Genomic DNA, 55,110 nt, shown 5'->3' on the forward strand with positions numbered 1-55,110 from the left:
GGGGTCAATATTGTCGGTGCGGATCTTGTTGAAGTGTCGCCACCATTCGATCAAAGCGGCGGAACGGCCTTCCTGGGTGTTTCGATCATGTTTGAACTCTTGTGCAATATGGCCTTGAACCTGAAAGGCCAGGAGGGCCAATGAAAACCACAACGTTGGCTGATAAGCCCGATGCCATGTCGCCTGCAGGTGCCGAGATCCGCTTCATCATGGATGGCGAGACCGGCAACATGATCCACAGCACTGTTCCATCCGGGCAGATCAACAAGGCAACGCGCCACAAAACGGTGAGTGAGTTCTGGCATGTGCTGGAGGGACGCGGTCAAATCTGGCGTGCCAGGGAAGGGCGTGAAGAGACGGTGGTTTTGGAAGCTGGAGTGTCCATCGACATTCCGGTTGGGACTGCGTTTCAATACCGCTGCGACAGCGAACAGCCGCTGAAATTCATTTGTATCTCCATGCCGCCATGGCCGGGAGACTCAGAAGCCGAGCCTGTCAAAGGAATTTGGGAGCCAACCATCGCCTGAACGGCCTTGGATTGCCGGACAATCTCCGGCTTAGGCTTCTGAAGTTTGTTGGACGTTTTACGGTCAAGCTGATCCGGTTTGAACAACCGACGTACCATTTCTGCTTGTAATAGCATTGCGCCTTGGGTGCGCTCCCAATAACGTTGTCCAAAATCATAGGGAGCGAACGCATGAAATCCGGTCTTTTGAAACTGGCCATTGGCCTGTCCTTGTCGTTTGGTGCCGTTCAAGCACAAGCGGAAACGCGCATCACTTACAAGTCGGCGAAATCCACCTCGTCCTACTACCAAATGGGCGTTCAGATCGCAGAAGCGGTCAAGGAAGGCAGCAATGGAGACATCATCGTCACCGTTGAAGAAAGCCAGGGCTCTGTTCAAAACGTGATGGAAGCCCGCGCGCGCGGCGGAGACTATGTCTTCACGACGCCACCGGTGCTCGTGAGGCTTGCCCAGGGCGGCAAAGCCATGTTCGAGGGCAAGGGCGATCCGAAATTTGACGAGATCCGCGCCCTTTTTCCGATTCCGTCGCTGACCATGCACTTTGTTATGTCTGAAAACAGCGGTGTGACCGATTTTGCAGGTATGGAAGGCAAAACCATCTTGCTCGGCAAAGGCTCTTTTGGGGCACGTGAAGGTGAGAAATACCTCAAGCTCTTCGGCCTGGAAGGCAAGGTCGATCTTGCCGAGGTGGAGCTGTCCAACGCGGTTGCAGCGCTGAAGAATGGCCAAATCGATGGATTTGTAACCGCCGGGTCCTGGCCGGCACCGAACGTTATTGAAGCAGCTGCATCGACTGGAGTGAATGTCATTTCATTGTCTGATGATCAGATCGCGCAATCCAAGCGGGCCAAGCTGGTCATTCCGGCCGGCACCTATGCCGGACAGAACGAAGACATCACCACAACATCCTTGCCTGTGGTTGCCTTCACCACGACTGCGATGGACGACGACACGGCCTACGCCCTGACCAAGACCTTCTGGGAGCAGAAAGCGAAGATGGGTGAGGGCGCAGCTTGGTGGAACGGCGTTGACCAGGGCCTGATGGAAAATATCACCGGCAAAATCCATCCAGGTGCCGTCCGATACTACCAGGAAGCGGGCATCGATCTCACGGATGCTCAAAAGTAACTCAATCGTCTCCCGGTCCGGCGCTCATTTGGCGCCGGATCTCTCTTTTTTGAACAGTTTCCATGATCAGCACTGACACCCCGACGTCGCCTGTCTGGCGATCCCTCATGCTTTGCCTTGCCGTTGTCCTCGTGGTGTTTCACCTCGGACTGATCTTTTCCGGCCTGGTGCCGAACCTTGTCAGTCGGCCGCTGCACCTTGCTTTAGCCTTGCCATGGATCTTCCTGTTCGTTGAAGGTGGACTGCTCAAGCGTGCAAGCGGCTTTGTGCTTTGTGTCCTCGGTGTCGCTGCATGCCTTTGGGTGGCAATCAATCAGGACATGTTGTCCGATCAATACGGCTTTCTGGAAGGCTCTTTTCAGTATTGGCTGGCGGCACTTCTTTTGATCGTGGTTTTGGAAGGTGCTCGCCGTGCCATCGGCTGGCCTCTGCCGATTGTGGCAGCGCTCGCGCTGGCTTACGGATTGTTCGGCCAGCATATTCCCGGTGAATTCGGGCATTCCGGAACACCGCTGGCCAGCTTTCTTGGAACCCTCACCATCGCCGAAGGCGGTATCTGGGGCAGCCTGACCGGGGTGTCGGTCAATGTGGTTGCGATCTTTGTGATCTTCGGCGCGGTCTTGAATGCCGGGGAAGCGGGCCAAGGCTTCATGAATCTGGCAGCCGCCGCCGCGGGCCGTCTCAAGGGCGGTGCGGCGAAGGTGTCCGTTCTGTCTTCGGCCCTCTTTGGGTCCATCTCCGGTTCGGCTTCGGCGAATGTTGCTTCAACCGGCGCAATCACACTGCCGGCGATGACCCGGCTGGGATATCCAAAACGTCTGGCTGGCGCTGTTGAGGCTGTTGCGTCTTCTGGTGGCCAGATCATGCCGCCGCTGATGGGGGCAGGCGCTTTTGTCATGGTCGAACTGACCCGGGTGCCGTACACGCAGATCATGATGGCCGCGCTGTTGCCGGCGATCCTCTACTTTTTCGCGGTCTGGATCGGGATCAACGCCTATGCCCGTCATCATGATCTGAAAGCCGTTGCGAAGGAGGATCAGCCACCGGTCCGCCAGGTGCTCATCACCTCGGCTTTCTTCATGGTGCCGTTTGCGGTGCTGCTTTACGGAATGTTTGGCGCGAAATACACACCGCAATATGCGGCCTGCCTCGCCATTCTGGCAGGCTTTGTCCTTCTGTTTTTCACTGCAAAGGGTGTGCCTTCGGGCAAGGAGATCCTTGGACGGTTGGAAAGCGCCTTTTTAAATGCAGCGCGCCAAGTCTCCGTCATCGCCTCGATCATCATCTGCGCCTCGATCATCATCGGTGTTCTCGCGATTACCGGGCTCGGTGTAAAAATCACCTCGCTGATCCTTTCCGGGTCTGGGGGGTACTTGTGGCCGGCGCTATTGCTGACAGCCATTGCCTGTCTGGTTCTGGGCATGGAAGTTCCAACGACGGCAGCGTATGTCATCTGTGTGTCTGTTGCGGGACCAGCGCTCATCGAGCAGGGCCTTGAGCCGCTTCAGGCGCATTTGTTTGTGTTCTGGTTCGCGCTGATTTCTACCATCACGCCCCCAGTCTGTGGGGCGGTTTTCATTGCAGCCGGGATGATCGGCGAAAACTGGCTGAAAGTGGCCTTCACGGCGATGGCGCTGGGCATCGGGCTCTACGTCATTCCCTTGGCGATGATCGCCAACCCGTCGGTGATTGCCTTGTCGGAAACGCCAACTTTCGCGCTGTTGGCTGCAGCCAAGATAGGTCTCGGTCTCGCCCTGATTTCCTTTGGCGTGATCGGGTTTACAAAGCCGCTGCAGAAACTCTTGGCCATCGGCAGTGGTCTTCTTGTTGTGTTTCTTGCGGGTGTTTAGTCTCGGGCTTTGGAAGTCTATGTCAGGGGAAACAGTTGACCGCACATGAAGATTTTGCCCTCTGGCGGATAATGAAAGGGTATTTTTATGGATGCGTCACAGCAGCAATAGTTTTGTTGATTTTCCTATTATTGCTATCTGGCTATTTCTCAGAGGCAATTGACCGGCCCACTGGTTCGATATCCGCAGTCTTCATGGTGACACTTGTTTTGGTTTTCTTTGCTTACGCGCTGAGTATTTTGCCCGTCACTTTTATTCTCATAACAGCGGAGATATTTCACATACGACAATTGATCTTTTACACGTTGTCCGGCGCAGTTATAGGTTTTGGGGTCACCAGAGTGATAGACGATCAGGTGTATACCCTGTTTGATCTTGTGTCGTTTATGAGCTCCGGTGCGCTCGCCGGTTTGGTTTACTGGCATATTGCAGGCCGGGATGCGGGGCGGGGAAGATGGCCGCGTTTCTAGAACTTCAGTTAACTGATAGAAATGAACAATCATGACCGGTGAGACCGACCTTCAAAACTTGATCTCCCATATGCGGCCGATGCTTGATCCCGAGCCCTATGTGTTTTGCACGTTCGCGACCAAGAGCCTGGTTGAACTCGCCGAGTACGAACCGATCGGTCTTTTTTCCGAAACGGAAGGCATGACGGCCATTCTCCCGCTGGAACGGGCACGTGAGCTCGGACTGGCAGAGGCAGAATGGTTTCGCAGGATCACACTGACAGTGCATTCGTCGCTTGAAGCAGTTGGATTGACGGCAGCCGTTGCCAAAGCCTTGGCGGAGCAAGGCATCCCGGCCAACGTGGTAGCGGCGTTTTTTCACGACCATGTTTTTGTTCCTGAAGAACGGGCCGAAGATGCGCTGAACGCTTTGAGAACGCTGGCTGAAACGCAATAGGATATTGCGACCGGAACTCATCTGACGGTTGGCATTGCGACAATTGACAAAGGTTTTTCCTTGCAATTTGAGCCGAAGATTCCCATTCCTAACTAAGGTGCCGGTCACAAGTTTGTTATCGGGTGCCGGGCAATCAGGGGTGGATGGATGGAACGGGCGAAGCGCCGTTTGGCCGCGATCATGTGTGCAGATGTTGCACACTATTCCAGGCTCATGGAGCAGGATGAAGACGGCACGCTCAATCGCCTTAAAACCTACCGCAGCATCATGTCCTCCCTCACAGCCCGCCATAACGGGCGCATCGTCAATACATGGGGCGATGCGGTCATCGTGGAGTTTTCTTCCGTAATTGAGGCGGTCCAATGCGCCGTCGAAATCCAGAACGAGCTGTCTCATAAGAACGCTGAGTTGCCGGACGCGACCCGCATGGAGTTCCGGATCGGGTTGAACCTCGGCGATATCATGATTGAGGGCGATGACATCTATGGTGATGGCGTGAACGTCGCCGCACGCCTGCAGGAACTGGCGCCAAAGGGCGGCATTATGCTGTCGCAGTCGGTTTACGACCAGGTCCGCACAAAACTGGCGCTCGGTTTCGAACCCCTTGGTCCAAAGCAGGTCAAGAACGTCTCCGAGCCAGTGCAGACTTTCTCTGTGCGCTTGGGCGGCCGGAATTCTCCTGAGACCGCTGGATCTAATGAGGACGATTTGCAGGACACTGCTGAACCCAACAGTCGTGGCAATTGGGAAAAAGACACGCAGGCGGTGGCGAACGGATTTGAACAGGCGCGCCGGTGGATCCGGTCTCAACCGAGGCGGGTCCAGTCCTGTGTTTTCATGATTGGGTTCTTCTTCGTCCTCAATTTGCTGACGTCGGGGCTGTCGACTCTGTGGTTTGTCTGGCCGTCTTTGCCATTTGGGATGATGCTGGCCTGGCATCTGATCACGGGGCGTCGGGGCGACAAACTCCCCATTCATCCACACCGGCCGGATTGAAAAGCGTCTTTGTGAGCATATGTTGCCGGTCTGATAACTCTTTTCGGCTTAAGAACGCTGACAAGATTTGCGAGAGCGCAGCTCTTCGCTTACACATGGGACAAACCGGTTCGGCTCGGCGCGCTGACCAGACCGGAAAGAACCGCCGGGCATGACCGGCACAACAGCCAAGGGAGCTAAATCCTGCGCATGAAAAACTATTCGACCACGGTGCCTGCACGCCTCGACGATGACGACGAGGACAAGTCCAAAGCCCAACCGTCGATCCAGGTCGACAAGCATCTGTTCGAAGCGCGCACCGTCCTGATTACAGGTCCGGTGACCCAGGACATGGCCCGTGATGTGTGCGCCCGCCTTCTGGCGCTGGCACAGGTTTCCAATGACCCGATCACTGTCATTGTGTCGTCTCCAGGCGGCCATGTTGAATCAGGTGACATGATCCACGACACCATCAAGTTCATTTCTCCGGAAGTTCGTATTCTCGGCATGGGCTGGGTCGCAAGTGCCGGTGCCTTGATCTACGTTTCTGTGCCGAAGGAGCTGCGCTTCTGCACGCCGAACACGCGCTTCTTGTTGCATCAACCGTCCGGTGGCGCCGGCGGCATGGCAACGGACATCGAGATCCAGGCCAAGGAAATCATCAAGATGCGCGACCGTCTGAACAAGATCTTCGCGGATGCCACCGGGCAGCCGATCGAGCGTATCGAAAAAGACACTGATCGTGATTACTGGATGAGCCCGGACGAGGGCATTGACTATGGTCTCGTCGGGAAAGTCGTGACCAGCGTTAACGAACTCGGTTGATCCCTTCAGTCTTTCAACAAAGAGCGCCGGTGATGGAAGTCGCCGGCGTTTTTGTTTGTGGCGTCAGGCACGCAGTTGATGGTTGTCCACGGAATAGACCAGAACAGGAGCCGTGGGCCTTGGTGCAAGAACATGTGGCCGCAGACGCTCCATGAGCGAACGCAGTTCCGCTTCGCCTTCTTCGTTTAGGTCATCGTGAAGCAATACCGCCACGAGGTGGTCTACGAAACGGCCATAAACATCGTCGCAATCGCAAAGCGGTGAGAGAAGGTCGGTCACAGGCTTACCGTCATAGAACGGGGAACCGCCGAAAAGAAATACCAGGAACTCGCAAAAGTCTCCCGACGCATCAAACTCACCGCGCAGCGGTGCAAGATCGAAACAGGGATCGGACTCCAGTCGGTCTTTGAGCGGGGGAATGGCAGCCAAGACTGCCTTTCTGCCACCAATTTTCATATACAATGTCATATCATTGTCTCCGGCCATCTTTGCAAACGTTCCGGGAAGTTTGCCCCTGTTCGTCGGCGGTGGCTGTGACTGTCATCACAGCTGTTTCATCCATGGAAGAATTTACAATGATTTTCAGATCTGTTCGTGACGTATCGATCCCGGCGATTGGGTTGGGCACCTGGGATTTGCGTGGGCCACAATGCTCCCAGACTGTGTCATTTGCTTTACAGAACGGTTACAGCCATGTGGATACGGCGGCCTATTATGAAAACGAATCTGAGGTCGGCGATGGAATTCGCGCCTCTGGTATGAACCGCTCGGACCTCTTTCTAACGACCAAGGTCTGGTGGGATCAACTCGCCGCTGATGCATTCAGAACATCGGCGGAGACAAGTCTCCGCAAGCTTCAAACCGATTATGTCGACCTTCTGCTTGTCCATTGGCCAAACCCGGATGTACCGTTGGCTGAAACCATCGGCGCCTTGGTGGAAGCCAAAACCCGCGGTCTTGCAAGGTCGATTGGTGTGTCCAATTTCCCATCCGCTCTGTTGCGGCAGGCGCAGGATCTTGCCGGTGGCCAGCTGGTGACCAATCAGGTTGAGTATCATCCCTTCTTGAGCCAACGAACGCTCTTGCAGACGACACAGGATCTTGGAATGGCGCTGACCGCGTATTGTCCGATCGTCAAAGGGCGGGTTGATCAGGAAGGCTTGTTCCGCGACTTGGCTGAAAAGTACGGCAAGTCGCCGGTTCAGATCGCATTGCGATGGCATGTGCAGCAGCCGAACGTCATCGCCATCCCAAAGAGCAGCAATCCGGATCGGCTGAAAGCCAACATTGATGTTTTTGATTTCGAGCTTAACAGCGGCGAAATGGCGCAAATTTCCGCCCTGGGAAGTCCTGACGGCCGATTGATCAACGCCGCCTGGGGGCCTGTCTGGGATCCGGAGTAATAGAAGTAGATGTTCTTTTATCTTTCCAAGATTGCCGCGTTTTTTATTCAGCCGTCCAATTTCCTGATCGCGCTGGTGGTGTTCGGTTTGGGGATGTCGATGGGGAAGCAGCTTCAAAAGTGGGGACGGCGGTTCATTTGGGTTGGTGCAATTGGCCTCGTCATTTGCGGGTTTTCTCCGGCAGCAAACTTGTTGATCCAGCTGTTGGAGGACAGGTTTTCAAGGCCGGCTGAGCTCGTGTCTTATGACGGCGTCATCATTCTGGGCGGTGCAGTCGATACGGTGGTCACGGGCGCACGCGGTGAGACGGCTTTGACCGTTTCCGGGGAACGGCTGACCATTGCTGCCCGGCTTGCCAAGCTGCTCCCTGAAGCGTTGATCATTCATACTGGCGGCCAGGGAACAATCATCACGGGGCAGGCGACGGAATCCGAAGGAGCATCGCGCCTGTTTGACGATTTTGGTATCGCTTCAGAACGCATCGTTTTGGAAGACGAATCCCGTAACACCTGGGAGAACGCTGTTTTGACGAAAGAGCTGGTCGATCCAAAGCCGGGACAGACTTGGCTTTTGGTTACCTCAGCGTACCATATGCCCCGGTCCATGGGGGTTTTTGAAGCTGCCGGATGGAGCGGCGTGACGGCCTATCCTGTCGACTACCGAACCCGTGGCGGTGCGGATTGGGGACTTGGCTTTGATGGTGCGTCCAAGGGATTGCGGCGCGTCGACATTGGCGTTCGGGAGTGGATCGGTTTGGCGGTTTATTGGCTCACCGGCCGAAGCAGTGCCTTGTTTCCGGGCCCGGTGAATTCTTAACCAGTTTAAAGTTTCCGCAAAACACCACTTTTATTCTCCGGTTAAGAGACCCATATGCCAATCATCTCATTTGAAAAGTAGGGGCGGGCAGATGGTCCTCGAAGCGCCGCTAGTCGCGGCAGATGTGGTGCAATGGCTCTACAGCGATGCACCCCAGCTGGACGGCACTCTTGAAATCGTTAGTGAACTTGCGCAGCGGCTGCGGGCGGGTGGCGTGCCGGTCGATCGTGCGACAACTGGTATCTGGATCGTTCATCCGAACGTCCGGGCGGAAGGTTCGATTTGGGACAGCGAAGGCACACGTGAGCTGCGGCGCTATGTGCCGGGCGAAGACGCTGATGCCAATTATGAGAGCAGCCCGATCAAGCGTGTTCATGAAACAAAACAGCCGGTTCGGGTCGATATCGCTAACTGTGCCGGCACCGACGATGATTTTCCGGTTTGCCAGGAACTCCGTGAAGAAGGCTACACCGATTACATCGCTCTGCCGATGCCATTCTCCGATGGCTCTGTGAAGGTTGCGACCTTTGCGACGAAGGCCCCCAAAGGCTTTTCTGGCGCGAACCTGAGTGTTTTCGATTCGATCATGCGGCCGTTGGCCTTGGTGTGCGAACTCAAAACGCTGCGTCGCACTGCTGAAACCGTGCTCGATACGTATGTCGGTCCGCGCGCCGGCCTGAAGGTTCTGGATGGAACGACGCGGCGCGGTGAGGGCGAGTGGATCAAAGCCGTGATCAGCTTTGCCGACATCCGCGGCTTTACCCGTCTGTCCAATAGTCTGCCTGCCAACAAACTCGTTCTCTTCCTCAACAAGTACTTCGGTGCGATGACCGAAGCCGTTGAGGCTCACGGCGGTGAGGTGCTGAAGTTTATCGGCGACGAGGTGATGGCCATTTTCCCGTATGAAACGGAAGAGGAAGCAAAGTCAGCTGCGTATAATGCCTTGTTGGCTGCACGGGACACGCTGAAGAAGATCGGAGAGATCAATCAGCAGAAAACCTGCATGGTGACACCGGACATGAGCGTCGGGATCGCCTTGCATGCCGGCGATGTTTTCTACGGCAATGTCGGCAGCGAAACGCGTCTCGATTTCACGGTTGTCGGACCAGCCGTCAATCTCGCCGCGCGCATTGCAGAACTGGCCAAGGACCTCGGCCGCGAAGTGCTCGTGTCTGACAATGTTGCGGGCCTGATGGGCTGCCGCTCAGGACTGTTTGGCAGTTATCATGTGAAGGGATTTGATGATCCGGTGTTGGTGTATTCTCCCAATTTGACGTCTGGAGAAAAGTTCGACAACTGCCCGGACATTACGGTCGCGCGGGCTTTCGAAGAAAACTGACGCCGCAGGAGCACCAAAAACACGGCAACGGTCAGGATCGCGAAGGCGATCGGGCCGGCAAACCATCCCAGAAATCCGATGGCGAAGAAGAGCGCGCGCTGGCCTCTATTGAAGTGGCGTCCAGCAAGGACGTTTAGCTCACCCGCTTTTCCGGCAATTTCACGAATGGCGTCCGGGTCGCCCTGGCTGCGTTCCGGAACAGCCCCCATGACGATGCTGGCGTAGTTGAAGAGTCGATACGCCCAGCCAAATTTGAAGAAGCTGTAAGCGAAAATCAGCATCAGCCCCAACACCTTGATCTCCCAGAGAGCACGGCTGTCGGAGACCGGGATGGAGAGGTCGCCAGCGACTTGAAGAATACGATCGGTCGCATCCAGAAGGGCAAAGCTGCCCCCGATCGCCAGCAAGGCCGTTGATGCAAAAAAGGCTGTGCCTTGCTGCAAGCCGGACAGGATCGCGGTGTCCATAATCCGGACTTCGCGGGTTGACATGGTCAGCATCCAGTTCCGGCGCTGGGTTTCCATCGCATATGACAGGGTTTTCTTGCGCAGCGGACCCAGATCAATCAGCAGGTTGAAACCGAGCCAAGCCACCAGGAACAGGCCGGCAGCGGCATAATCGAGTTGGGATAGGGCGTGCATAGAAGTCCGTATGGTCTTGAGAGCGATTAACTTGGAACCTGCGCATCTTATCGGGAACGTCAGCCCAGCATAAGCGGTGAAGGGAAAAATCCAGAGGCAACTGCAACGGACGTGCGGATAGGCGGGAAAAGGGCCCCAAATCAGCTGCCGTGTTTGCCCTGGAATCGGACGTAAATGAGGCTGAGATCTTACGTTTACGGCAAGCTGATCAAACTATGTGCAAGTGCTCTCCAAGCCGTAAGTTGCTCAAACTAAAACAAAAAAACGGCAATGTGAAAATTGCAAATCTGATGCCGGATTTTTGCACTTGCGAACAAGTAAGGGATCGTTTACCACCTCGCCTCACTAGCGCCATATTTGCAGCCGGAAGCGGCTTGCAATGCTTAGAAACGACATAGGGATTTTATGGACGAAAACGTGCAGAAATCTTGCTGGAGCGTGACACTTTGGACAGTTGGTGCCGTTGGCATCGCACTCGCCATGGTTCTCTTGTTCAACGACGTTGACAACGCCCAACAAGCCGTCGCCATCGCCAAATAAGCCTGAGGGCGCACGAAACACAAAAGCCGTAGCGATCGCTGCGGCTTTTTTGCTTTTTGGCCGTCCGACTGGGCGGTGAAACGGTCAAGTTCTTATGGTGTTCAATTCAATACGGGGGCTGGAACATTCGCTTTTGGGTCTGGGCGGTTTGGCGGTCCTGAGACTTTGCGCAGCTCCATCTGGCGCACCACCGTACTATTTCCCGGATGGCTGATCAAAAAGCCGCTGTAAGCATTCTCGCGCAACGGCAAAAGCACGAGCTTAACTTGGCCCTGACCAGGCCATGCGACATTCGCTCCCCAGGCTCGCACTTGCTCTGGCGACGTGTGAGGGCTCAGATCCAGAATGTCCCTGGCATCCAGCAACGACGTTTTGCCTGCATTCCAACTGAGACCAGCGAGCCCGTTCTCAACTTCGAAAAGCTCGATTTCCGTTTCATTGACCGTCAAGACCAGATTGCCCGAAGCATTTCTTTGAAGCGTCAGTTCGCCTGTCTCAAGATCGGACGTGAGTGGCGCACGGTTGCCGTCCCGCTCAACAAAGCCTGCCGTGTCGATGACATGAAACTTCCCAAGCGGCTCCGTGGTATCTGCCAGAACAGTACCTGAGAGCATCCAAATCAGGACGAGCGAGAGGAAAAGCGGCAAAGTCGATCATCCGGTCCGTTAGTGGTCCCCGAAGGCTACCGGACGGATATTGATAAAGTCTTCGCGCACATTGTGAGGCCACAGTTACCTGGAGAGCGTGACCACAAGATCTTCAATCGTGGAGTGTTCCGGAGACCAGGAAAGAAGCCGTTTTGCGTGGGTGTTGTCTGCCGATTGGGTAAGCGCGTACCCAGCCGCCCAGTCTTGGTCGGGGTCAACACCGTTCGGTGCCTGCTGCGTGACGATGTCCAGGGGCTTGCCGTGACGGGCTGAGATATGGCTTGCAAGATGGTCGACGGAGACGCCGGAGATACCACTGCCTATAACGGACATTCGGAACCGGGTCTGACGCAACACAAGTGCATAAAGCCGGGCAAGATCGGATACTTCAACCAGTGGCCATGACGTATCAGTGGAAGCCCTTGTTTCAAACCTCCCACTCTCTTTCAAGGCAGCCGTCATCTCTGCAACCGGACCAAAATCTGGTCCGCACACGAGGGCAGGGTGGACCACGGAAAGCGCAAGGTCTGTCCCTGTAGAGAGCGTCTTGATGGTCTCTGTCATGAACCGAAAGGCTGGCAGCGGTGAAAACGGGGTCTTCTCACTGAGCATGTCTCCCACCTTGCAGGGCGGATACAGCCAAATCCCACCGGTATAAACAACCTTCAGCGGTTGTTTGCGATGCCGAGCCGCTTTTTTCATCTCCAGCATGGCGATCCGGTCGACCTTGCCCATGTCGGGTGAGAAGGTCGCTCCGAGATGCACGACAGCATCGCATGCGGTTGCCCGCTCGACCCAGGTGGACGGATCCCGCAGGTCGCCGGGATAAGCTGAGGCGCCGAGGCGGCGCAGTTTTTCCGAAGATTGATCGGACCTGGAAAGACCGATGATCTGGCAGCCGTCCTCGACGAGCCGTTTGATCACTGCCGAGCCGATCCCGCCCGTGCCACCTGTAACGAATACATCCATTGTACGAGATGACCGGTTTCGCGCTTCAAGCGCAAGAGTGGGAGCCCTTGTTATAATCACTATCCACCGCTGCAGACGGTCGCTCTCTTGACCTTGCTTTGTTAACTGATAGGTCAGTTTCATGACCTTGCATCTTGTGAAACTCTGTGTGGGGGCCGATAGCGTCGAGAGCCTTCAGGCTTGGATCGACTTTCGCGTCGAGCAGGCGCGGGCGGCCGGGCTTGGCGCGCGCACCACCCATACTACGCGTATGGTGCCGACCCGGCGTGACGAGCTGCTGGATGGCGGATCGCTCTATTGGGTCATCAAGGGAAAAATCCAGGCACGTCAACATCTCCTGGATATTCGGCCATTTACCGACGATGCAGGAGTTAAACGCTGCGACCTGGTGCTGGAGCCGCGGTTGATCCTCACACAATATCAGCCAAAACGGCCGTTCCAGGGGTGGCGCTATCTAAAGGCCGAAGATGCACCAAAGGATATTCGTGCCGGTGGAGATGTTCAGAACATGCCGGACAGCATGCGGCGGGATCTCACCGAGCTCTGTCTCATTTGATTGCAAACCGCCTGCGGCAATTGCAGCAAAAGCGTTGACGTAGGCGGTGTCAAGAACCAAGTTCGGGTTGTGAGCGGCAGGATAAGGGACACTCAGTCTTGGCAAAGACACGGGACAGCATGAACACACCGGCGAAACGGCAGGATCAGACTGTCCGTTCGACTGAGGCTGATGTGTCCGCTTTTCTCGACAAGGTGAAGTCAGCTCCGCGCCCAGCACCGGGTACATCCGGCCGGCTGATCTTCGCGCTCGATGCAACAATGAGCCGGCAACCTACATGGGACACAGCTTGTCAGCTGCAGGGCGAAATGTTTCAGGAAGCGGCTTCGATTGGCAGCCTGAAGATCAAACTGGTTTACTTCCGCGGCTTTGGCGAGTGCCGCGCTTCGCGTTGGTTTGAAACTGGGCAAGAGCTCGCCGGTGTGATGAGCCGGATAACCTGTCAGGGCGGTCATACTCAGATCCGTAAAGTGCTTTCAGCTGCGATCAGCGCGGCGGAAAAAGAGAAAATTGCGGCGGTTGTTTATGTCGGCGACTGTATGGAAGAAAACGTCGACACCTTATGTGACAAGGCGGGGCAACTCGGCCTTCTGGGTGTACCGGTGTTCCTTTTCCAAGAAGGCCGGGATCCGGTAGCAGAGAGTGCGTTCCGCGAAATCGCCCGCTTGACCAACGGAGCTTATTGTCCGTTTGATGCCGGTGCTGCGCGTCAACTCTCCGAGCTCTTGAAGGCAGTTGCTGTTTTCGCCAGCGGTGGGCACAAGGCACTGACTGCATTTGAAAAGAAGGGCGGGCAGGGCGCCCGATTGTTGTTGGAGCAACTCAAGCCGTCATCATGATCTATTTGCTTCTCGGCCTTGTGCTGCTTGTCGTTTTCATTGCCATGATGCGGCAGTTCGTTCAGGCCAACCCGGCCAGGCTCGCGCAGTCTATCCGCACCTATGGCGGTATCCTGTTGATGATACTTGCGGGCGTTTTTGCCGTAACCGGACGGTTTGCACTGGCAATCCCGGCTTTTGGGTTTGGGGTGTCGCTACTTGGATTGGCCGGACTGCGAAACTTGTCGGGCTACAATCCTCAAAAAACTGCCGGGCAGCAGTCTCAGGTCCGTTCTGCCATGGTCGAAATGGAATTGGACCATGACACGGGTGCTTTATCGGGAACGGTCCTCGCCGGCAGTTTTCAGGGCCGTCGGCTGGATGACCTGACAGATGATGAGCTGCAGACCTTTTGGCAGGAAGCTCATCAGGACGATCAAAGCCTGAAGTTAGTCGAAGCTTATCTCGACCGCAGGCTTGCCGGTTGGCGTGAAGACTTCGAGGCGGATGCCACAGATCGGGAGAGAAGCGCGTCGAGCTCGGGCCCCATGACAGATGAGGAGGCCTACCAGATCCTGGGGCTTTCGCCCGATGCCGGGGACGCGGAAATCCGAGCCGCGCACCGCAGGCTTATGATGCGGGTCCATCCCGACCAAGGAGGCTCCGGTTTCCTCGCGGCGAAAATCAACGAGGCGAAAGACACGCTTCTCAGAAGACATTAACGACATCCGTTACTCAATTACTCATAGATGGCGAAGCAGGCGAATTTCGCCTTTTTCAAGGTACGGCAAGCCCGACGGGCTGCAGATTTGTTGTCGAACCCGGCAAAACGGGCGCGGTAGAGGGTCGTGCCATTGGCTTCGACTGGCTCTGTGAAAGGTGTGCGGTTGTTCAAGGCATTGCCGGTCCGGGCTTCAGCTCTCTGAAGAAGGGCCATAGCCTGGGCTTCAGTTTCGGCGGCAGCAATTTGCACCTGCCAGCCAGAGACCGCGATAGCAGGTTCGGCGGTGTCGACGTCAACGCGTTCATTTTCGTCAGCATCGCCCTGCGCCAGTTCTTCTGAAGATGCGTCGATCTTTTGCGACAACGACGCAGTCTGCGTTGCACCGACTTCGGCCGCCGGGATGACTTCAATGGCTTCAGTTGCGACAGTGCGTACCGGGATCGGAGCGCTTGGCGCCTGCTCGTCATTACGGACCGGCAGATCGATACCCGCCTGCTGGCGCGCCGCCTGAAGTAGAGCCGTCTTTGAAATGGACTGTGTCGTGATCGACGCATCCGGGCTGGTTCTCGGGATCGGGGGCAGAGATGTCGCGACCGCGAATGTGTCGTTGAAGCGGGACTTCACGGCCTTCGGCGGGATCGGAACTTCATTGCCAAAGCCTGGAACCGGTGCTGGAGCCGGGGCAGGGACCTGATTGGCCGCCAGCGCGTCTTCCGGAAGTTTTACCGGTGCGTAGGCACTTGCAAGCACGACCGGCGCGCCAGTCGCAGGCGGTGCAATTCCACCGCCCGGCTTATTTGCCGGTAGCGGCGGTTCCTTTAAGGATGCCGCGTCAAAAGCGAAAACGGGACCAGCCGACGCGATCAGCGGCGCTGTCCGCGGACCTCTGCTCGCCTTGTGCAGATACCGTCCGATCAGGTCAGTCATATGAGCATTCCGGCGTGCGCCGGTGCGGCCACCCATGACAACTGCAACAATGTGCCGGTTGTCGCGTTTGACCGATGTCACCAAGTTGAACCCGGACGCCCGGATGTAACCGGTCTTGATCCCGTCGACACCGCGGACGGTTCCAAGAAGCCGGTTGTGATTGCGCAAAGGGCGGCCTTTGTACTTGTAGACCCGCGTGTTGAAGAGTTTGTAGTACTCCGGAAACCGCTCCTGGATCGCACGGCCCAAGGTCGCCATATCGCGCGCGGTGGTCCGCTGTTTGGAGTTTGGCAAACCATGCGCGTTGCGGAAGGTTGTCTTGGACATGCCGAGCTGGCGGGCTGTCCGGGTCATCCGTCTGGCAAATGCGGATTCGGAACCGGAGATGTTTTCCGCAACGGTGGTTGCCACATCATTGGCTGATTTGGTGACCAGCGAACCAATCGCATCTTTCACAGAAATGGTGCTGCCCGGTTTCAAGCCGAGTTTCGACGGCACTTCAGCAGCAGCGTTTTTTGAGACTTTCAAACGGCTGGACATGGAAAGCCGACCCGCCTCAAGCTCTTCGAAGATGATGTACGTGGTCATAATCTTCGTCAGCGAGGCCGGGAACCGGTAGGCGTCCGCATTGGCCGCATAAAGGGTCTTGCCGGTCTTGGCATCCACGACGATGCCAGCATATTTCGGATTGGCCGAAGCCACGGTTGGGGCGCAGAGCACAAGAGTGCCGACGACAAGCATCTTGCCAAAACGGCCAATCATTCGCGCAGAGCGTGAAGAACGCATACCTAACACTGTTACTTTTCCCAATTCGGGTCACGCGTTTCTGTTTGTGGACGGGGATGATCGGCCAGCCCCAGGCCGTTCATTCGAGCCGTCCGCGAAGTTCAGGTGCTATTTGATGGAATCACGGTTACGAATGTGTAAAGGAGATACCAGAAAAACACTTAAAAAATTTGTTTTTTGTTATGGTTAATCAAGTGTAAATGTTATTTTTGGCGGGTGTGAATTTTCATTTATTGTATACATTGATTTATTTGGTCAGTTATTTTTGATTATAACTGTCGAATATCAATTAGTATTTTCTTGATTAGAATATTTAGGGAGTGTGTAGGTGGTTTTCTTATTTTATACTTTGGATTTGAATAATTTTTCGATTTATCAGGTTTCTTAAACTCGGGCTGCGGCCTCAGTTGAGCCGTTTTGCTGCGATGCGGTGTATTTGCTACAGAGCGCCGGTTGCGCATGTGTGGAGACGGGGCGAGCATTGGCCGTCAAAAGGGAGCGCTCAACCTCGCAACCTTTAGCGGGCTGGGGATTTGCTTTTCGGGATTTACTTAAGTTATTCGCGTTAAAGTTGTTTTTGCATTGCAAAATCACCTTGACAGAAATTGTGCAGCGCATTATGAAGCTTGCGTTAGGTAAAGCGATAAGCGCGCCGGACAGTCCAGACGGGTCACAGTAGATGGCACTGGCAACCGGCTCGCCGGAGAAGGGCAAACGACATGATGAACAACTTCGATGAAATCCAGAAAATGAGCAAAGACAGCATGGACATGGCCATGGAATCATTCGGCTCTATGAGCAAAGGATTTCAGGCAATTGCTGCTGAGGTTGCTGATTATCAGAAGAAATCCTTCGAAGAAGGCACTGCTGCTGTTGAGAAATTGGTCGCCTCCAAGTCCCTGGACACCGCATTTGAAGCCCAGGCTGACTATGTGAAGACTTCCTACGAAAGCTTTGTTGGCGAAATGACAAAGATCGGTGAAATGGTCACGGATCTGTCCAAGGACGCCTACAAGCCGTACGAAGGCATCATCGGCAAATTCGGCAAGTAAGTTGCCAACGCCGGGCCCTTGCCCGGATTGAGTTTTTTGAAAACCCGGTCGGTGACGGCCGGGTTTTTGTGTTTTTGCGATTTACCCAATTATTCTTTTTTCCCGGTCGTGGTGAGAGCGCCGGTCGATTTTCGCTCAAAGCACGGTCTTTTAATCGGATTTTAGAGACCTACATCCGTAATTGACAACATGCTGATGCATCCGGGATGGCAAATGCCCAGATGTTGATGAAATCGACCATTGCGAAAGTGCCTCGGGCGCGGCAGGATTACATATCCAAAGGCCGGATATCCGGCGGAATGTAACCTGCGTAAGATAAGGCCCGGACCAGCTCTGAATGCTAAGCGGGCCTATTGGAAATGAGACGGTTAGGGCTGGAGTGACACAGACGAGTGTAACGGAAATGACTGCGGGACCTGATTATGACAAGGACGGTGGCGACGCCGGAACGGTTGTTGTCACCCGGACGAAAACAGTCACTAAGCGGCCAAACCTGTATCGCGTGCTGCTTTTGAATGATGATTATACGCCGATGGAATTCGTGATCCATGTGGTGGAGAGCTTCTTTCAAAAGAACCGTGAGGAAGCCACGCGCATTATGCTGCACGTGCATCATCACGGCGTTGGGGAATGTGGGATTTACACCTATGAAGTTGCCGAGACCAAGGTGACCCAGGTGATGGATTTCGCGCGCCGGCACCAGCATCCCCTGCAATGCGTCATGGAAAAAAAGTGAGGACTTACACACGTGCCTTCTTTCTCGCGCAGTCTTGAAAAAGCCCTCCACCAAGCCTTGGCGCTCGCCAATGAGCGCCAGCAGGAATATGCCACGCTAGAGCATCTTCTTTTGGCTTTGCTGGACGATCAGGACGCGGCCGCAGTCATGCGGGCTTGCAACGTGGATCTCGATACGATCCGCCAGAACCTGATCGAATATATCGAAACCGAACTCGACAATCTTGTCACCGACAGTGACGAGGACGCCAAGCCGACTGCCGGCTTCCAGCGTGTGATCCAGCGCGCTGTAATTCATGTGCAGTCGTCAGGGCGCGAAGAGGTGACCGGGGCAAACGTGCTTGTGGCGATTTTTGCCGAGCGTGAAAGCCACGCAGCCTACTTCCTGCAAGACCAGGACATGACCCGTTACGACGCGGTCAACTACATTTCCCACGGGATCGCGAAGCGTCCTGGCATGTCGGAGACCCGGCCGGTTGAGGGCGCGGAAGAAGAGGACGTGCTTTCCGGCAATGATGCTGAGAAAAAGCCAACACAGAAAACCGACGCTCTGGAAGCTTACTGCGTCAACCTCAATGAGAAGGCGGAGAAGGGCAAGATCGATCCGTTGATCGGGCGGGACGACGAAATCCAGCGGACAATTCAGATTCTGTGCCGCCGGTCCAAGAACAATCCGTTGTTCGTGGGTGACCCAGGTGTGGGCAAGACGGCAATTGCGGAAGGTTTGGCCCACCGCATCGTCAATGCCGATGTTCCCGAAGTTCTTCAGGATGCCACGATTTTCTCACTCGACATGGGCGCGCTGCTTGCGGGTACGCGCTACCGCGGTGATTTCGAAGAACGCCTGAAGCAGGTGGTCAAGGAAATCGAGGACTATCCGGGTGCGGTGATGTTCATCGATGAGATCCATACGGTCATCGGTGCGGGTGCCACATCAGGCGGGGCAATGGATGCTTCCAACCTCCTGAAGCCGGCGCTGGCATCCGGTGCGATCCGCTGCATCGGGTCAACGACATACAAGGAATACCGCCAGTTCTTTGAAAAGGACCGGGCACTCGTGCGCCGGTTCCAGAAGATCGATGTCAACGAGCCGACCATTCCGGACGCCATCGACATTCTGAAGGGCCTTAAGCCGTATTTCGAAGACTTCCATAAGGTGCGGTACACGAACGATGCCATCAAGACGGCGGTCGAGCTGTCGGCGAAGTACATTGCCGACCGGAAACTGCCGGACAAGGCTATCGACGTTTTGGATGAGACCGGGGCGAGCCAGATGCTGGTTCCGGAAAACCGCCGCCGTAAAACCATCGGCGTTAAGGAAATCGAGAACACCATCGCAACGATGGCGCGAATTCCACCGAAGTCGGTCTCCAAAGACGATGCTGAGGTTCTGGAAAACCTTGGCAAGGATCTGAAGCGTGTCGTTTACGGTCAGGACAATGCCATTGAAACACTGGCATCCGCGATCAAGCTGGCCCGTGCCGGATTGCGCGAGCCGGACAAGCCGATCGGGTCTTACCTGTTCTCAGGTCCGACCGGCGTCGGTAAGACCGAGGTCGCGCGCCAGCTCGCATCGTCGTTGGGCGTGGAGCTGATCCGCTTCGATATGTCGGAGTACATGGAGCGGCATACGGTGTCCCGCCTGATCGGCGCGCCTCCAGGTTATGTTGGCTTTGACCAGGGTGGTTTGCTCACCGATGGTGTCGACCAGCATCCGCACTGTGTTTTGCTCTTGGATGAAATCGAAAAGGCCCATCCGGACCTCTTCAACATCCTTCTGCAGGTGATGGATCACGGCAAGCTGACCGATCACAACGGCAAGCAGGTGGACTTCCGCAATGTCATCCTCATCATGACCACCAACGCAGGCGCGGCCGATATGGCCAAAATGCCGGTGGGCTTCAACCGCATCAAGCGGGAAGGAGACGATCAGGAAGCCATCAACAAGCTGTTCACCCCGGAGTTCCGCAACCGTCTGGATGCGATCATTCCTTTCGGCAATCTGCCGGTCGAAGTTGTTTACAAGGTCGTCGAAAAGTTCGTCATGCAGCTGGAAGTCCAGCTTGCAGACCGGAACGTCACCTTCGAACTTGGCGACGACGCCGTCAAATGGCTCGCCGACAAAGGATACGACAGTCAGATGGGAGCCCGGCCACTTGGCCGGATCATCCAAGAGCACATCAAGCGGCCGTTGGCTGACGAAGTGCTGTTCGGCAAGCTCAAAAAGGGCGGCATGGTCAAGGTCTCGGTCTCCGAGGACGGCAACGGTCTGCTCTTGGAGAGCGTTGAAGAACGCGCCACACCACCAAAGGCAAAGCCGAAAGCGGCTACCAAGGCAAAGCCAAAGCGCAAGCGCAAACCGGCGGCTAAGGCAGCAGCTACCAAGGCCTCAAAGCCAACCGATAAAGGTGGTTCGTCCAAGAAAAGCCTTGTTCCAAAAGTTCCGCTTGCGGACTGAAGATATTGAAATCAAATGTAAACGGGCGCCCGCATGGCGCCCGTTTTCGTTAGTGGAAAGTCGCTCGGATCCGGTTACCAGTGTTCAGTCCCCGGGGCACCTTTCGGCATTCCTTGAAGGTTCGGGGTCAGCCAGCCACCGTAGAATTTTCCCGCTTGTGGATCGACGCGCTCTGAACCCACCTGGCAAAGATCCATTTTCCCGGGGTAGAACGCGAGGTGGTCCTTGAGCGCCTGAAATTCGGGCGTTGGCCGCGAATAGCACCATGCGGCGGCCCTTGCCGTCCGGGTGCCGGCTGACACATCGAAATAGGTGGCGGCGCCTTTCCACTCACATAGGGTGGATTGCGGGAGGCGGCGCAAATGAGCTTTCACATCCTCCGGGGGAATGTAATAGGTCGGCGGGTGATGGGTTTCGAGGACCCGCAGGGCCCGCGTGGTATCAACGATCTCCACGGACCCCAAAACTATCAGAATTCGCTGCGGCACCGGTTCGACAATCGGTGGCCGTGGATAGGATTGGACGTTTTCAATCGGCAAATCCATGCTTGCTGCCTCTCTCGTTTTGGGAATGGGTTCGGTTTGATCGGTGTATACGTTGAAAACGCTGCGTCACAGATCGTTGAGAAGGGCTTCCGCGATTGCAGTGCCGCTTTGAAACGCGGCTTCTACACGGGCGTCGAGGCACCAGTCACCGCCCAGGAAAAGCGTTTTGGATGCGTTTGAAAGAAACGGTTGTCCGAGCGGAGTACCGACCTTGGCATAGCGCCACCGGTGTGCATCGGCATGAACCACTTTACCCCGGTCAAGGTCTAGGGTCTTGCAAAGCTCACTCAACATCAGGTCAGCCGCGACAGCTTTGTCGAGTTCCAGATGGTCTTCTGTCCAGTGGGAACTTGCCTGGGCCACAAATGCATTACGGCCGGGGCGCCCTGGCTTGGTTTTCTCATTCGCGATCCAGGCCAGCGGGGCGTCCGGGTCGCGGTGGGAAGCCGGTAGAGCGTCAACCTCATCGTCAAAGGCAGCCATCAAGGTCCAGCATGGTAAGAGACTGACATGGACGATCTGTTTTGAGAGCGGGTGGCCGGTGCCGAGTAGAGCCATGGTCTGCGGGGCAGGGGCGGTGATGATCAATCGATCGAAGACAAGCGTTTCTTTATCGATTTCCAAAAACCAGTGGCCCTCGGTTTCGGTGACCGAACGCACTTGTGCTTGCCGGCGGATGTCGAGGTCACTGGCCAAGGCTTTTGCAAGCGCGTTCATGGAGGGGACGCCGACAAAGCCAGTCCGCTCGCCCATGTCCCATTCACCGGCGGCATCAACGGACATGAGGCTTTCGATCAGTTTCTGAAATTCCTCAGTCTTTGCTATGATGTATTGCGCGCCATGATCAAACTGAAGACCATTGTCGGCCCGCCGGGTCGCAAGACGCCCGCCAATTCCGCGGCCTTTGTCAAGAATCACAGGCGTGTGCCCGGCATCTTTGAGTGTTCGGGCGCAAGAGAGCCCTGTCATGCCGGCCCCAATGATGCCGATGCGAACGGGTTCTGTCATGCGATCTCCAGTCGATTGAGGATGTTTGGAATCTCCTTTTTCACCTTGAAGAAACCTGCCGTTGCATAGCGCCAGATCGCATCATCCCAAGGACGCCGGATTTCGGTCAGGGTGAGGCCATGGTTTTCGAGCTTCGGCCGGGATGCGTCCAGCCAGTCCTTGAGCGGTCCGGCCGGGACATAGGGCATGACGATCTGCTTGGCTCCGGCTTCTGCCGCCCACTCAATGATTGGGGTCGGCGAAGCGGTGTTCAACCTTGTCGCCGCCTGTCCAATCCGTTGTGCAGCATCTTCTAAAGCTCCTGCTTCGAACGACCGAATGTGGTCTGGAACAGGCCGTGGTGATTTCAGGTCACTTGATGTCAGCGTCGCGGTTGCAACGAGTTCGATGCCGTCCGGGATCAGTGTCTCCGGCAGACAATCGTCCTCGGTGAGGAGGAGAGCCGTTGGCATGCCAGGTTCTGGCGCAGCAAAATCTCGTGTCGGTTGGGCGGACGGGAGCCCGTTCGGCTCGCTCCAATCAAGAGACGTCACCCCGGTTTCTAAGTCTGAACTTTCCGGCGCAAACCGACCACCTGTGAACTTCGCGATGTTCCATGCTTGGGCTTCGTAGGTCTTGCCGCGCGTATGCAGTCCGGCAACCCAGCGCCAGCTCAACGTGTTCGAGGCCGGGTCTCCGTCCAGCAAGTGGCGATAGAAAAAATCTGCGCCGATCCGCCATGGAAGCTTCAGAGTGAAGATCCAGATGGACGCAAACCACATACGTGCGTGGTTGTGCAGGTATCCAGTGTGGACGAGCTCATCCACCCATGCATCAAAGCAGTCGATCCCGGTTTGCCCGGCCTCCGCACGGGTCACTGCCTGACGCAGGCCGCTGTTTGTCTCCAGATCCTCCAGGTCGGCGACCAGACCTTGCCGATAAGATTCCCAGATCGCAGGGCGGCGTTCGAGCCAGCCTTTGAAATAGCCACGCCAGAACACCTCCTGAATAAACTTTTCAGCGCCATCAAGACCGTGGTTCTGCAGGGCTGCGGTCACAACTTCCTGCTCGCTGATTAACCTCCGGCGGATGAACGGCGACAAGCAGGAAACGGATGTGTGCTTGCCAGGGCCGCGATCATAGTTCCGCTGAGCTGCATAGGCCCGGCCCATCTGCAGTGTAAAATCGTCAAGGTGTTGGAGAGCTGCTTCGCGGGTCGGCGAAAAGATCGTCATATGGCAATGTCCAGCGCTGTTTTTTGCTTTGCTTACGCAAGGCGCACTGCTTTGGATGGCCCGAACGGACGTTAGAACGCTGCAAAACTGGACAGATTCTATGCCGACTGGTCTTTGCCAAACTCCCGGCAGATCCAATCAATAACCTTTTGCCGTGCTTCGCCAAATCGGACTGGATTCTCAGGATAAACAAGATGGTAGCCGCGTGTGCTGATGCGCTGATCGGGCTGGCGCCACAAACATGTCAATGCACCGTTTGTGAGTTGCCGTTGCACCAGAAGCTCTGGCACAAGGGCGACGCCTTGCCCCTCCAGCGCGGCATTGATGGCAAGGCTGGAATGGCTGAAGCTCAAGTAAGTGACGTCTTCTGGCAGCAGCTCTGTCCCAAGCACCTCTTCCCAAGAGGTGTGGCTGTCCAGAAGAATGCGCAGATGCGGTATATCCTGAATATTTTCTATTGTCTTTCGATCCTTGGTCAGCGTCGGCGATGCAACGGCTACCAGTCGAATTGGTGCAAGAAAATGGCTCTTGAGACCTGGAAAAGGTGGGCTGCCGATCCGAATGGCCAGGTCGACGCCGTCGCCTTTGAAGGTTGCCAGCCGCTCGGTGGCGAGAGTTGCGAGATCCAGTCCGAGGTTCTTGTCCAAAAAGCCGGGCAGGCGGGGAACAAGCCATTGCGCTGCGAAAGACGGTGGCAGACTGAGTGTGATGCGTGGGACCTTTTGGGATACATCGTTTATCGCCCGATCGATTTCATCGAGCCCGCGCCGGACTTGCGCGTGAAACCCTTCCGCCGGTGCGGTCAGCGCGAGACCGCGGGGAAGCCGGTCGAACAGCTGAACGCCAAGTTCATCCTCAAGAGCGCGAACCTGTTGGGCAACTGCCCCTTGTGTGAGGTTGAGCTCCTCTGCAGCCAGCCGGAAATTGAGGTGCCGGGCCGCAGCATCAAATGCTCTGAGTTTGTTGAGGCTGGGAGGACGCATCGCCGTTTCACCAAAGCAGTAGTTTTTCTACTGATTAGGTGCAGAAAGCATGATTGGTCAAGCGCATAGTCCGTTGCTAAAACTGCACCTAAAGGAGACAAGTCATGAGCGAACAAAAAGTGGCCCTGATTACAGCTGGCGGATCCGGCATGGGCGCGGATGCAGCGAAACGGCTGGCGGCAGACGGATTCAAAGTCGCGATCCTATCGTCTTCCGGTAAGGGCGAGGCGCTGGCCGCTGAACTGGGCGGGATTGGTCACACGGGCTCGAACCTGAACAACGATGACCTGAAAGCATTTGTCGACAAGGCAATGACTGCCTTCGGGCGCATTGATGTCCTCGTAAACTCCGCCGGGCATGGCCCTAAGGGCGATATCATGGAGATCTCGGATGAAGACTGGCATCTCGGCATGGATTACTACCTGATGAATGTGATCCGTCCGAGCCGTCTGGTGGCACCGATCATGGCACGCCAGGGCGGCGGCACTGTCATCAATATTTCCACCTTTGCCGTTTTCGAGCCGGATCCGATGTTTCCGACCTCCGGCGTGTTCCGAGCCGGTCTTGCTGCCTTCACCAAGCTGTTTTCGGACAAGTACGCTTCTGAGAACGTCCGCATGAACAATGTTTTGCCCGGCTTCATCGACAGCTTGCCGGAAAAGCAAGACCGTCGGTCGCGAATCCCGATGGGCCGCTATGGCCGATCGGAGGAGGTCTCCGGATTGATTTCCTATCTCGCGAGTGATCTAGCGGCCTATGTCACGGGTCAGAACATACGAATTGACGGTGGGCTGACACGGTCGGTTTAGAGCGGATTTTGATCTGGAGGCCGAAGCCTCCGGACAGTGGGCTGGACAGTTTTGCTGGATAAAGGTAAGGAATCCTTACTAACTTCAGCAATTTGGACACGCCTTCATGACTGCCTCAAAGGACACGGGGCAACCGCAGCTTTCCTCGAAGCCACCCGTTTCCGGCCGGGGCTGGATGCTGCGCGGCGCGCGCGCCGCGATTTCCATTCCCGCCTTTATCCTGACGTCTGCTTTTGTCGGGTTTGCCGGGATGGCCCGCGAAACAGGATTGAGTCTGGCCGAAACACTTCTCATGACAGGGGCGGTGTGGGCCTTGCCATCCGTGGTGGTTTTAACCGGAGCTATGGCGTCGGGCATGGGATTGATCCCCGCCGCTGTCGCGGTTGCGTTGGCATCCGTGCGTCTGATGCCCATGACGATGGCGTTGATGCCGTTCCTGAAGGTGCCGGGAAAGACCAAAACCTGGCACTTGCTGATCGCTTCGCATTTTGTGGCGGTGACGGCTTGGGTCTACGCGATGAAGAACTTGCCCGACCTGCCGAGGGAAGGGCGGTTGCCGTTCTTCATCGGGTTTGGCGGCGGGGTGACCAGCTTTGTCTTTGTATCCACCGGGATTGCCTACATGCTTGTAGAGCGAATGCCGCCCATGGCCGCCGGCGCTCTCGTCCTCGTGACACCTGTTTATTTTCTGTGTTCCTTGTGGGGCGCTGCGCGGATGAATGCCGACAAGGCGGCAATGATTTCCGGCCTTGTGCTTGGCCCTTTGTTCTTCCTTTATTTTCCCGGTCTTGATCTCCTTTGGACGGGCCTGCTTGGCGGAACGCTTGCCTATCTCGTCACACGATTTTGGCGCCGGGGGCTGTCATGAGTGACCTGATGACAGAAACCTGGTGGTGGCCCTATGTGATGATCCTCGTCGCAGGGTGGTTTGCAACCGATGTTTGGCGGTGGCTGGGCGTTTTTGCCGGCGGCAAACTGCGCGAAGACAGCGAACTTTTCATCTGGGTCCGGTGCGTTGCAACGGCACTGGTTGCCGGTGTGATTTCCAAGCTTGTTCTGTTTCCCCAAGGTGTGCTGGGCGACACGCCGATCTGGTTGCGGTTGGCGGCCGCGGCCTTCGGGTTTGTCTGCTTCTTGGCTCTTGGGCAGCGCGTGATCTTCGGTGTGCTGTCCTCGGTTGTTTTTCTACTGACTGGATGGTGGATCTTAGGCTCCTGACACTCCTGACAGAAGGCTGTCAGCAGGGGGCTGATACATGGCGCGCATTGGCCAACTGGCCACACCGGATCAAAGGAGCCTCGCCATGACCGATCACAAACTCGTGCTTCATTATGCACCGCGCAGCCGCGCCAGCACGCTCCGCGTACTGCTGGATGAACTCGGTGCCATTTACGAGCTGAAAGTACACAACGCGAAAGCTGGTGACCTGCAGTCGCCGGAGTATCTGAAGATCAATCCCCTCGGTAAGGTGCCGGCGCTTCAAGACGGTGAGGCGGTCATTACCGAATCTGTCGCCATCGCCTTGTATGCCGCTGATCTTTATCCCGAGGCAGAACTGACACCAGGTTTGAGCGATCCGCGGCGTGGCGCTTATCTGCGGTGCATGGCGTTTTATGCTGCATCTTTTGAGCCCGCCGTGGTCAATAAGGCGTTCAACACGGATATACCGCAGCAGATCGCACCGTATTGCAGCTATGACGCCGTGATGAAGGCTCTGGCGGCGCAGCTTGAAAAAGCACCCTATCTCCTCGGAGATCAGATTTCCGCAGCAGACATCTTCTGGGGGTCTGCTCTGCGCTGGACCTTGATGTTTGGTCTGGTGCCGGACTGGTCGGTCTTTACCGAGTATGCCGAGAGAATTACCGCACGGCCGAGTTTCCAGAGTGTCTTGGAAGATGAGGCCTTGCTCCATGCAGCGCAGGAGGCCGCTGCGAACCCGGCAGGGATCGTGGCCGCGAGCTGAGCCAAGGCCTCGTCGTCAATTCCGGAGGCACAAGGCCCTGCCTCCGGATCAGTTTCGCAGGGTTTTAGGCTTAGCTCAACGCCGCGCGGATCTTGTCGGCTTGTTCGGTAAGGAGATCGTTGTCAGCCATTTCGCCGGTGTGCGGCTTCATCTTGACGCCGTCAAAGCGCGGGATGATGTGGACATGGGTGTGAAACACCACCTGGCCGCCAGCTGGTTCAGAGAACTGCTGAATGGTGGTGCCGTCCGCTCCAAATGCCTTGATCACGGCATGGGCCATCTTTTGGACCGTGGCCATCACCGCGTTCAGATCCTCTTGCGCGATGTCCAGAATGTTGCGGGATGGAGCCTTCGGAATGACCAGCACATGTCCGTCACCGCGCGGCATGATGTCCATGATCACGACCGTCTTGTCGTCTTCATAGACCTTGTGACTCGGCAGCTCTCCGCGCATGATTTTGGCAAAGATGTTCTGGTCGTCGTAGGCGGGCGTTTCGATCGGCATGCGTACCTCTAAAAGGGAAAAAGTCTTCGAATGTCGTCGGACATAGTACTCCGCCAGGCGGTTCGACAACAAGGGTTGTGACCGTCCGGCAGTGTCCGATTATTCGCCGATATTGTTCAAATCAAACGGTGTGGACTGATACATCTCATTGATCCAGTTGCCGAACAGGAGATGCGCGTGGGCACGCCAGCGATTCACCGGCTGCCGGGTGGCATCATCGTCCGGAAAGTAGTTCTGCGGTCGGATCGGCGTGTCAGAAACCTGGCTGTCCCGCTCGAATTCATCCGCCAGAGATGTCGTGTCATATTCGATGTGATTGAACATATGCAGGCAGCGGTGCTCCGGGTCGTCGAGGAGGCACATACCGGTCTCGTCATCTTCCGCAAGCACCATCAGATTGCTGCCGTCTGGAATGTCGGCCTTCCGGGTTTCCGTCCAGCGTGAGACGGGCAGACAGAAATCATCGGAGAATCCGCGGAGATACGGCGAGGCCGGTGCGAGCGTCCGTTGCCGGTAGACGCCCGTTGCCTTGTCGTCCCGTGCATATTTCGGCATGCCATGAAAGTGATAAGTGGCCGCCTGAGCAGCCCAGCAGATGGTCAGCGTGCGATGAACATGTGTCTGGGTCCAATCCAGCACATCGCGCATTTCCTGCCAGTATCCGACATCTTCAAACGGCAGCTTCTCGACCGGGGCGCCGGTAATGATGAACCCGTCGAACTTCTCGTTCCGGACTTCTTCCCAGGGACGATAGAACGCTTCCAGATGCTCCGTTGGCGTGTTCCGGGGCACGTGGTTGGTCATGCGCACCAGCGTCAGATCGATCTGAAGCGGGGTGGAGCCGAGAAGGCGTGCGAATTGGGTCTCTGTCTTGATCTTGTTCGGCATCAGGTTGAGAAGACCGATGCGCAGGGGGCGGATGTCCTGACGCATGGCATCCGCTTCCTGGATGATCATCACGCCTTCGGATTCCAGAATGGGGCGGCCGGGTAGATCGTTTGGAATTTTTATCGGCATTTGCGCGTCCTGTAACCAGAGACAGATGCCTTTCTTCGATCCGATTTGTTGCCTTTGAACTTGAAGTTCAGGGCCGCATCTTCTGTTCGAAGAACCACCTTGCCCGGATCGGCAGGTTGGCGTGGGGCATCTGTCCCAACTCTTGATGATGGTTCCTAGGTAATGGATTGGACGCGATCCGGCAAGCCCTGTGCAGACGAATGCCGATCTTGTGAAAGAGGCAAATTGTTGTTGGATCTCAGGCGCGTGGCAAATGGAAGTTTTAGCTGCCTTTCCGGAAAGGGGCATGTTCAGCCAACGCTTCGTTTTCACGCTGAACGGCGCGCCGCTCCTGCTCCAGAAAGTCTGCGACTGCGTCGTGAAGGCCCTCATGGGCAATCCAGTGGGCCGAATAAGTCGTTTGCGGCAGGTAACCACGCGCCAATTTGTGCGCTCCCTGAGCGCCAGCCTCGACGCGTTTCAAGCCTTTGGAAATGGCAAAGTCGATTGCCTGATAGTAACACAGCTCAAAATGCAGGAACGGGTGGTGTTCGGTGCAACCCCAGTGGCGGCCGAAAAGGGTTTCCGATCCGATAAAGTTGAGGGCCCCGGCGACATACCGGCCGTTGCGTTTTGCAAGGACCAGAAGAATGCGGTCCGCCATCCGCTCACTGATCAGCGAGAAGAAGGCACGGTTGAGATAAGGGCGGCCCCACTTGCGGGCGCCCGTATCCATGTAAAACCTGTAAAAGGCATCCCAATGCGCTTCTGTCAGATCGCTGCCGGTGACCCATTCGATTTCGAGCCCGTCAGCACTGATTGCTTCGCGTCGTTCCTTTTTGATCGCCTTGCGTTTGCGCGAGGCGAGGTCGCCGAGAAACTGGTCGAAGGTTTCGTAGCCGTTGTTGTCCCAGTGGAACTGCTGATCTGTGCGCCTCAGATAACCGAGATCGCCAAGCGAGTCCCATTCCGGTTCAGTCAAAAAAGTCGCGTGAACCGAGGAGGCGCCGGTGCGTTGGCAAACCTGTACAAGGCCAGCCGCGAGTGCCTGGAGCCCGGCCTCCCGGTCGATGTTGGGGCTTGTTAGAAACCGGCGGCCTGTCGCCGGAGTAAACGGGACCGATATCTGGAGTTTTGGATAATAGTCGCCGCCCGCCCGGTAGAATGCGTCAGCCCAACCATGATCGAAGACATATTCGCCCTGGGAGTGGCTTTTCAGATAAGCGGGAACGGCTCCAAGAACCGCGCCGTTACCATCCTCCAGCACCATGTGCCGGGGCATCCATCCAGTCTGGCGTGTCGCGCAGCCGGATGCCTCCAAGGCTTCCAGAAAAGCGTGGGATAAGAAAGGGTTGAAGTCTGTTTCTTCAGAATCTGAATCAGCTTCAGGGGCTAGCGCGGAAGTGAGATCTTGAGACGCAACAGCGTCCTGTGCGCGCGCCAGCTTTCCGCCTTCGCCAAGGATCCAGCCGGGATTGGCAACCGCATCCCATTTGTCAGCCGGCACATCTGCCAAGGATGAAAGAAGTCTAATGGAGAGCGTCGTCTCCGCGTCACCGGCGCCAGAATTTTGCGGCTGTTCATTTTCCGGTGAAATAGAAGACGTCATGTCAGTGTGTCGGCCCGCCATAAAAGGATTGTTCACAAGAATGTAGAGCCGCTTTGCTGCGCCGCAAGAGGGAATTCCGTTCCTGGAATGCTGGTCCGTTATTGATCCGGATCGAAGCCCTCAAAGACGATTTGATCGGCAAACCGTTTTGCGACTTCCAACTGTCCCGGTGTCCGAACTGTCCATGTCATGATTGGGGTTCTGAAAACCTTTTTCATCATGCTGGGGCCGGGGCTCGGTAGATCGTTGACGCCATAGGAGATGAAGTGCGGGCTTGTGCGCGGAAAATGGAGCAGATGGCGCAATATGAAACGGTCCATCCGGCTGTGCCGTGTGTAGTCCGGGCCGGGGCGGGCCGCATCTGCCACGATCCCGCGGAGGACGGAGTTGTTGTGCGCCTTTGCCACAGCAAGCATGTCCGGATCAAAGGTTTTGATACAGGCTGGGCCCTTATACGCATTCACTTGATCAACAACGCGGCGGACAAAGTCGCCTTGCGCATCGCGCCGGAGCAAGGATTTGATTTCGACAACCAACGGCACACGGCCATCTACCAGATTAAAAAGGTCCTGAAGCAACCATAGGTGATCTGTGCCGGTACGCATTTGCAGTTTGACGAGATCGGCCGAAGACCGCCCGGAAACCGGCCCGCTGCCATCTGCGAGACGGTCCAGGTTATCGTCGTGAAAGACGAGCGCTTCACCATCACTGGTCTGCTGAACGTCAACCTCAATCCCGAAGTCTTTGTCCACGGCCTGCTGGATTGCTGTTGGGGTGTTTTCAATGATGCCGTTGCTGGCATCGTGATACCCCCGGTGCGCAATCGGCCGGGCGAAAATGGCGGCAAGTTCTGGTGACATGTTAAACTGGTCCGGAATCGGCGGGGCGTTTATGGAGCCCCGCCAGAGCGGAATTAGTCCGCGATCTCGAAAATGGCTTCGATTTCAACTGCGGCGCCAAACGGAAGGGAGGCGGCGCTAACGGCGGAGCGCGCATGGCGGCCACTGTCGCCCATGGCCTCAACCAGGAAATCGGACGCGCCATTGATCACCTTCGGCTGGTCGGTGAAATCACCCGTTGAGTTCACAAAACCAACGATTTTGACCAGGCGGACCACCTTGTCCAGGTCCCCAGTCGCTGCCTTTGCCTGTGCGAGCAGATTGATCGCGCAGAGTTTTGCAGCTTTCTGGCCGTCTTCAACTTGAAGGCCTTCGCCAAGCTTGCCGGTCACGGCGATCGCACCGCTTTCCATCGGAAGCTGGCCGGAAATGAACAGCTGATTGCCTGTTTTAACAGATGGCACATAGTTGGCAGCTGGTGCGGCGGCATCTGGAAGAGTTACGCCGAGTTCAGCCAAGCGGGCTTCGGTTTTGCTGGTCATGTGTGTCCCCGATCAAAAAGGTGAGTTGCCCGTGTCTTGGCTCAAATTGCAGAAACTGACAAGCTCATTTCCGGCAGACGGGGGCGGTATTTGCTCGGCACCTCGTTTCTCAACAAAGTCCAATTGGCGCTTTTGTGCCCGTATTTGTGACCTACATTATCGGTGGGGCCGGGCAATCCTTGCTAGCAGTCCGGCATGAACCCGAATAAAAGACTAGAAACAAGAAATTTCCGCTCCAACGGCGGTGACGAGGAAATGTGATGCGGCGAACCGTTTCAGGCCAGGCTTTTAAGACTGCTTTTCTATTGAAGTGCGCTGTGGCTGCCATTGTGGTTGTCACGTCTGGTGCCAGTGAAGCAGCTGCCAAAGTGGCGGGCATACAGCTTGCCCCGCACAGAGCTGTCTATGACATGAAGCTTGCCGATACCGAGCAGCAGTCCGGGATTGCAGGTCTCACCGGACGCATGGTCTATGAGTTTTCAGGCAATGCTTGCGAAGGGTACAGCGTCAATTTCCGGTTTGTCACCGAGTTCCGTGATCTGAGTGGTGGCTCCCAGGTAACAGATCTTCAGACCACATCGTTCGAGGGCCCGGATGCTGAGAGCTATCAGTTTCTGTCCAAGACCTATGTCGATCAGAAATTGGTCGAATCGAGCCGGGGGCTGGCGCGGACCGAAACGGGTTTGAAGGCGGTCGAACTGAAAGAACCGGACGAAAAGTCGTTGCAGATCGGCCAAGATGTTCAGTTTCCAACGGAGCACCTGATGAACATCGTGAAGACCGCGCAGGACGGCGGGCACTTCACCGCCAGTGATATCTACGATGGAGCTGAGACTGGCGACAAGGTCTTTGGAACCACTGCCGTCATCGGGGCCAAGGCCGTCGGCATTGTGCCTGAAATTGATGGCGAACGGCAGGACGCCTTGGATACTGTTGCATCCTGGCCGGTGACCGTCGCTTATTTCGATCCCTCCACGCAGGAAAATTCCGGCGAACAGACACCCGTCTATCAGTTGTCTTTCAGGCTGTTTGAAAACGGTGTGAGTGACAAACTTGTTTTGGATTACGGTGATTTCAAAATTGCGGGGACGATGACGGCGCTGGAACTTCGGGATCTGACCGACAAGTCTGACTGCGAGTAACCGCCTACTTGTCCTCGGCGGCTTTGCGCGCCTGTTTGGCGGCATGTGTCAAACCAAGCTCGACAGCAGAATTTCCGAATTTGCCGCGCAGTTTGTCGATGGCGAGTTCGGCCTTTTTCTTGCGTCCTGATGTTGCGTCTAGCAGGTCCTCCGGATCTGCTTGAGAGGCATCAGAGAGGTCGTTGACCCCAATGCCGATCAGACGGAAGCGGCGGCCATCAGTTTCCGCCTCCAAGAGGGCGACCCCTGCCTCAAATATCTTGTCCGCGAGCTGTGTAGGGTCGGTCAAATGACGTGCACGGGTGATCGTTTTGAACTCAGAGGTCTTGAGCTTGAGTGTGATGCCGCGTCCGGCAACCTCGGACTTTTTGAGGCGGAACGACACTTTTTCAGACAAGTCTCTTAAGATCGGTTTCAGGACATTGAAGTCCGATATGTCTGTGCGGAAGGTGGTTTCGGTGGAAACGCTTTTCGCACCGCGCGAAGGGGTCACATCACGGCTGTCGTCGCCGTGGGAGAGGCGCGCTAAGCGCAACCCGATAGAGCCATACCTGCGCGCCAATGTGTTGGCATCCATCGTTTGTAGCTGGCCAATCGTTCGGATGCCGTCGCGGTCGAGTTTCTTTTGGAAGACTTTCCCAACGCCCCAAATCTTGCCGACAGGCATGGGGGCAAGGCGCTGTTCCGCTTCTGCTGCGCCAATCACAGAAAATCCCCGTGGCTTCTCCAAATCCGAGGCGAGTTTTGCGAGAAACTTGTTCGGCGCAAGGCCGACACTTGCCGAAATGCCGATATCAGCTTCAATGTCCCGGATGAACTTGGCAAGAGTTTCCGCAGCGCTGGCATTGTGGAGGCGTTCTGTGCCCGTGAGGTCAAGAAAAGCCTCATCAATCGACAAGGGTTCGACCAGCGGCGTCAAGGCTTGCATGCGGCTGCGGATTTCCTTGCCGACCTTGGAGTATTTTTCCATGTTGGGTTTGATCACCACGGCCTCAGGACACGCTTCCATAGCCTTGAACATCGGCATGGCGGAGCGAACGCCGGAAATACGAGCGATGTAACAACAGGTGGATACGACACCCCGCTGACCGCCGCCGATGATCACGGGCTTGTCCTGGATTTCCGGATTATCCCGTTTTTCAACCGAGGCGTAAAACGCGTCGCAGTCGATATGGGCGATCGACAACGTGTCGAGCTCCGGGTGCGCTAAAAGCCGTGGGCTGCCGCAAGACGGGCAACGGCTTACATGCTGCGGCGCGCGCGCGCCGCAATCCCGGCATAGGGCTTTGGGCTCTTCTGTCATAGGCTCGTACCGGACTTCAAAACCAGCCCTAAAGAATAGACCTGATGAACCGGCTTGTCTCGCGCCAGTCACCGGAGAGTAGGTCTATATGAGGTTCCGGTTCAACCGAGCTCAGGAAGCGTTGATCGGCAATGAATTGGATCTGGACAGAGGCGGGCAGGGATGCCTGAACAGACCGGTGATTGGTCGGACTGTCATCAATGAATACAACGGGATGGGCGCGTCCGCCGGCAAGGGCGGCAACAGCACCGCCCTTTGGCCCGGAGTTTGTCAGCACGGGATAGGGGATCCCCATACCTCTCAGCAGTGTTTCCCGCACCGGCTTGTTGTGGGAGCCGGGTAGATTGGTCAACAGGACGATGTCCCACTGGTCTGTGAGCTCGGCAAGCGCGGTGTTTGCGTCCGGAACCATGACCTGCTGATGGCTGACCTCATCGAAGAAGGCGACCAAATGCCTCTTGACCTGATCCGGCGGAACCGGTGTCCCATCCTCAGTATGCGCGATGTTACCGGTCAGCCGATAGGAGTGGTTGAGGAAGTGCATGCCCTTGTTGTTCAAGTACTCCTCCAGATGCAAGATCATATGAAGGATGACTTCATCGACATCGCAGATGATCAAAGGGCTGTCTGAAGCTGGCAGGCTTTGAATTTGTGCAAGGACTTCCGGAAGCACAGGGGTTGGTTCAGGCATCGTACTCGGGACCTCCGGCCAAGGCGTAACGGGCGGCAGCCATCATCGTCGGGCGGAGGCCGGCATTTTCGCAAAAGGCAAGAAGAAGTGCTTCGTCCATCATGTAAAATTCAAGGACGCCAGCCAGGAACCCAGGCTCGCTTGCAGCGTCCCGGATTTGGTCCGGACCAATGCCGGAAAAGGCTAAAAACCGGCCGACCTGTTCAGGGTCTTGGCTGAGCTGCACAAGGGCTTGCGTCGCAATTCCCTGAGCTTCTTCAACACTCAATGATTTTCCTTGAACATTTTTCATTGTGTTTTTTTGCCTTTCTGAAACGATTCCGGGTTAGAAGAGTTGTAATGCGACCCGGGGATGGGTTCCACAAGGGATAAGACGACTTCGCGTCAAAAAAGAGTAGGACCGGCTTCAGCCGGCGAAGGGCCTGAAATATATGGCGAAAACCGTGTTGATCGTGGAAGATAACGAGTTGAACATGAAGTTGTTTCATGACCTGCTCGAGGCACACGGTTTTGATACGCTTCAAACAAGAACCGGCATTGAAGCATTAAAACTGGCGCGCGAAAACCGGCCTGATCTTATCCTCATGGATATTCAGCTGCCCGAAGTCTCGGGCCTTGAAGTTACCAAGTGGATCAAGGAAGACGAGAGTATTTCGTCGATTCCAGTTGTTGCTGTCACTGCCTTTGCCATGAAGGGGGATGAAGAGCGTATCCGCCAAGGTGGCTGTGAAGCCTACATATCCAAGCCAATATCGGTTTCCAAATTCCTTGAAACGGTCAAGTCGTTCCTTGGTGAGCCTTAAGCCGGCAAAGAATCGTTCCATCCAGTGGATTGCCTCTCTGTCTGTTGGCGCTCTGTGACATTCTCATTCGAAAAAACGACTAGGTCTTTCGTCTGTAATAGTTTGTCGGCGATCACGTTAAGGTTACGCATTAATTAAAATCCTCATCTTTCTGTGTGCTTTCCACGGAAAATATTGCATTTGAACAATGTTGAGTTAGTGTAGGTTTTGTTAGGTTTCGGCCTGACAACCGTTTGTCATGCAGAGTTTTTCGCAGCAAACGTGTTCAGTTTCCCCTCGGGATTGCTCAGGTCCGCCGCATCTCCTGGGTCCGTGGGGTAGGTCGGCAGGGAACCGGTCGAAGAGTGGCCTCCTCGAATACCGTGTTCCCGCCGACCACTAACTCTCTGAAATTTCTCTCAAATATTAGCCTGACCATGAGCGAGGGCTTAAAAATGTACGTGTCAGTTGAGTCGGCTTCTCAGAATATTTTACTAATGTGCGAACGCTACTCCGCAACTTTTACGATGTATGTGATTATACTATCTTTAACCTTGCGGAAGCTATGATCCCGCCCAGTTTTTCTAGGGGTGGAATATGATCAAACGACTTTCTTCACTGAGCGTCACTGCGTCCCTTGCATTGGCCAGCGCCGCATTGCTCACACTTTCCATGCTTGTTGTCGGCGGTATAGTCTATCAGGTGGCGGCAAATCAGGCGGAGCAAACCGCTGTTACCAAACAGGCCGCTAACCTTCGTGTCGCTGCAACCATCATGGCGCGGGATATCGAGGGAACAAAAGTGTCCTGGAGAGGGGACGGCGACGTCCAGCGTATTGAGCTGGCGGAAATCCCCGGGTTCGCCAATCACGACATGATCGACACGATCGGGCGCATGACCGGCGAAACGGCAACTGTATTCGCTTGGGAAGCCGATAGCCAGGATTTCTGGCGCAAGTCAACGAACATCATCAAGGGCGACGGAAATCGCGCTGTTGGAACACCCCTTGGCAAGAAGGGTGCAGTTTACCCGGTCGTTACCAAAGGTGAAACATTCCATGGTCAGGCGACCATCCTGGGCAAAGACTACTACACTGTTTATGAGCCGATATTCACGCCGGGCGGCGACATCATCGGTATTCTTTACGCAGGTGTCGAGAAAGCGGCTGTTCAGGCCAATGTCAGCGAAATAATGTCGCGCTTCACCATGCTCGCACTGCCGGTGGTCCTGATAGCGCTTGGTCTCCTGGTTTTCCTGATTCAGCGCCAATTGCGGCCTGTCACGGAGCTTGCCTCTGTGACCGAGCAAATAGCGGAAGACAACCTTACGATCGATATTCCGTTCGCGGACCGCACTGATCAGATCGGGATCCTTGCAAATGCTCTGTCCACACTACGCAATAAAGCGGAAGAACGCGCCGTGTTGAGCAGTCAGCGCGAACAGTCGGAAGCTGAGGCTGCTGGCCGCCAGGATCGCATGAAGGCCATGATCGCCCAGTTCAGAAGCAGTGTGTCCGGGGTTCTTGATCAAGTTGGCGATACGGTCGGTCAGTTGGATGCAACGGCAACCACATTGTCTGAGGTTTCCCAGACGAGTGCGACACGGGCTGACGAAACCCAGACGTCCTGTCAGGATACGACCTTGAGCGTCCAAACGGTTGCAAGCGCTGCAGAAGAGCTCTCCGCGTCGATCACAGAGATTTCTCGGCAGGTGTCTGAAACCACGCAGATTGTGGAACGGGCAACTGAGGGCACACGGTCAACCAACGTGAAGGTTGAGGGGCTCGCCGAATCTGCAACGAAGATCGGCGAGGTGGTGACCCTCATCCAGGCGATTGCTGAGCAAACAAACCTTCTTGCATTGAATGCGACCATTGAGGCGGCCCGCGCGGGCGAAGCGGGCAAGGGGTTTGCGGTCGTGGCGGCAGAAGTGAAAGAGCTCGCCACGCAGACTTCCAAGGCGACGGAAGAGATCAGCGCTCAGATCACCGCCATCCAGGATGCGACCCAGGACTCAGCCAAGTCGATTGCGGAAATCACGTCGATCATGGAAGAAGTGAATTCCTACACCGGGAACATCGCAGGCTCGGTTCATGAGCAAGGTGCGGCGACGAGCGAGATCACCCAGAACGCTCAGAAGGCAGCACATGGAACCGAGTTCGTCTCGTCGAACATGACGAACCTGTCCGGCGCGGTTCAGCACACACTGGGCTCTGCAAACGACGTTCTGCAATCCGCAGGGGATCTGGCCAAACGAACAGATCAACTGAAAGCTGAAATCGAGCAGTTCCTGACCAACGTTGAAGCCGCCTAAACACTCTTCACATCTGAAAACAAAAAACCCGCCGGAAACGGCGGGTTTTTTTAGTTTTCGGAATGACCAATGATTACTTGATCTTGGCTTCCTTGAACTCAACGTGCTTCTTGGCAACCGGGTCGTACTTCCGCTTGACCATTTTCTCGGTCATGGTGCGGGAGTTCTTCTTGGTGACATAGAAGAAGCCGGTGTCCGCCGTGGACAGAAGCTTGATTTTGATTGTTGTCGCCTTGGCCATGGCCTTGGATCCTGTTCTCGGTTATCGGGCAAAGGGTTCTTATGGCCAGATGGGCTGGCGGTGAATCTGCCCCAATGTCTGAAATCAGCGCGCAAACTACTCATCACGGCGGGAAAGTCAAGTGTTGCCTGAGGTCCCGGAGAGTTTTGCCGGAGAAAAAAGTTAGGTTTCTTTCGGTGTCCGCGCCGTACGGGAATGTTTTGTGGGCCGCGCGCTAAAGCATCTCTTTTTCAAAGCGGCCTTTTTTGAAAAAGTAATAAGGAACCGGGGTCTCTGGGGAGAGGTCCGGATCCTGCCGCAGGCGGGTCTCGAGATCCTCAAGGATCTTTGTGGTGATGAGCGGCAGCTCTTTTTGCCGCGCCTCGTCAAAGGTCAACCAGGCGCAGTCTTCCAGTTCACCAGATGGGCCGTGGCCGCCCGGCAACTTGTCGGCAATGGCGTCCGCCCAGATGGCCAGGAACCGCGTGTCAAAGCGGCGTGGGCGCTGCGGTGGTGTGATCGCGCGAGCGATCATGCGCATGCCGCCAAGGTCCGGCTGGACATGGCGTTCTGCGAAGGCCTCAAATCCGGTCCCCAAACGCAGTTGTTCCGTGTCAGCCTTGCGGCCGATGAAAATGCCGGCTTCCTCGTAGGTCTCCCGAATGGCAGCAAGCGCAAAGGCGCGCACGCGCGCAGCCGTATTCGAATTCTTCAGACCCTCGGATAGGCGGGCCTCAACCTGCGGATGGTACGGCAGAACGTTTGAGATGCGGGAATCACTCGGATCGACCCGGCCGCCTGGAAACACGAATTTCCCGGGCATGAAGGTGTGCCGCATATGTCGGCGGCCCATCAGCAATTTGACATTACCAGAGCCGGAGCGATCAAGGATCAGAAGCGTCGCGGCATCTTTGGGGCGAATATAGGGGTGATTTCCGGCTTGCTCGTCTTTGTCCAATTTTTCTTTAAAAGAATCGCTCATCTCGGGCTTTCAAGGTGGGGGGATGCAGCGGGCAGGTCATCTTCTGCATCCGGATCAAATCCATGCATGTAGAACGCCCACTGTAGCCCCACCAAAGCACCCTTGATAGGTCGCATTAGGGCTAAAGATAAAATGATGGTCAGCGGGATCCAGATGGCCATGTGGATCCAGAGCTCTGGCCGCCACATCATTTCTACGATCAAGAGGCCGGGGATGATGATGTGGCCAACGATCGTGATCGTGAAATAGGGCGGGGCATCGTCCGCGCGTTGATGGTGAAACTCCTCGCCGCAGTTGCTGCAAGCATTCTGAGTTGCCAGAAATCCATCAAAAAGCCGGCCTTTGCCACAGCACATGCAGCGGCCCATGGCGCCGCGCATCATTGCCTGCATGAGAGGACGTTTGGGTTTTTCCGGCGCCTCGTCGATGGTCTCCTCAACGCCGTTCAATTCATACCGGACCGTCACTTTACCTACCTTCGGGTCTTCTTCCGCGGAGCGGCCTTGCCCTTTGGGCCCTTGGGGCCGCCCTTCGCGCCGCCACGTGCGCCTCCTTTCGGAGGGCCGCGCCGTGCCTTGGGCATCGGCTTGCGGATCGCCTTTCCGGCAATCCGTCCGTGGCTCACAACTTCAAACGTCAAAGAGCCGGCGAATGGAGCTGCATCCACAAGCCGAACTTCGACCTGGTCCCCAAGTTGGTAGGTTTCGCCGGTTTTGTCACCTATCAGGGCGTGCGACGCTTCGTCATAGCGGTAATAATCGAGGCCGATGGTGGAGGCGGGCACGAACCCGTCTGCGCCCGTGTCCTCCAAGCGGATAAACATGCCGGATTTAACCACACCGGCGATCCTACCCTGAAATGTGGCGCCGACCTGATCGCTCATCCAAAGGGCAATCAGCCGGTCGATCGTATCGCGTTCGGCGAGCATGGCCCGGCGCTCAGCTCCGGAAATCTCGCCGCCGATTGCCTCCAGTTTGCTCTCAATGCCTTCGGGCAAACCGTCCTTGCCGAGCCCAAGCGCCGAGATCAGGCCCCGGTGGACGATGAGGTCGGCATAGCGGCGGATCGGTGACGTAAAATGAGCATAGCGGCGCAAGTTGAGACCGAAGTGGCCGATGTTTTGCGGGGTGTATTCCGCCTGCGCCTGGCTCCGCAGGACGATTTCATTGACCAGATGTGCCTGCGGTGTGTCCTTGACCTTTTTCAAAATGCCATTGAACACGGATGGCCGCAGACCGCCGGAGGAGGGCAGCTTCATGTCGATGGTCGACAGGAATTCTTTCAGGTTCTCCAGCTTTTCTGGCGTTGAGGCATCGTGCACCCGGTAGAGCAGGGGCCTCTTTTTCTTTTCCAGAGTCTCGGCAGCCGCAACGTTTGCCTGGATCATGAATTCTTCGATCAGCTTGTGCGCATCAAGACGCTCTGGCACGTAGACATGGTCAACGGTGCCGTCTTCCTTTAGTTTGATCTTGCGTTCCGGCAAATCCAGTTCCAGCGGCTCGCGCGCTTCCCGGCCTTTTTGAAGAACGGCATAGGCGGCCCAGAGTGGCTTTAGAACGCCGTCCAGCAGCGTTTCCGTCTTCTCGTCGGTAACACCGTCAATCGCCTTTTGGGCCTGGATGTAGGAGAGCTTTGCCGCCGAGCGCATCAGAACGCGGTGGAAGGTGTGGCTGATCTTGCGGCCGGTCTTGTCGAAGACCATGCGCACGCCCATTGCGGGCTTATCTTCCTTTTCCCGCAAGGAACACAGCTGATTGGAAATGCGCTCCGGCAACATCGGGATGACCCTGTCCGGGAAATACACCGAATTGCCGCGCAAGTTCGCTTCCCGGTCCATGGGAGAGCCGGGTGTCACGTAATGGGCGACGTCGGCAATCGCCACATAGGCAACATAACCGCCTTCATTGTCCGGATCCTCGTCCGGCTCGGCATAGACCGCGTCGTCGTGGTCCTTGGCATCGGGCGGATCGATGGTGATCAGCGGGATCTGCCGCCAATCCTCGCGCTGTCCAAGCTTTTCAACCGGCTTGGCGCTTTCTGCCTGGGCTTCCACCGCATCCGGGAAGACATGCGGGATACCATGGGAGTGCAGCGCGATTTCAGAGACCGCTTTTTCGGAGTTCATCGAGCCGAAGCGTTCCACGATCGCAGCGCGCGGATGACCATATTTTCCAGAGCGTGAGATCTGCACGCTGACGAGATCACCGTCTTCGGCTTCCTTCATCTCAGCCGGATCGACATCCAGCTCGCGCTGCTTGCGGTCGATGGGCTCCAGGTAGGGCGGGCGGTTGCCGTCCCGCTTTCTGAGGATGCCCAGGATCGCGCCCTGGCGTTTTTCCAGAACGCGGATGACCCGCGCGGTGAATTCTGTTTCCGAACCGCTCTCGCCTTCGGTCAGACGGATAAGCGCCCTGTCGCCAAGGCCGGGTTGAGTGTTCTTGGTCTTGCCCGCCAGGATCAGAATGTGCGGTGGATTGCCGGCCTCATCGTCCCAGTCCACCGGTGTGCCAAGCAAGTCGCCATCGGATGTGCGGGCAATCGTGTTTGCCACGAACACAGGTGGCAGGTCGCCCGGCCGGATCATGCGCTTGTTGCGCTTTTCAATGAGACCGTCTTCGGCCAGATCCTTGAGGATCTTTTTCAAGTGGATCCGCGCACCACCGATGATGCCGAAATGGCGGGCGATTTCCCGCTTGCCCGCACGGCCCGGATTGTCGGCGACAAAGGCCAGGATGTCCTCGCGGGAGGGCATGTCCCCTGGCACTTTGGCGTGTTTGCGTTTTGTGTGTTTGCGCGTGTTAATGCGTTTTGCGCTCAAGAGGGATCGTCCCAGGGCACCTCTTCAGACGATGCGTCCACCTTGGCCTTTGCCGCGGATTTTGCCGTTGTCTTCTTGGCTGCCGTTTTCTTGGCTGCAGGCTTCTTGGCGGTGGTCTTTTCCTCACCGTCCTTGGCCGCTGCCTTTTTGGTTGTTGTTTTTTTCGCCGTGGTTTTCTTGGCGGCCGCCTTTTTCTTGGTGCCGCCCTTGGCCGCCTTTGCCGCGATCAGTTCCACAGCCTGTTCCATGGTCACCGCTTCCGGAGCGGTGTCCTTCGGCAGTGTCGCATTCACCTTGCCGTGCTTGACGTATGGCCCATAGCGCCCGTCATAAACGTTGACCGGTCCACCTTCGGTCGGATGCTCGCCAAGCTCTTTCAGCGGCGTTGCTGCAGCGCCCCGGCGTCCGCCACCTTTGGCGCGCTTTTCTGCCAGGGCATCGACCGCGCGGTTGATACCGACCGAAAACACCTCGTCCGGCGAGGAGAGGTTCGCATAGGTGCCGTCATGCAACACGAACGGGCCATAGCGTCCAAGTCCGGCCGTGATCATCTTGCCGTCTTCCGGATGCTCGCCGACTTCGCGTGGCAGCGACAGCAGCTGCAAGGCCTTTTCAAGATCCATGTCCGCGGCCGACCAGCCCTTGGGCAATGACGAGCGTTTCGGCTTGGCTTCATTACCGAGCTGAACGTATGGACCAAAGCGGCCGGTGCGCAGCGAGACTTCCAAGCCGGTTTCCGGATCTTCACCGAACACCTTCGGGCCGTCATCGGCTTCACCGTCTTCACCGTTCGGCTTGCCGAGCTGGCGGGTGTAGCCGCATTCCGGATAGTTTTCACAGCCAATGAAAGCGCCCCAACGGCTGACTTTGAGCGACAGCCGTCCGGTGTCACAGGCCGGGCACTTGCGGGCATCGGAGCCGTCTTCCTTTTCCGGGAAGATGTGGGGCCCGAGCAGTTCATTCAGTGCATCGATGACTTCCGCAACGCGCAGATCCTTGATCTCGTCAACGGAGCCTGAGAAGGCCGTCCAGAAGTCCTTGAGAACATCCAACCAGGACAATTCGCCTGCTGAAATCTTGTCGAGCTGTTCTTCCAGGCTCGCTGTAAAATCAAACTCGATGTAGCGCTGGAAGAAGCTTTCCAGGAACGCGGTGACGATCCGGCCCTTGTCCTGCGGCACCAGCTGCTTTTTCTCCAGCTCCACATACTCGCGGTCACGCAGGGTCTGGAGCGTCGAGGCATAGGTGGACGGACGGCCAATGCCGAGCTCTTCCATCTTTTTCACCAGGCTCGCCTCGGTGTAGCGCGGCGGCGGGGTGGTGAAGTGCTGAGAGGATTCAATCGGCTCTGCGGTACCGTCGACGGAAGTCGCGGTCAGCGCCGCGCCCTGATCAACAGCCGGCAAGCGCTTGGAGCCTTCATCATCATCATCGTCGCGGCTTTCCTGATAAAGCGCCAGGAAACCGTCGAAACGGACAACCGAGCCGGTTGCGCGCAGATTTGCCCGTTTGCCGGAGCCGTCGGCGAGAATTTCAATCGTTGTGCGCTCAAGAATGGCCGATTCCATTTGGGAGGCCATTGTGCGCTTCCAGATCAGCTCATAGAGCTTGGCCTGATCCTGATCGAGGAACGCAGCGACATCTTTCGGGCGGCGGGCCAGATCGGTCGGGCGGATCGCCTCGTGAGCTTCCTGAGCGTTCTTGGCCTTGGAGGAGTAGGCGCGCGGCTTCTCCGGAACGTATTTGTCTCCGAAATCCTGTCCAATTACGGAGCGGGCCGCGGCAATCGCTTCGCCTGCAATGGAGACGCCGTCAGTACGCATATAGGTGATGAGGCCGGAGGTCTCGCCACCGATGGAAATGCCTTCATAGAGCTTTTGAGCCACCTGCATGGTGCGCGAAGCGGAGAAGCCGAGTTTGCGGGACGCTTCCTGCTGCAGGGTCGAGGTGGTAAAGGGCGCTGCCGGATTGCGCTTGGCCGGTTTGGAGGCAACGCTGTCGACCTTGAAGCTGGCGCTTTCCAGCATCGTCTTGATGGCGCCGGCTTCGTCGCCCGTCTTTATGTCGAGGCGGCCAATTTTCTTCCCATTAAAGCCGGTCAGACCTGCCTGGAACACTTCGCCGTCCGGTGTCTTCATGCCGGCAAAGATCGACCAGTATTCCTGTGGCCTAAAGGTCTCGATCTCCATTTCCCGGTCGCAGATGAGACGGAGCGCTACAGACTGCACACGGCCGGCGGAACGGGCGCCGGGCAATTTGCGCCAAAGGACCGGAGACAGGGTAAAGCCGACCAGATAGTCGAGCGCACGGCGGGCGAGGTAAGCGTCTACAAGCGGTGTGTCGAGCTGGCGCGGATTGTCCATCGCCTCCAGGATCGCCTTCTTGGTGATCGCGTTGAACACCACACGCTCGATCTGTTTGTCCTTCAAAACGCGCTTCTTCTGGAGAACTTCCAGAACATGCCACGAAATCGCTTCCCCTTCGCGGTCGGGGTCAGTTGCGAGAATGAGGCGGTCGGCATCCTTGACCGCGCTGGCGATCTCGCTCAGCCGCTTCTGGGACTTGCTGTCGACCTGCCAGCTCATGGCGAAGTCTTCGTCGGGTTTGACCGAACCGTCTTTGGGGGGCAGGTCCCGCACATGACCATAAGAGGCCAGAACGGTGTAATCCGAGCCCAAATACTTGTTGATCGTCTTGGCTTTCGCCGGCGATTCCACAATGACGACGTTCATTCTTACCCAAATTTTTTGTGCCGGGACGGAGGAGTTTTCCCGGGAGAGAAGCTGGTTTTATGGCGCAGACGATCACGGATCATGCGCCGCGTGTCAAATGGACCTTTGCGCGACCGGGGTCAAGCTGTCCGTTTCGTAGACAGGTTATCCACTGACTAATATGGGAAAATTTCATTACAAAAGCAGCGATATTTTATTGCCGCGGTGCCGTTCCAGCCGTCCGGCAAGTTCAAGTTCCAGTAAAATGATGTGCACCATCCGCGGCGGCACGTCTGCAAACCGGATCAGCTCATCAAGATCGACCGGTGTTGGGCCGAGGGCGGATATGATAAGGGCGCGCAAGCTTTCATCCGGTTCCTTGACTGCGGAAAAGAGATCCTTGTCCGGTTCATTCAAGTCCTGATCAAAGGGCAGGACAGGTTCAATCCGGCCGCCGAGATCCTCCAGAACATCTTTTGCGTTTGTCACCAATGCCGCGCCTTGGCGGATGAGGCTGTTGGCCCCGTCCGAGCGCGGATCAAGCGGGGAGCCGGGAACTGCGAAAATGTCCCGGTTCTGCTCCAGCGCAAACCTGGCTGTGTGGAGTGACCCGGATTTCCTGGCCGCTTCAATCACGATCACGCCGAGCGAGATGCCGGAAATCAGCCGGTTGCGCCGGGGAAAATCACGCCCGCGTGGCTTCCAGCCAAATGGCATTTCGCTGATCACCGCGCCGCCAGATTGAAGGATTGCTGCAAGGAGGCGGTCGTGATCACTTGGGTAGAGCACATCAATCCCGCCGGCGAAGACGGCTATGGTCCCTGATGAGAGGGCTGCTTCGTGGGCGGCGGCATCAATACCGCGGGCAAGGCCGGAGGCGATGACGAAATCAGAGGTTCCAAGATCCCGGGCGAACATTGCGGCGAGTTTCCGGCCCGACAGCGAGGCATTGCGCGCCCCGACGATCGCCAGCGTCTTGGGCCGGGCCGTGACGGATCCCCCCTTGATGGACAAAAGCGGCGGCGGGCCGTCGATGTGACGCAGATGCGGTGGGTACTCCGGCTCGCCAAGTGCAACAAGGCGGGCACCGGACCGGTCGTGAGCCTCAAGTTCGGCTTCCGCATCGTCTTGTGAGCAAAGCCGGTAGCTTTTCTTGCCGCCCCGTCTTGAGAGCTCGGGCAGAAGCTCCAGAGCCTTTTCGGCAGACCCGGTGTGGTTCAGAAGGTCACGGAACGTGGTGGGACCAACATTTTCAGAGCGTATTAAACGAAGCCAGGCAAGGCGCTGGGCCTCGGAGAGGCGAAGGGTTTTATCGTGCGCCCGGCGGCTCACCCGTCTCCCGGAGACGGATCTGAGGTCGAAGCCTCTGCCGGTTTCGATTTCTTGCCGATCTTGCTCTCCTGTCCCTTGAGGAGCCGGCCGATATTCTCGTGATGCTTGGCCCAGAGCAAGAGGGTGAGCACCAGAAACATCTCGCCCAGCTGAAACTGGCTGAAGCCGAAATACAGAATAATGGGCGTAACGGCCGAGGCGGTCAGGGCAGACAAAGAGGAGTAGCGGAAAACAAACGCCATGCCGATCCAGGTGAGGGCGGCGATCAGGAACATCGGCCAATAAAGGCCCAAGAGGATGCCGAGATAGGTGGCAACGCCCTTGCCGCCCTTGAATTTCAGCCAGACCGGAAAGAGGTGCCCCAAAAACGCGCCGAAACCGGCAATCAAGGCCGTGTCGGGTCCGAACCGGGCTGCAATCAGAACCGCGACCGTACCTTTCAGCCCATCGCCCAGAAGCGTTGCGGCCGCCAGTTTCTTACTGCCGGTGCGCAGCACATTTGTTGTGCCGATATTGCCCGAACCGATCTTGCGGATATCCCCATGCCCGCCGAGCTTCGTCAGGATCAGGCCGAACGGAATGGTGCCGAGCAAATAGCCGAAGGCGAGGGCGGCCAAATAATAGGGCCAGGCAAATCCCCAGCTGATCGGATCAGGCATTTTTGTTTTTCTCCCGAGTGCGCAGGGCAGGGTCTCCAGAAGAATTCACAACACACGCCGAAGCCCCCTTTCTACCGTCATACCCGGACTTGATCCGGGTATCCATACCGTTTCGTTTCAAAAGCACATCGCCGCTGCTTGGGACTTCTGAGCGGCATGGATTGCCGGATCAAATCCGGCAATGACGGCCACAAAATTCTACTGGGAATGTTTGTTTTTGGCTTCCCACGCATTCCAGTAAGCACTGCTGGTCTCTCTCAGCTCCTCTATAGAGAATTGTGCGCCATTCTCTGCTTCTACCGTCGCTGATTTGGCTTCAATGAACAGATAGCCACCGGTGCTCAGATGTTCCGAGACATGAGTCTGGCACAGCACTCGCACCAAACCATCCACAACGTCACCACTCAGTATTTCGAGTTGGAGGCCCAATATATCTTTAGCATCTTCAATAATGACCGGTGTCCGTTCGGCCTCATTTGTCCAAGAGCAAAAACGGAAGTCCTTCATTTCTTTCAGTGATACCTCGAAACCGGAAGCTCCTTGGGCTATCGCTTCGGCGAGATACGGAATTCCGATTTTTAGTTTTAAAATTCGGTCCGAGTAGTAGATGTCTTCAACCCAGCCATCATGAAAAATAGAGAAAATGTCGGCGATGTCTTTGACGTTGTAAATTGCCTTATTCAACACTTTTCCTCATTCTAAAATAGGATTGTGGCGCAGTTAGATAGGGGATTTGACATGTTACTGTCCAATACTGCGCAGATCTCAAATTTACAGGCAGTATGCCTCCAAGAAAATTGCAGCTGGCTTAATAAGCTGCGACACCGACAGCCTTTAGTTTAGAGAGTTTGAATTTCGAACGGTATCCGCCGAAGTTTCATGGGGCGGCGGCTAAACGCTGGACTTAAACATGAGTCCTAGACACAGGTTCAGGTGCGGGGCGGCAGGACCTTGGGGATATGCTGAGTGCTTATAGCCATGGTTTGCAAAGATCAGGGTATGTTTGCCAAGCTAAATGACTTGCCATCTTGCAGGGCAATTCCAGATTTGGAATTCATGTAAAGCACGAACGAAATCTGGAGAATATCCTTGAGCCTGACAGATGTGGATTGGTCGAAGCTGCCGGCGCCGGAGGATGACGGTACGGCTGCGCGTGTTGAGGGAATGACGCTGCCTCCACTGGAATTGGCGGCAACGGATGGCAGCAAGGTGCATCTGGCGGACCTTACCGGGACCAGCGTGATTTACATCTACCCCAAGACAGGGCAGCCGGGTGTGCCCTTGCCGGACGGCTGGGACATGATCCCAGGCGCGCGAGGCTGCACGCCGCAATCCTGTGCTTTCCGGGATCATTTCAAAGAGCTTTCGGCCCTTGGTGCCACTCATATCTTCGGTCTGTCCACCCAATCAACTGCCTATCAGGTGGAGGCCGTTGAGCGGCTTCATTTGCCGTTTCCGCTGTTGTCGGACGCGGATCTGAGCTTCACGAAAGCCCTTGATCTGCCGTCCTTCGAAGCCGACGGTCAGACGCTGTTAAAGCGCCTGACGTTGATCGTCCGGGACGGCGTTGTGATCAAGGCGTTCTACCCAGTATTTCCGCCCGACCGGAACGCTGCCGATGTCATGGCGTGGCTGGAAGAGAACCCGGCCTGACAACGGCCAGACGGTTACTCACCCATGCGCGAAGACGGTTTTTCCGCCGACCACGGTGCGCATAACACGGCCTGAGAAACGGGCGTCTTCGAACGGGGAGTTCTTGGAGCGCGAGCGGATGGCGCTCTTTTCCAGAACCCAGGGGCGGTCGAGGTCAAAAACAATGACATCGGCCGGCGCGCCTTTTGAAAGACGTCCGGTTTCCAGTCCAAGCCGGTCTGCCGGATTGCATGTCATTGCTGCAAGCAGTGTCTTCAGGTCCACTTGCTCCGCGTGGTACAGGCGCAGGCTCGCCGCAAGCAGGGTTTCAAGGCCAATCGCACCGTCTTCAGCTTCCGCCCAGGGGTGGCGTTTGGTTTCCACGTCCTGCGGGTCGTGATTGGAGCAGATGATGTCAATTGTGCCGTCTGCAATTGCCGCGATCATCGCCTGCCGGTCGTCTTCATCGCGCAAGGGCGGCGACATCTTGAAGAAGGTGCGGTAGGCACCGATGTCGTTTTCATTGTGCGTCAGGTGATTGATCGAAATCCCTGCCGTGATGTTCAGCCCCCGGCCTTTCCCGGTGCGGATGATGTCGGCGCTGTCAGACGTCGAGATCAGGTTCGCATGGTATTTGCCCTTGGACATGCCAACGAGACGCAGATCGCGCTCCAGCATGATGATTTCCGCTTCCCGCGGCACGCCGGAGAGGCCCTTCCAGCTGGCATTGAGCCCGGCATTCATCACGCCGCCCGCAAGATCCGGATCTTCGGTGTGGTGGATCACAAGCGCATCGAAATCGCGGGCGTAGGTCATCATGCGGCGCAGAATTTGCGGGTTCTTGACCGACTTGTGGCCATTGCTGAAGGCGACCGCACCGGCTTCCTTCAACAAGCCGATCTCGGTCATTTCAACGCCCTCAAGTCCCTTGGTGAGGGCGGCCAGCGGCAGAACGTTGACACTGGCCGTGTCGCGGGCGCGCCGGTGGATGAAGTCGACCAGCGCCGGATCGTCAATCACCGGATCGGTGTCCGGCATGGTGCAAATTGTGGTGATGCCGCCGGCCGCCGCGGCTTCCGAAGCGCTTGCCAGCGTTTCGCGGTGTTCTGCCCCCGGTTCTCCGACCGACACGCACATGTCGATGAGGCCGGGGCAGGCGATGGCGCCCTTGCAGTCGATCATTTCGGCACCGTAAGGCGCGCCCTGATTGGCGGCTTCCGGCCCGGCGGCAAGAATGGTGCCGTCCGCGATGATGATCGATCCGGGGGCGTCCAGATCCCGCGCCGGGTCGATCACTCTGGCGTTTGAGAGAACCAGAGGTTTGGGTGTGTCGAGTGCCACGGTGTTTGTCCTCTGGGGTTCAAGCTGTTGGTAGGTTGTCGGCGAGCGCTTCAAGCACGGCCATACGTACCGCAACGCCCATTTCGACCTGTTCGCGGATGAGGCTTTGCGGTCCGTCAGCGATTGCAGGGTCGATCTCGACACCGCGGTTCATGGGGCCGGGATGCATGACGAGCGCATCGTCCTTCGCATGAGACAGCTTCTCCGCATCAAGACCATAATAGCGGTAGTACTCCCGGACGGACGGGATGAAGGCCCCGTTCATGCGCTCGCGCTGCAGGCGCAGCATCATGACGATGTCCGCGCCTTTCAGCCCTTCGCGCATGTCCTGATAGACCTCCGCGCCCATTTGGGAGATGCCCGAGGGCAGGAGCGTGGACGGGGCGATCACCCGAACCCGGGCACCGAGCGCGTTCAACAGGATGATGTTGGAACGGGCAACGCGCGAATGGGCAATGTCGCCGCAAATCGCCACCGTCAACCGGGCGATCTTGCCCTTGTGGCGGCGGATGGTCAGCGCGTCGAGAAGTGCTTGTGTCGGGTGCTCATGCGGGCCGTCGCCGGCATTGACCACCGCGCAGCCAACCTTCCGGGCCAGCAGGTGAACCGCGCCGGCTGCATGATGGCGGACTACCAGCAAGTCCGGGTGCATTGCGTTGAGGGTCGCGGCCGTGTCGATCAGGGTCTCGCCCTTTTTGACCGACGACTGGGAGACCGCCATGTTCATGACGTCTGCGCCAAGACGTTTTCCGGCCAGCTCGAACGAGCTTTGTGTGCGCGTTGAGGCTTCGAAGAAGAGATTGATCTGTGTCCGGCCCTGCAGCACATGCTTGCGCTTGTGCACTTGCCGGGAAATCTCCACGGCCTCTTCGGCACGGTCCAGAAGGCCCAGTATTTCGTGGGGGTGAAGACCCTCAATGCCCAGCAAATGTCGATGGGGGAAAGGGTTGTCTCGATAGGATTCTTGCTCGCTCATCGAGATCATCTTCTTAAGGTGGAACGGGGCTGCACACAAGGCCGGAATCAGGTCTCTACCCGCTGTCCACATGCAGACTAAGACTTTGATCAAATGGTCAAATTCGAAAGCGGTGCATTTTTCAATCTGACCAAGCGTCATTCGGCGCGCGTGCGCACTGCACAACGGTCGGTGGTTGCATTGATTTCCACTATATTGTTACGCTTACGTAAACTGACAAGGGCAGTAAAGTGCTCATCGGGAGGAGGAAACGTTATGGCAAACCATCTGAGCGAAGCTGTCCAGACCTCAAGTGACGCCGGGGTGGAAGCCTTTGCTACGCATGACGTTTTCAATCAGGCCCCACCATATGGCGGGTCCAATCTGGCGGCGGGCGATCCGCTTCTTTTGGCTGCAGTCTCCGCGCATGTTTCAGCCGGGGAGTTAAAGGACGTCCTTGCTCACGGCACTGAGGTGGGAGCTGACGCGTTTCTGGAGCTCGGGCGGCAGGCGAATATCCATCTTCCCGCCCTTAAAACCCATAACCGACATGGCCGCCGGTCGGATCAGGTCGAATTCCATCCGGCCTATCATGATCTGATGGCGCACAGCTTTTCGGCTGGGATGCATAGCGCTTTGCTGGATGGCGGTGTGTCGACCCAAGTCGCACGCGCAGCCAAGTTCTTTCTGACGTCACAGGCTGAAACGGGCCACACATGCCCGATTACCATGACAAACGCGGCAGCAGCCGTGATGGCGCAATATCCGGATGTTTGCGCGGATTTCCTGCCGAAGATGCAAACGCGGACTTATGATCCCCGTTTCGTCCCGATGCACGAAAAGACCGGCATCACCATCGGCATGGGCATGACGGAAAAGCAGGGCGGCACCGATCTCCGGGCCATATCGTCGACGGCCGAGGTGGGCAATCAAGGAAGCTACGCGATTACCGGGCACAAGTGGTTCTTCTCTGCGCCTATGTCCGATGCGTTTCTGGTGCTGGCCAAAACAACGACCGGGCCAAGTTGTTTCCTGATCCCGCGCATCTTGCCGGATGGCCGGGTCAATGGTCTGCGCTTTCAACGCCTGAAAGACAAGCTTGGCAACAAGTCAAATGCCTCGTCCGAAGTGGAGTTCCACAGGGCGGAGGGGTATCTTCTTGGAGACGAGGGGCGGGGAATCGCAACCATCATCGATATGGTGACACCAACCCGGATCGACTGTGCGCTGGGGTCTGCCGGGCAAATGCGGGCAGCGCTCAGCCGTGCCGTCCACCATTGCCGTCACCGTAAAACCTTCGGAGCCTATTTGATCGATCAGCCGTTGATGACCGCAGTCCTCGCCGACATGGCACTGGATTGCGCCGCTGCCACAGCTCTGGCCTTGCGCCTTGCGAAAGCGGCAGCGAAGGCAGACGCAGATCCGGTTGAGGCTGCTTATGCCCGGTTGCTGACCCCCGCGATCAAGTACTGGATCTGCAAGACCGGTCCCGCGCTCACATACGAGGCGATGGAGTGTCTGGGCGGCAATGGCTATGTCGAGGATTTTGATATGGCCCGTATTTACCGGGATGCGCCGGTCAATCCGATCTGGGAGGGATCGGGCAATGTCATGGCGCTGGATGTCCTGCGAGCGCTTGGCCGCCATCCCGAAGTGCCAGACCTTGTGCTGGGTGAACTCTCGAAAAGCGGGGGTGCGTCACTGACTGCGGCATGCAGTGGCTTGCCCAACCTTGCCGCAGAGGCTTTGGCAGACCCGGCCCATGCCCGCGTGTTGACAGAACGCCTTGCCCTCACAGCAGCTGCAGCGGCTTTGAAAGAGTTGCAGATGGATGATGTTGCGGATGCCTTTGCGAAAACGCGTCTTTCTGGCGGCTGGCGGTCGACCTACGGCATTCTGCCGGCTGATGTTGATGCTGCGGGCATTGTTGAAAGCCTTTTTCCGCCGGCAGCTTAAGTGAAAAGCAGCAGCGCGAGCGGGATGGTCACGGTCGCAGCTAGTGTCTGCAGCGTGATGATCTCGGCCATCAGCTTCGCATCCCCGCCAAGCTGGCGGGCGAGCAGGTAAGAGTTGCTGGCGCAGGGCACGGCTGAGGCGATGATGATGACGGTGAGTGCCTGGCCGGTCACGCCATAAAGGTTCGCAAACAGGAAGGCGAGCATCGGCATGAAGACTGGCCGCAGGAAGGTGCCCATGGTGAGTGCAGGGCCTGGACGGCGGAGTGAGCTCAGATCCAGTCCGGCGCCCACACAGATGATGCCGATCGGCAGAGCCGCCTGCGCGAAAATCTCCAGCGTATCATCAACGATTGTCGGCATGGTCAGACCGCTGAGGTTCATCAGGACGCCGGCAAAAATCGACAGGATGAACGGATTGGTGAAAAGGTCTTTGAGGATCTTAGAAAAATTCGGTGTGGTTCCGCTGGCATACCACGACAGGACAACGATGCTGGCGCCGTTCAGGATCGGGATCATGAACACCATCGCCACTGCTAACATGGCGAGTGCCGTTTGACCGCCAATATTGGCGGCTAGCGCAAGAGCGATCATGGCGTTCCAACGCAAAGAGCCTTGAAAGATGGAGGTGAAGCGGACAGCCGGGATGCCCCAGATCTTCTCAATCAGTGTTCGGGCGGCAAGCAGCGCAACAGCGAGCGTGACGATCGCAGACAGGAGTGCAGCGCCCATGTCGAAGGTTGGGACGCTTGAAAAGTCGGCGAGAGCGATCGTGCGAAACAGAACGGCTGGGAACAAAACGAAATAGGCAAGACGTTCGACGCCCACCCATTGTTCGCCGCTGATCAGATTGGCGCGCGCGAGCAGGTAGCCGGAGGCAATCACGAGGATGACCGGGGCGAGGGCGAAGAATATCATTTGCATGGGAAAAGGGTTTTCATCAGATCGCGCCGGTCACCAGCGGATCTGGCGTCCAGCGCTGAGGAGGGAAAAAGATCAGGTGTCGAGGCCCATAAAACCGAGCCGGTCGAGGAAGCCTTGAAGGATGTAGGCGGCCGCCATCTTGTCGACGACTTCAGCGCGCTTTGCCCGGCTTGAGTCTGCTTCGAGCAGTGTTCGGGTGACTGCAGCTGTCGAGAGGCGTTCGTCCCAAAAAGTCATGGGCAGATCGGTCTTGGGCGCGAGGTTTCGCGTGAAGGCCCGTGTGGCTTGCGCGCGCGGGCCTTCCGTGCCGTCCATGTTGAGTGGAAGACCGAGCACGAGACCCCCGACACCCTGTTCGCTGCAGATCTTCAAGAGCTGCTCCGCATCCAGTGTGAATTTTTTGCGCCGGATTGTCTCCATCGGGCTCGCAATACCGCGGCCGAGATCGGAGAGCGCAAGACCTATGGTCTTTGTGCCAAGATCGAGGCCGATCAGTCGTGTGCGGTCTGGAACCGCGGCAATGAAGTCTTCCAGCGAAAGGGTGGGGTCGTTAGCCATGGCTGGCCTTTATCAGCAAGGGAGCCGCCAATCCAGTCTGTTGTTGATGATGGGAGAAGTTTACTGACTTGGTCAATGGCATCGACGTCTCAAACCGTCGATCATGAGCGCGGACAAGACCTTCACCTCAGCAAAGGTTCTCAGGCAAATTCAACAAAGTACGCAACGCCTTCATAGTAGTAGTGACCCAGCGTTTGTGTGATGGCATCCCGTTCGGCTTCAGAGACGGTGTAGAAATGAGTTCCGTTGGAAGTGTTGTAGAACCTGTAGAGCGCCTGTCCGCCGTTGCTGTCATCCAGTGATGCGAAGTAACTGATCCCTTCCAGCGAATAGCTCGGCAATTGGTCCAGCACCGTATCGCGCTCCGCCTCGGACGCGGTGTAAAAATGAACTCCGGTATCTGAGTTATAAAAGCGATAGACGGCCGTTCCATCACTTGCAGCAACGTTGCTGTCGTAACTGTTGCCCTCGTAGACGAAGCTCGGCAGCGTCTCGATCACGGCATTGCGCTCCTCAATGCTCGATGTGAAAAAATGAGCGCCCGTTTCGGAGTTGTAGAAACGGTAGATCTGAAAAGCGCTGTTGTCCGTGTCAGACGGCTCGATCAAAGCGGTTGATATGTCGAGTGTGGCGCCGGAAAACTGGATCGTTTCAAAGTTTGCCGCGATGTCCCGGCCATCCCGGTTGGCAACGGTATCGGCCACCATGATCCGTCCGTCGCTGCGAGTGAATATGGCATATTGTTCCCGGGTTCCCGAAAACACGACGGTATCGGTACCGTTACCACCATCAAGGACATCATCTCCAAGGCCGCCGGTGAGGTGATCATTGCCATTCCCGCCGAACAAGCTGTCATTTCCAGCCGTTCCTTGAAGGATGTCATCTCCGTTCGTTGTTCCAAAGGTGCTTTGCCATAGATCGGCACCAATCAGTACAAGATCCCAATCCTCTGGTTCGACGACGGTTGTCGCTGCGAGCTGATTAAACCTTGCTTTGACGACTGCCAGATAGCTCGGCTCAGTTTCCAGAAAATGCGCTGTTGTTTCGCGTATCGACCCGAACCGGTTTGCGACTGAAGTGATCATCGCAAGTGCCGATGCGTAATCCGGATGGCTGCTGTTGAACGCAGTGCTTGTGCCCCAGCGGTCTTCCATTGTG

Annotated in this window: 57 protein-coding genes and 1 riboswitch (2 of these 58 cut by a window edge); of the genes, 27 read left to right on the forward strand and 30 right to left on the reverse strand. The window is 56.6% G+C overall.

The window, feature by feature from the left end; genetic code table 11:
* From speB to ACVDG4_RS01190, 8 genes are all read left to right on the forward strand, one after another.
* Positions 1 to 144: the end of an agmatinase gene (speB, locus tag ACVDG4_RS01155; protein ID WP_422023031.1), read on the forward strand. 834 nt of this gene lie to the left of the window's left edge; only the last 144 of its 978 coding nucleotides appear in the window; its start codon lies off the left edge, out of view; it ends in the stop codon at positions 142 to 144.
* Positions 141 to 527, forward strand: coding sequence for a cupin domain-containing protein (locus ACVDG4_RS01160; RefSeq protein ID WP_447233715.1), 387 nt, complete (start codon positions 141 to 143; stop codon positions 525 to 527). The genes speB and ACVDG4_RS01160 overlap by 4 nt, the downstream gene beginning before the upstream one ends.
* Before the next feature lie 170 nt (positions 528 to 697).
* Entirely contained in the window at positions 698 to 1,654 is a 957-nt protein-coding gene (locus ACVDG4_RS01165) for a TAXI family TRAP transporter solute-binding subunit (RefSeq protein ID WP_395174229.1), read from the forward strand.
* A gap of 62 nt (positions 1,655 to 1,716) precedes the next feature.
* Positions 1,717 to 3,504 (forward strand): TRAP transporter permease, encoded by a 1,788-nt coding sequence (locus ACVDG4_RS01170; RefSeq protein ID WP_447233716.1) that lies wholly within the window; start codon positions 1,717 to 1,719, stop codon positions 3,502 to 3,504.
* Between the two features lie 35 nt (positions 3,505 to 3,539).
* Positions 3,540 to 3,974 (forward strand): hypothetical protein, encoded by a 435-nt coding sequence (locus tag ACVDG4_RS01175; RefSeq protein WP_447233717.1) that lies wholly within the window; start codon positions 3,540 to 3,542, stop codon positions 3,972 to 3,974.
* A gap of 31 nt (positions 3,975 to 4,005) precedes the next feature.
* Positions 4,006 to 4,410, forward strand: a complete 405-nt coding sequence (locus ACVDG4_RS01180) for an ACT domain-containing protein (protein WP_055671536.1) — start codon at positions 4,006 to 4,008, stop codon at positions 4,408 to 4,410.
* Between the two features lie 147 nt (positions 4,411 to 4,557).
* Positions 4,558 to 5,406, forward strand: a complete 849-nt coding sequence (locus ACVDG4_RS01185) for an adenylate/guanylate cyclase domain-containing protein (RefSeq protein ID WP_447233718.1) — start codon at positions 4,558 to 4,560, stop codon at positions 5,404 to 5,406.
* A gap of 189 nt (positions 5,407 to 5,595) precedes the next feature.
* A complete protein-coding gene (locus ACVDG4_RS01190) occupies positions 5,596 to 6,210 on the forward strand; it encodes an ATP-dependent Clp protease proteolytic subunit (protein WP_209174977.1) in 615 nt (204 codons plus the stop codon).
* A 63-nt stretch (positions 6,211 to 6,273) separates the two neighbouring features.
* Here the strand turns inward: ACVDG4_RS01190 and ACVDG4_RS01195 are convergent, their stop codons facing one another.
* A complete protein-coding gene (locus tag ACVDG4_RS01195; protein ID WP_447233719.1) occupies positions 6,274 to 6,678 on the reverse strand; it encodes a globin family protein in 405 nt (134 codons plus the stop codon).
* Between the two features lie 107 nt (positions 6,679 to 6,785).
* On the opposite strand from ACVDG4_RS01195, the gene ACVDG4_RS01200 reads away from it, so the two are divergent.
* The 3 genes from ACVDG4_RS01200 (at position 6,786) to ACVDG4_RS01210 (ending at position 9,768) form a co-directional block, all read left to right on the forward strand.
* On the forward strand, positions 6,786 to 7,613 hold the full coding sequence (locus ACVDG4_RS01200) for an aldo/keto reductase (protein ID WP_447233720.1): 828 nt from the start codon (positions 6,786 to 6,788) through the stop codon (positions 7,611 to 7,613).
* Between the two features lie 9 nt (positions 7,614 to 7,622).
* Complete coding sequence (locus tag ACVDG4_RS01205; protein ID WP_447233721.1) at positions 7,623 to 8,429, forward strand: YdcF family protein; 807 nt, start codon at positions 7,623 to 7,625, stop codon at positions 8,427 to 8,429.
* 91 nt (positions 8,430 to 8,520) lie between these two features.
* Positions 8,521 to 9,768 (forward strand): adenylate/guanylate cyclase domain-containing protein, encoded by a 1,248-nt coding sequence (locus tag ACVDG4_RS01210; protein ID WP_447233722.1) that lies wholly within the window; start codon positions 8,521 to 8,523, stop codon positions 9,766 to 9,768.
* On the opposite strand, the gene ACVDG4_RS01215 is transcribed toward ACVDG4_RS01210, so the two are convergent.
* Positions 9,654 to 10,409 carry a DUF599 domain-containing protein gene (locus ACVDG4_RS01215; RefSeq protein ID WP_447233723.1) on the reverse strand — a complete coding sequence of 252 codons (756 nt, stop codon included), beginning with the start codon at positions 10,407 to 10,409 and terminating at the stop codon, positions 9,654 to 9,656. The genes ACVDG4_RS01210 and ACVDG4_RS01215 overlap by 115 nt on opposite strands.
* A gap of 417 nt (positions 10,410 to 10,826) precedes the next feature.
* Here ACVDG4_RS01215 and ACVDG4_RS01220 point away from each other — a divergent pair, with 417 nt between their 5' ends.
* Positions 10,827 to 10,949 (forward strand): hypothetical protein, encoded by a 123-nt coding sequence (locus ACVDG4_RS01220; protein WP_286189900.1) that lies wholly within the window; start codon positions 10,827 to 10,829, stop codon positions 10,947 to 10,949.
* A 101-nt stretch (positions 10,950 to 11,050) separates the two neighbouring features.
* Here the strand turns inward: ACVDG4_RS01220 and ACVDG4_RS01225 are convergent, their stop codons facing one another.
* Together ACVDG4_RS01225 and ACVDG4_RS01230 are read right to left on the reverse strand one after the other, a co-directional pair.
* Positions 11,051 to 11,596: a hypothetical protein gene (locus ACVDG4_RS01225; protein ID WP_447233724.1), complete on the reverse strand. Its 546-nt coding sequence runs from the start codon at positions 11,594 to 11,596 to the stop codon at positions 11,051 to 11,053.
* An 84-nt stretch (positions 11,597 to 11,680) separates the two neighbouring features.
* Positions 11,681 to 12,565 (reverse strand): SDR family oxidoreductase, encoded by an 885-nt coding sequence (locus ACVDG4_RS01230; protein WP_447233725.1) that lies wholly within the window; start codon positions 12,563 to 12,565, stop codon positions 11,681 to 11,683.
* A 121-nt stretch (positions 12,566 to 12,686) separates the two neighbouring features.
* Here ACVDG4_RS01230 and ACVDG4_RS01235 point away from each other — a divergent pair, with 121 nt between their 5' ends.
* From ACVDG4_RS01235 to ACVDG4_RS01245, 3 genes are all read left to right on the forward strand, one after another.
* Entirely contained in the window at positions 12,687 to 13,121 is a 435-nt protein-coding gene (locus ACVDG4_RS01235) for a DUF1489 family protein (RefSeq protein ID WP_447233726.1), read from the forward strand.
* Between the two features lie 119 nt (positions 13,122 to 13,240).
* Positions 13,241 to 13,960, forward strand: a complete 720-nt coding sequence (locus tag ACVDG4_RS01240; RefSeq protein ID WP_447235067.1) for a vWA domain-containing protein — start codon at positions 13,241 to 13,243, stop codon at positions 13,958 to 13,960.
* Positions 13,957 to 14,661, forward strand: coding sequence for a DnaJ domain-containing protein (locus tag ACVDG4_RS01245; RefSeq protein ID WP_209178323.1), 705 nt, complete (start codon positions 13,957 to 13,959; stop codon positions 14,659 to 14,661). The genes ACVDG4_RS01240 and ACVDG4_RS01245 overlap by 4 nt, the downstream gene beginning before the upstream one ends.
* A gap of 17 nt (positions 14,662 to 14,678) precedes the next feature.
* On the opposite strand, the gene ACVDG4_RS01250 is transcribed toward ACVDG4_RS01245, so the two are convergent.
* On the reverse strand, positions 14,679 to 16,352 hold the full coding sequence (locus ACVDG4_RS01250; RefSeq protein WP_447235068.1) for a serine hydrolase: 1,674 nt from the start codon (positions 16,350 to 16,352) through the stop codon (positions 14,679 to 14,681).
* A gap of 746 nt (positions 16,353 to 17,098) precedes the next feature.
* Here ACVDG4_RS01250 and ACVDG4_RS01255 point away from each other — a divergent pair.
* From ACVDG4_RS01255 to clpA, 3 genes are all read left to right on the forward strand, one after another.
* Complete coding sequence (locus ACVDG4_RS01255; RefSeq protein ID WP_209178783.1) at positions 17,099 to 17,428, forward strand: phasin family protein; 330 nt, start codon at positions 17,099 to 17,101, stop codon at positions 17,426 to 17,428.
* Between the two features lie 403 nt (positions 17,429 to 17,831).
* Positions 17,832 to 18,164, forward strand: a complete 333-nt coding sequence (gene clpS, locus ACVDG4_RS01260) for an ATP-dependent Clp protease adapter ClpS (protein WP_008195276.1) — start codon at positions 17,832 to 17,834, stop codon at positions 18,162 to 18,164.
* 12 nt (positions 18,165 to 18,176) lie between these two features.
* Positions 18,177 to 20,621, forward strand: a complete 2,445-nt coding sequence (gene clpA / locus ACVDG4_RS01265) for an ATP-dependent Clp protease ATP-binding subunit ClpA (protein ID WP_447233727.1) — start codon at positions 18,177 to 18,179, stop codon at positions 20,619 to 20,621.
* 74 nt (positions 20,622 to 20,695) lie between these two features.
* On the opposite strand, the gene ACVDG4_RS01270 is transcribed toward clpA, so the two are convergent.
* The 4 genes from ACVDG4_RS01270 to ACVDG4_RS01285 form a co-directional block, all read right to left on the reverse strand.
* Positions 20,696 to 21,166 carry a DUF427 domain-containing protein gene (locus ACVDG4_RS01270; RefSeq protein WP_447233728.1) on the reverse strand — a complete coding sequence of 157 codons (471 nt, stop codon included), beginning with the start codon at positions 21,164 to 21,166 and terminating at the stop codon, positions 20,696 to 20,698.
* A 66-nt stretch (positions 21,167 to 21,232) separates the two neighbouring features.
* Positions 21,233 to 22,174: an NAD(P)/FAD-dependent oxidoreductase gene (locus tag ACVDG4_RS01275; protein ID WP_447233729.1), complete on the reverse strand. Its 942-nt coding sequence runs from the start codon at positions 22,172 to 22,174 to the stop codon at positions 21,233 to 21,235.
* A complete protein-coding gene (locus ACVDG4_RS01280) occupies positions 22,171 to 23,388 on the reverse strand; it encodes an FAD-binding domain-containing protein (protein ID WP_447233730.1) in 1,218 nt (405 codons plus the stop codon). Before ACVDG4_RS01280 ends, ACVDG4_RS01275 begins: the two co-directional genes overlap by 4 nt.
* Before the next feature lie 98 nt (positions 23,389 to 23,486).
* The gene (locus tag ACVDG4_RS01285) at positions 23,487 to 24,371 is read right to left on the reverse strand and encodes a LysR substrate-binding domain-containing protein (protein WP_447233731.1); all 885 of its coding nucleotides are present in this window, start codon (positions 24,369 to 24,371) and stop codon (positions 23,487 to 23,489) included.
* A gap of 104 nt (positions 24,372 to 24,475) precedes the next feature.
* Here ACVDG4_RS01285 and ACVDG4_RS01290 point away from each other — a divergent pair, with 104 nt between their 5' ends.
* The 4 genes from ACVDG4_RS01290 (at position 24,476) to ACVDG4_RS01305 (ending at position 27,143) form a co-directional block, all read left to right on the forward strand.
* Positions 24,476 to 25,180, forward strand: coding sequence for an SDR family oxidoreductase (locus ACVDG4_RS01290; RefSeq protein ID WP_447233732.1), 705 nt, complete (start codon positions 24,476 to 24,478; stop codon positions 25,178 to 25,180).
* Between the two features lie 106 nt (positions 25,181 to 25,286).
* Positions 25,287 to 26,048 carry an AzlC family ABC transporter permease gene (locus tag ACVDG4_RS01295; RefSeq protein ID WP_133946948.1) on the forward strand — a complete coding sequence of 254 codons (762 nt, stop codon included), beginning with the start codon at positions 25,287 to 25,289 and terminating at the stop codon, positions 26,046 to 26,048.
* Positions 26,045 to 26,398 (forward strand): AzlD domain-containing protein, encoded by a 354-nt coding sequence (locus ACVDG4_RS01300; RefSeq protein ID WP_447233733.1) that lies wholly within the window; start codon positions 26,045 to 26,047, stop codon positions 26,396 to 26,398. Before ACVDG4_RS01295 ends, ACVDG4_RS01300 begins: the two co-directional genes overlap by 4 nt.
* Before the next feature lie 85 nt (positions 26,399 to 26,483).
* Complete coding sequence (locus ACVDG4_RS01305) at positions 26,484 to 27,143, forward strand: glutathione S-transferase family protein (protein WP_447233734.1); 660 nt, start codon at positions 26,484 to 26,486, stop codon at positions 27,141 to 27,143.
* Between the two features lie 70 nt (positions 27,144 to 27,213).
* Here ACVDG4_RS01305 and ACVDG4_RS01310 read toward each other — a convergent pair whose 3' ends face one another.
* From ACVDG4_RS01310 to ACVDG4_RS01330, 5 genes are all read right to left on the reverse strand, one after another.
* Positions 27,214 to 27,642: an HIT family protein gene (locus ACVDG4_RS01310; RefSeq protein ID WP_447235069.1), complete on the reverse strand. Its 429-nt coding sequence runs from the start codon at positions 27,640 to 27,642 to the stop codon at positions 27,214 to 27,216.
* A gap of 105 nt (positions 27,643 to 27,747) precedes the next feature.
* On the reverse strand, positions 27,748 to 28,665 hold the full coding sequence (locus ACVDG4_RS01315; RefSeq protein WP_306148421.1) for a homoserine O-succinyltransferase: 918 nt from the start codon (positions 28,663 to 28,665) through the stop codon (positions 27,748 to 27,750).
* Positions 28,666 to 28,699: 34 nt separating this feature from the next.
* Positions 28,700 to 28,819, reverse strand: a riboswitch (SAM-I-IV-variant riboswitch).
* A gap of 108 nt (positions 28,820 to 28,927) precedes the next feature.
* The gene (locus tag ACVDG4_RS01320) at positions 28,928 to 30,253 is read right to left on the reverse strand and encodes a GNAT family N-acetyltransferase (RefSeq protein WP_447233735.1); all 1,326 of its coding nucleotides are present in this window, start codon (positions 30,251 to 30,253) and stop codon (positions 28,928 to 28,930) included.
* Positions 30,254 to 30,351: 98 nt separating this feature from the next.
* Positions 30,352 to 31,113: a glycerophosphodiester phosphodiesterase family protein gene (locus ACVDG4_RS01325; RefSeq protein WP_447233736.1), complete on the reverse strand. Its 762-nt coding sequence runs from the start codon at positions 31,111 to 31,113 to the stop codon at positions 30,352 to 30,354.
* A 53-nt stretch (positions 31,114 to 31,166) separates the two neighbouring features.
* Positions 31,167 to 31,634, reverse strand: a complete 468-nt coding sequence (locus tag ACVDG4_RS01330) for a RidA family protein (protein WP_447233737.1) — start codon at positions 31,632 to 31,634, stop codon at positions 31,167 to 31,169.
* Between the two features lie 317 nt (positions 31,635 to 31,951).
* Between ACVDG4_RS01330 and ACVDG4_RS01335 the strand changes: the two genes are divergently transcribed.
* Positions 31,952 to 32,776, forward strand: coding sequence for a cell envelope integrity EipB family protein (locus ACVDG4_RS01335; protein ID WP_447233738.1), 825 nt, complete (start codon positions 31,952 to 31,954; stop codon positions 32,774 to 32,776).
* Positions 32,777 to 32,780: 4 nt separating this feature from the next.
* Here the strand turns inward: ACVDG4_RS01335 and ACVDG4_RS01340 are convergent, their stop codons facing one another.
* From ACVDG4_RS01340 to ACVDG4_RS01350, 3 genes are read right to left on the reverse strand one after another with little or no spacing between them, the layout of a single operon-like run.
* Complete coding sequence (locus tag ACVDG4_RS01340; protein WP_447233739.1) at positions 32,781 to 34,079, reverse strand: DNA polymerase IV; 1,299 nt, start codon at positions 34,077 to 34,079, stop codon at positions 32,781 to 32,783.
* 28 nt (positions 34,080 to 34,107) lie between these two features.
* The gene (locus ACVDG4_RS01345) at positions 34,108 to 34,770 is read right to left on the reverse strand and encodes a hypothetical protein (protein ID WP_447233740.1); all 663 of its coding nucleotides are present in this window, start codon (positions 34,768 to 34,770) and stop codon (positions 34,108 to 34,110) included.
* Complete coding sequence (locus ACVDG4_RS01350; RefSeq protein ID WP_228198244.1) at positions 34,763 to 35,038, reverse strand: DUF3572 domain-containing protein; 276 nt, start codon at positions 35,036 to 35,038, stop codon at positions 34,763 to 34,765. The genes ACVDG4_RS01345 and ACVDG4_RS01350 overlap by 8 nt, the downstream gene beginning before the upstream one ends.
* Before the next feature lie 163 nt (positions 35,039 to 35,201).
* Between ACVDG4_RS01350 and ACVDG4_RS01355 the strand changes: the two genes are divergently transcribed.
* Entirely contained in the window at positions 35,202 to 35,573 is a 372-nt protein-coding gene (locus ACVDG4_RS01355; RefSeq protein ID WP_133946956.1) for a response regulator, read from the forward strand.
* Positions 35,574 to 36,149: 576 nt separating this feature from the next.
* Complete coding sequence (locus ACVDG4_RS01360; RefSeq protein ID WP_447233741.1) at positions 36,150 to 37,865, forward strand: methyl-accepting chemotaxis protein; 1,716 nt, start codon at positions 36,150 to 36,152, stop codon at positions 37,863 to 37,865.
* A 73-nt stretch (positions 37,866 to 37,938) separates the two neighbouring features.
* Here ACVDG4_RS01360 and rpmG read toward each other — a convergent pair whose 3' ends face one another.
* The 8 genes from rpmG to ACVDG4_RS01400 form a co-directional block, all read right to left on the reverse strand.
* Complete coding sequence (gene rpmG, locus ACVDG4_RS01365) at positions 37,939 to 38,106, reverse strand: 50S ribosomal protein L33 (RefSeq protein ID WP_008192710.1); 168 nt, start codon at positions 38,104 to 38,106, stop codon at positions 37,939 to 37,941.
* Between the two features lie 214 nt (positions 38,107 to 38,320).
* Entirely contained in the window at positions 38,321 to 39,067 is a 747-nt protein-coding gene (locus tag ACVDG4_RS01370) for an NUDIX hydrolase (RefSeq protein WP_447233742.1), read from the reverse strand.
* Positions 39,064 to 39,534, reverse strand: a complete 471-nt coding sequence (locus ACVDG4_RS01375; protein WP_306148430.1) for a DUF983 domain-containing protein — start codon at positions 39,532 to 39,534, stop codon at positions 39,064 to 39,066. The genes ACVDG4_RS01370 and ACVDG4_RS01375 overlap by 4 nt, the downstream gene beginning before the upstream one ends.
* Before the next feature lie 5 nt (positions 39,535 to 39,539).
* Positions 39,540 to 41,819 carry a ribonuclease R gene (rnr, locus tag ACVDG4_RS01380; RefSeq protein ID WP_447235070.1) on the reverse strand — a complete coding sequence of 760 codons (2,280 nt, stop codon included), beginning with the start codon at positions 41,817 to 41,819 and terminating at the stop codon, positions 39,540 to 39,542.
* 62 nt (positions 41,820 to 41,881) lie between these two features.
* A complete protein-coding gene (topA, locus tag ACVDG4_RS01385) occupies positions 41,882 to 44,617 on the reverse strand; it encodes a type I DNA topoisomerase (RefSeq protein WP_447233743.1) in 2,736 nt (911 codons plus the stop codon).
* Between the two features lie 174 nt (positions 44,618 to 44,791).
* Entirely contained in the window at positions 44,792 to 45,928 is a 1,137-nt protein-coding gene (dprA, locus tag ACVDG4_RS01390) for a DNA-processing protein DprA (RefSeq protein WP_447233744.1), read from the reverse strand.
* Positions 45,925 to 46,587, reverse strand: a complete 663-nt coding sequence (gene plsY, locus ACVDG4_RS01395) for a glycerol-3-phosphate 1-O-acyltransferase PlsY (protein ID WP_447233745.1) — start codon at positions 46,585 to 46,587, stop codon at positions 45,925 to 45,927. The genes dprA and plsY overlap by 4 nt, the downstream gene beginning before the upstream one ends.
* Before the next feature lie 198 nt (positions 46,588 to 46,785).
* A complete protein-coding gene (locus ACVDG4_RS01400; protein ID WP_447233746.1) occupies positions 46,786 to 47,271 on the reverse strand; it encodes a hypothetical protein in 486 nt (161 codons plus the stop codon).
* A gap of 405 nt (positions 47,272 to 47,676) precedes the next feature.
* Here ACVDG4_RS01400 and ACVDG4_RS01405 point away from each other — a divergent pair, with 405 nt between their 5' ends.
* Complete coding sequence (locus ACVDG4_RS01405; RefSeq protein WP_447233747.1) at positions 47,677 to 48,240, forward strand: peroxiredoxin; 564 nt, start codon at positions 47,677 to 47,679, stop codon at positions 48,238 to 48,240.
* A gap of 18 nt (positions 48,241 to 48,258) precedes the next feature.
* On the opposite strand, the gene ACVDG4_RS01410 is transcribed toward ACVDG4_RS01405, so the two are convergent.
* Both ACVDG4_RS01410 and ACVDG4_RS01415 read right to left on the reverse strand, forming a co-directional pair.
* Complete coding sequence (locus ACVDG4_RS01410; RefSeq protein ID WP_447233748.1) at positions 48,259 to 49,560, reverse strand: dihydroorotase; 1,302 nt, start codon at positions 49,558 to 49,560, stop codon at positions 48,259 to 48,261.
* Positions 49,561 to 49,579: 19 nt separating this feature from the next.
* Positions 49,580 to 50,536 (reverse strand): aspartate carbamoyltransferase catalytic subunit, encoded by a 957-nt coding sequence (locus ACVDG4_RS01415; RefSeq protein WP_447233749.1) that lies wholly within the window; start codon positions 50,534 to 50,536, stop codon positions 49,580 to 49,582.
* A gap of 255 nt (positions 50,537 to 50,791) precedes the next feature.
* On the opposite strand from ACVDG4_RS01415, the gene ACVDG4_RS01420 reads away from it, so the two are divergent.
* Positions 50,792 to 52,471 (forward strand): acyl-CoA dehydrogenase family protein, encoded by a 1,680-nt coding sequence (locus ACVDG4_RS01420; RefSeq protein WP_447233750.1) that lies wholly within the window; start codon positions 50,792 to 50,794, stop codon positions 52,469 to 52,471.
* Here the strand turns inward: ACVDG4_RS01420 and ACVDG4_RS01425 are convergent.
* The 3 genes from ACVDG4_RS01425 to ACVDG4_RS01435 form a co-directional block, all read right to left on the reverse strand.
* Positions 52,468 to 53,394 carry an AEC family transporter gene (locus ACVDG4_RS01425; RefSeq protein ID WP_447233751.1) on the reverse strand — a complete coding sequence of 309 codons (927 nt, stop codon included), beginning with the start codon at positions 53,392 to 53,394 and terminating at the stop codon, positions 52,468 to 52,470. The genes ACVDG4_RS01420 and ACVDG4_RS01425 overlap by 4 nt on opposite strands.
* Positions 53,395 to 53,466: 72 nt before the next feature.
* Positions 53,467 to 53,952: a Holliday junction resolvase RuvX gene (gene ruvX / locus ACVDG4_RS01430; RefSeq protein ID WP_306148438.1), complete on the reverse strand. Its 486-nt coding sequence runs from the start codon at positions 53,950 to 53,952 to the stop codon at positions 53,467 to 53,469.
* Positions 53,953 to 54,092: 140 nt separating this feature from the next.
* Positions 54,093 to 55,110: the 3' portion of a hypothetical protein gene (locus ACVDG4_RS01435; RefSeq protein WP_447233752.1), read on the reverse strand. It continues 446 nt past the right edge of the window; only the last 1,018 of its 1,464 coding nucleotides appear in the window; its start codon lies off the right edge, out of view — the gene reads right to left on this strand; it ends in the stop codon at positions 54,093 to 54,095.

This window comes from Roseibium sp. MB-4, from assembly GCF_053005265.1.

What these genes read in the sequence shown, in the direction of transcription:
- ruvX (WP_306148438.1), bottom strand. Translation starts at nt 53,952, where the DNA reads ATGGCTAACGACCCCACCCTTTCGCTGGAAGACTTCATTGCCGCGGTT.
- ACVDG4_RS01295 (WP_133946948.1), top strand. Translation starts at nt 25,287, where the DNA reads ATGACTGCCTCAAAGGACACGGGGCAACCGCAGCTTTCCTCGAAGCCA.
- ACVDG4_RS01325 (WP_447233736.1), bottom strand. Translation starts at nt 31,113, where the DNA reads ATGTCACCAGAACTTGCCGCCATTTTCGCCCGGCCGATTGCGCACCGG.
- ACVDG4_RS01305 (WP_447233734.1), top strand. Translation starts at nt 26,484, where the DNA reads ATGACCGATCACAAACTCGTGCTTCATTATGCACCGCGCAGCCGCGCC.
- ACVDG4_RS01165 (WP_395174229.1), top strand. Translation starts at nt 698, where the DNA reads ATGAAATCCGGTCTTTTGAAACTGGCCATTGGCCTGTCCTTGTCGTTT.
- ACVDG4_RS01160 (WP_447233715.1), top strand. Translation starts at nt 141, where the DNA reads ATGAAAACCACAACGTTGGCTGATAAGCCCGATGCCATGTCGCCTGCA.
- ACVDG4_RS01355 (WP_133946956.1), top strand. Translation starts at nt 35,202, where the DNA reads ATGGCGAAAACCGTGTTGATCGTGGAAGATAACGAGTTGAACATGAAG.
- ACVDG4_RS01190 (WP_209174977.1), top strand. Translation starts at nt 5,596, where the DNA reads ATGAAAAACTATTCGACCACGGTGCCTGCACGCCTCGACGATGACGAC.
- ACVDG4_RS01205 (WP_447233721.1), top strand. Translation starts at nt 7,623, where the DNA reads ATGTTCTTTTATCTTTCCAAGATTGCCGCGTTTTTTATTCAGCCGTCC.
- ACVDG4_RS01200 (WP_447233720.1), top strand. Translation starts at nt 6,786, where the DNA reads ATGATTTTCAGATCTGTTCGTGACGTATCGATCCCGGCGATTGGGTTG.
- rnr (WP_447235070.1), bottom strand. Translation starts at nt 41,819, where the DNA reads ATGCCCTCCCGCGAGGACATCCTGGCCTTTGTCGCCGACAATCCGGGC.
- ACVDG4_RS01420 (WP_447233750.1), top strand. Translation starts at nt 50,792, where the DNA reads ATGGCAAACCATCTGAGCGAAGCTGTCCAGACCTCAAGTGACGCCGGG.
- ACVDG4_RS01250 (WP_447235068.1), bottom strand. Translation starts at nt 16,352, where the DNA reads ATGATTGGCCGTTTTGGCAAGATGCTTGTCGTCGGCACTCTTGTGCTC.
- ACVDG4_RS01195 (WP_447233719.1), bottom strand. Translation starts at nt 6,678, where the DNA reads ATGACATTGTATATGAAAATTGGTGGCAGAAAGGCAGTCTTGGCTGCC.
- ACVDG4_RS01320 (WP_447233735.1), bottom strand. Translation starts at nt 30,253, where the DNA reads ATGACGTCTTCTATTTCACCGGAAAATGAACAGCCGCAAAATTCTGGC.
- ACVDG4_RS01240 (WP_447235067.1), top strand. Translation starts at nt 13,241, where the DNA reads ATGAACACACCGGCGAAACGGCAGGATCAGACTGTCCGTTCGACTGAG.
- ACVDG4_RS01315 (WP_306148421.1), bottom strand. Translation starts at nt 28,665, where the DNA reads ATGCCGATAAAAATTCCAAACGATCTACCCGGCCGCCCCATTCTGGAA.
- plsY (WP_447233745.1), bottom strand. Translation starts at nt 46,587, where the DNA reads ATGCCTGATCCGATCAGCTGGGGATTTGCCTGGCCCTATTATTTGGCC.
- ACVDG4_RS01425 (WP_447233751.1), bottom strand. Translation starts at nt 53,394, where the DNA reads ATGCAAATGATATTCTTCGCCCTCGCCCCGGTCATCCTCGTGATTGCC.
- topA (WP_447233743.1), bottom strand. Translation starts at nt 44,617, where the DNA reads ATGAACGTCGTCATTGTGGAATCGCCGGCGAAAGCCAAGACGATCAAC.
- ACVDG4_RS01170 (WP_447233716.1), top strand. Translation starts at nt 1,717, where the DNA reads ATGATCAGCACTGACACCCCGACGTCGCCTGTCTGGCGATCCCTCATG.
- ACVDG4_RS01245 (WP_209178323.1), top strand. Translation starts at nt 13,957, where the DNA reads ATGATCTATTTGCTTCTCGGCCTTGTGCTGCTTGTCGTTTTCATTGCC.
- ACVDG4_RS01415 (WP_447233749.1), bottom strand. Translation starts at nt 50,536, where the DNA reads ATGAGCGAGCAAGAATCCTATCGAGACAACCCTTTCCCCCATCGACAT.
- ACVDG4_RS01300 (WP_447233733.1), top strand. Translation starts at nt 26,045, where the DNA reads ATGAGTGACCTGATGACAGAAACCTGGTGGTGGCCCTATGTGATGATC.
- ACVDG4_RS01270 (WP_447233728.1), bottom strand. Translation starts at nt 21,166, where the DNA reads ATGGATTTGCCGATTGAAAACGTCCAATCCTATCCACGGCCACCGATT.
- ACVDG4_RS01180 (WP_055671536.1), top strand. Translation starts at nt 4,006, where the DNA reads ATGACCGGTGAGACCGACCTTCAAAACTTGATCTCCCATATGCGGCCG.
- ACVDG4_RS01230 (WP_447233725.1), bottom strand. Translation starts at nt 12,565, where the DNA reads ATGGATGTATTCGTTACAGGTGGCACGGGCGGGATCGGCTCGGCAGTG.
- ACVDG4_RS01210 (WP_447233722.1), top strand. Translation starts at nt 8,521, where the DNA reads ATGGTCCTCGAAGCGCCGCTAGTCGCGGCAGATGTGGTGCAATGGCTC.
- ACVDG4_RS01275 (WP_447233729.1), bottom strand. Translation starts at nt 22,174, where the DNA reads ATGACAGAACCCGTTCGCATCGGCATCATTGGGGCCGGCATGACAGGG.
- ACVDG4_RS01370 (WP_447233742.1), bottom strand. Translation starts at nt 39,067, where the DNA reads ATGAGCGATTCTTTTAAAGAAAAATTGGACAAAGACGAGCAAGCCGGA.
- ACVDG4_RS01340 (WP_447233739.1), bottom strand. Translation starts at nt 34,079, where the DNA reads ATGACAGAAGAGCCCAAAGCCCTATGCCGGGATTGCGGCGCGCGCGCG.
- ACVDG4_RS01185 (WP_447233718.1), top strand. Translation starts at nt 4,558, where the DNA reads ATGGAACGGGCGAAGCGCCGTTTGGCCGCGATCATGTGTGCAGATGTT.
- ACVDG4_RS01215 (WP_447233723.1), bottom strand. Translation starts at nt 10,409, where the DNA reads ATGCACGCCCTATCCCAACTCGATTATGCCGCTGCCGGCCTGTTCCTG.
- ACVDG4_RS01330 (WP_447233737.1), bottom strand. Translation starts at nt 31,634, where the DNA reads ATGACCAGCAAAACCGAAGCCCGCTTGGCTGAACTCGGCGTAACTCTT.
- ACVDG4_RS01360 (WP_447233741.1), top strand. Translation starts at nt 36,150, where the DNA reads ATGATCAAACGACTTTCTTCACTGAGCGTCACTGCGTCCCTTGCATTG.
- clpS (WP_008195276.1), top strand. Translation starts at nt 17,832, where the DNA reads ATGACTGCGGGACCTGATTATGACAAGGACGGTGGCGACGCCGGAACG.
- ACVDG4_RS01285 (WP_447233731.1), bottom strand. Translation starts at nt 24,371, where the DNA reads ATGCGTCCTCCCAGCCTCAACAAACTCAGAGCATTTGATGCTGCGGCC.
- ACVDG4_RS01255 (WP_209178783.1), top strand. Translation starts at nt 17,099, where the DNA reads ATGAACAACTTCGATGAAATCCAGAAAATGAGCAAAGACAGCATGGAC.
- rpmG (WP_008192710.1), bottom strand. Translation starts at nt 38,106, where the DNA reads ATGGCCAAGGCGACAACAATCAAAATCAAGCTTCTGTCCACGGCGGAC.
- ACVDG4_RS01235 (WP_447233726.1), top strand. Translation starts at nt 12,687, where the DNA reads ATGACCTTGCATCTTGTGAAACTCTGTGTGGGGGCCGATAGCGTCGAG.
- ACVDG4_RS01345 (WP_447233740.1), bottom strand. Translation starts at nt 34,770, where the DNA reads ATGCCTGAACCAACCCCTGTGCTTCCGGAAGTCCTTGCACAAATTCAA.
- ACVDG4_RS01290 (WP_447233732.1), top strand. Translation starts at nt 24,476, where the DNA reads ATGAGCGAACAAAAAGTGGCCCTGATTACAGCTGGCGGATCCGGCATG.
- ACVDG4_RS01280 (WP_447233730.1), bottom strand. Translation starts at nt 23,388, where the DNA reads ATGACGATCTTTTCGCCGACCCGCGAAGCAGCTCTCCAACACCTTGAC.